Consider the following 57,671-nt stretch of genomic DNA (forward strand, 5'->3'; position numbering starts at 1 on the left):
TCTCGGATGAGCGTCGTCGTATCGACACGCTGCTGAACATCGACGGCAAGGGCGAGCAGGTCGCCAGCCGCTAATCAAACTCTGTTAGACACCGTCGCGCCTAAAGCGTGAGGAGCGAATGTGAAAGGTCGCGATACGCTTAAGGCGGAGCGACCTCAAGCGCGCTTGGCTGCAGGGAAAATCTTGGCGCGGCGAATGACCACATGGCCGTGGTCTCCGGCTTCCACCGACGATTCCGGTGGCACGTCGAATTCGAGAAGATCCCCTTCTCTCGTCGTGGCGATCACGCGGCGTTCCCCTGCTCTATCCAGAACGCGGGTGACTTGCGCGGGAATCCCATCATGCAAATCCTCCCATTCCAGATCGGCAGGGCGGGCATAGATCTCGACTGGACCGTCCGCCTGACCATAGGCAAACTGAACCTCAGTGTTTCCGACATAGACCTTGCCGTTCTTCGCAATCCCGGAAACCTTGTTTGTGTCTCCCAGAAAGGTCATGACGAAGGCGCTGTTCGGCTGGCGGCAGACCTCTTTCGGCGTGCCCTGCTGGACGATCTCACCCTGGTTGAGAATGACGACGCGATCCGCAAGATCGAGCGCCTCTTCCTGGTCGTGGGTGACAAAGATCGTGGTGATGCCCAACTCGTCGTGGATTTCGCGAAGCCAGCGGCGCAGGTCCCGACGAACATTTGCGTCGAGCGCGCCGAAGGGCTCATCCAGCAATAGAACCTTCGGATCGACAGAAAGCGCACGTGCCAGGGCGACGCGTTGCCTTTGCCCACCGGAAATCTGCGCGGGGAACCTGTCGCCCAACCCCTCAAGCCTTACCAGCCGCAGCAATTCCTGAACGCGGGCGTCGATTTCGGCGCGGCTGCGCTTCACGCGCGATACTTTCAGGCCGAAAGCGATATTCTCGTTCAGCGTCATATGCGGGAAGAGCGCATAGTGCTGGAAGACGAAGCCAACACCTCGGTCGCGGACGGGGATGTTTGTTGCATCCGTCTCGCCGAAATAGATCTGGCCGCCATCTGTATATTCGAGCCCTGCAACCATACGCAGGATCGTCGTCTTGCCGGAGCCGGAAGGACCGAGAAGCGCCAGCAATTCGCCGCTTTCGATATCGAGCGAGACATCGCGCACGGCACGAAACGTGTCGAAGGTTTTAACGACATTCTGCAGGCGGATTTTCATGAAATCGTCTCCGTGGCGACGGCGTTTGCGGCGCTCAGCTTTTTACGTCCGCGACCTGCACCGCGCCGCTCCAATGCGACTTTGGCGATGATGGTGATAACGGCAAGCGCCGCGAGAATGGAGGCGGAGGCGAAAGCGCCAGCAGCCTGATAGTCGTGATAAAGAAGCTCGATATGCAGCGGCAGCGTGTTGGTCTGCCCGCGAATATTGCCCGAAACGATAGACACCGCGCCAAATTCGCCCATGACACGGGCGTTGCACAGAACGACGCCATAGAGGAGCGCCCATTTGATGTTGGGCAGCGTAACGGAAAAGAAAGTGCGCCAGCCGGAGGCCCCAAGCGAAGTTGCCGCTTCCTCCAAATCGCGTCCCTGCGCTTGCATCAGCGGAATGAGCTCTCGCGCGACAAATGGAGCCGTGACGAACATAGAGGCGATGACGATGCCCGGTAGAGCGAAGAGAATCTTGATTTCATAGGCATCCAGCAACGGCCCGAACAGACCCTGCAGGCCATAGACGAAGAGATAGGCGACGCCGGCAACGATGGGAGATATGGAGAAGGGAATTTCCACGATGACCAGCAGGAAACGCTTGCCCCAGAAGTCAAACTTGGTGATCGCCCAGGCAGCAGCGACACCGAAGAGCGTATTGATCGGCACCGCGATCAGTGCCGTGATCACCGTCAGCATGATGGCATGACGGGTATCGGGATGGTTGATGGTCGCGGCGTAGGCCTTCAGACCCTGAGAAAAAGCCTCGACAGCGATGACCGCCAGAGGCGCTACTACCAGGAAAGCCCCGATGATGAGAACGAAGCCGATCAGGCTTCGGCGCACCCATGGCGCATCGCCGACGCGCGGCGGCTTGCGGCGGGAGGAAATAGCGCTCATTCTCTAGCTCCTCACCGTATAGCGCAAAGCGCGCGCCTGCAGATAATTCGTGAGCGCCAGCATCACGAAAGCCGTGATCAACAGAACGGATGCGATCGCTGCAGCCGCCTGATAATCATATTCCTCCAGCCGGATGAAGATCAGCAGTGAGGTAATCTCGGTCGAGAAGGGCTGATTGCCGGCAATGAAGATGATGGCGCCGAATTCGCCAAGGCTGCGGGCAAAGGAGAGCGACAGGCCGGCAAGAAGCGCCGGCGTTAAAAGTGGCAGGATGACCTTGCGAAAAATCTCGAGATCCGATCCACCAAGCGACTGGGCGGCCTCTTCCAATGCAGGGTCCAGATCTTCCAGCACGGGCTGAACGGTGCGAACGATGAAGGGCAGACTGGTGAAAGCCATCGCCACGATGATGCCGAGCGGCGTATAGGCGACCTTTATTCCGACCTCTGCCAAAACGGAGCCAAACCAGCCGTTTCCGGCAAAAAGCGCTGTGAGCGCAATGCCGGCCACTGCCGTCGGTAGCGCGAAGGGCAAATCAACAATGGCATCGACCAGACGCCAGCCCGGAAAGCGATAGCGCGTCAGCACCCACGCCAGTGCGAGGCCGAAGATGACGTTGAAGACTGTTGCGGCCAGCGCGCAAAGAACGGTGACGCGGTAGCTGGCGAAGGCTCGCGGAGAGGATATGATGCTCCAATATTCCGCCGGTCCAAGGCTTGCCGCCTTGAAGACGAGTGCTGCCAGGGGAAGAACGACGATGATGCCGACGTAAAGCAGCGTGACGCCGAGAGACAATTTGAGCCCCGGCAGGACATTGCGTTTCAAATCTTCCCCCTTTGCATCGGCGAAGGTCCTGTTTCTCGGCACAAGATGGAGAGACACAAGATCAAAAATCGACCCGGCGAGTATCCCGCCGGGTCGATGTGGATTGGTGCCATAGAACGATTAGCGATTGCCGTAAAGCGCATCCAGTTTTCCGCCAGAGGCGAAATGGTCTTTCTGGATTTTGTCCCAGCCGCCAAAAACATCATTGACGTTGATGAGGCGAATGCTCGGGAACTGGTCCTTGAACTCGGCCGCAACCTTTTCATTGTGAACGCGGTGACCGAACTCAGCGGCGATGCGCTGGCCTTCTTCGGTATAAAGGAAGTCGAGGTAAGACTTTGCCAATTCGCGGGAGCCGCGCTTGTCCACAACCTTGTCGACGACCGCGACCGGGAATTCGGAAAGCAGGCTGACGGACGGCACAACGCCTTCGAACTTATCCGTGCCGTACTGCTTGGCAATGCCACGGGTCTCGGCCTCGAAGGTGATCAAGACGTCGCCGATCTCACGCTCGACAAAGGTGGTCGTCGCGGCGCGGCCTCCGGTATCGAAGACAGGAACGTTGGCAAAGACCTTCTTGATGAACTCGTCGACCTTGGCCTGGTCGCCATTGAACTTCTCATTGGCGAAAGCGACAGCGGCCAAATAGGTGTAGCGCGCATTGCCGGAGGTCTTCGGGTTCGGGAAGACGATCTTCACGTCATCACGAACGAGATCATCCCAGTCCTTGATATTCTTGGGATTGCCCTTGCGAACAAGAAACGACGGGAAGGAGTAGAAGGGCGACGCGTCGTTGGGGAAATCCTTCTGCCAGTCGGCGGAAACAAAACCCTGCTTCACGAGGAAATCGATATCCGTGACCTGGTTGAAGGTAACGACGTCTGCCGCCAGACCCTCAACGATCGCACGGGCCTGCTTCGAGGTGCCGGCATGCGATTGGTCGATCGTCACGCCCGGATGGGATTTGACGAAGGCTTCATTTTCAGCCGCGAAGAGCTCACGCGCCACATCATAGGATGCGTTGAGAAGCGTCTTAGGCTCCTCGGCGGAGACGGTGGTGGAAATCAAAGCAGCAAGTGCGGCGCCAATCAGCGCAATCCGTTTCATGTCAGCCCCCATAAATCTCATTGGAGGCGGAGAATAGAGAAGGAAGATAGCCTCGGCGAGGAACCGTGAACTTCAGGCTGATCCATCTTGAGAATGTTCAACTCCCCAGACTGATCTTTTTGCAGTAATTTTCCGGCAGACCTCCAAGCCGATACATGGTCAAAATACGAGCTGTCGGGGTCTTGGAGCAGTCGGTAGCGTTGCGGATCTCGCCTCGCGACGTGGATTCCCACAACGCTTCATAAACACCCGAAATAGCGCCAATCCAGTTGCAAATCCGTGGTTCATGCCGGCCTTTGAGCCCCGCTTTATTGCATCGCCAAAATTTTTTCGCATGTCGTGCTTCCAAACCCGTTTTTGCGGAGTTTGGGTGTGGTGGCTCCATCACGCAACATTTATCAAAAGGAGGGAAGACAGGGCGCCTGAAAGCGTATTGAGTATATGAGAAAACAAAAAAACGCTGCCTATTGCGACGCAGCAAATTGACTTGACCGTCTGCAGAATCGTGGCATCTACTACAGCATCAACCCAAAAATCGGAATCGCTTTTCGGAAACGCAAGATGCGTAGATTTAAAGATATAGAGCGTCCTTAGTGCGTCTGAAAAGACGCACGGCGCTCTAGAGAAGTAGAAGACCGCGGCTCATTCCTGTCCAGCGTTGCCGCCGGACCATGCAGACAGCCCGTTACGGGTTAAGGCGTTACTCCAGGAGATAGACATGCAGGTTTCAGAACAAGAGTGGATCAGCAAGCGGGCTTACACACTTTGGGAGAGCGAAGGCCGCCCGCACGGCCGTGATGCCGAGCACTGGGAGCAGGCGAAGAAAGAATTCACTTTGCTGCAGAGCACGAAGGCGACCAAGCCTGCTCATCGCAAGAAGGGCGAAGTCAAAGCCGCTTCCATCGCTCCCGAAACAACCAAACCCAAGACACGCGCCAAGAAATCTGCAGCCCAGTAAGCACTTCAGAACAGCTAAGCACTTCAGGACAGCTAAGCGCTTTAGAAACTCCAGCCTGCATGAAAAAGCCCCGCTCACACAGAACGGGGCTTTATCGTATCAACTGAGAAGATGCTGCGCAAAATTGCGCAGCGTTTGCTCGCGTGTGTCGCTTCAGAACGTCAAGGCGCGATCGCCGTTTTCGTCCTTGATGCGGGTCGGCAAACCAATCTTGTTCAAGAGATTGAGGAACGGCTGCGGCGGAAGTTCTTCGACATTCGCCATCTGCTTCACATCCCACTCGCCAGTGGCAATCAGCATCGCTGCGGCAACCGGCGGAACGCCGGCCGTGTAGGAGATGCCCTGCGAGCCGACTTCTTCGTAGGCTTCCTTGTGGTCAGCCACGTTGTAGATGAAGACTTCGCGCTCCTTGCCGTCCTTCGTACCCTTGACGATATCGCCAATGCAGGTCTTGCCCACATAGTCGGGCGCCAGAGAAGACGGATCGGGCAGCACGGCCTTGACCACCTTGAGCGGAACCACTTCCAGACCTTCAGCGGTCTTGACCGGCTTTTCGGACAGGAGGCCAAGGTTCTTCAACACGGTGAAGACGTTGATGTAATGGTCGCCAAAGCCCATCCAGAAACGCACATCCGCGCCATCCATGTTCTTGGAGAGCGAGTGCACTTCATCGTGGCCCGTCATATAGGCCTTCTGCTTGCCAACCACCGGCAGGTCGAATTCCTGTCCGACTTCGAACATCTGGTTCGTCTGCCACTGGCCGTTCTGCCAGGAATAGACCACGCCGGTGAATTCGCGGAAATTGATTTCCGGATCGAAGTTGGTGGAGAACCAACGGCCATGACTACCGGCATTGATATCGACGATATCGACGGACGTGACCTTATCGAAATACTCATCCTTGGCCAGACGCGCATAAGCATTGACCACACCCGGATCGAAGCCGACGCCCAAAATGGCGGTCACGCCCTTTTCCTTGCATTCGGCGGCACGCTTCCATTCGTAGTTTCCATACCACGGCGGCGTTTCGCAAATCTTTGTTGGATCCTCGTGGATCGCGGTATCCATATAGGCAACACCTGCGTCCATGCAGGCCTGAAGAACGGACATGTTGACGAAGGCCGAACCGACGTTGATGACGATCTGGACGCCAGTCTTTTCTATCAAGGCCTTCGTGGCCTCGATATCCAAGGCGTCCAGCGCGTGGGCCTCAAGTTTCACCTCTGTCTTGAGGCTCTTCTTTTCACGTACGGATTCGACAATCTTGCGGCACTTATCGACAGTGCGTGACGCAATATGAATGTCTCCCAATACATCGCTATTCTGGGCGCACTTATGCGCCACGACCTGTGCTACGCCACCGGCGCCGATGATGAGAACGTTCTTCTTCATTTCAGGTGATGCCTCCTTTTCCCCGCAGGGATGGCTTTTTGAGAAAGAGTGCTACACGCGTTTTTCAAAAACGCGCTGTTACGACAGACTCTGCTGATAATCGACAAAGTCGAATTCACGGACGGTTCGAATGCTGCCGTCCAGCTCCTTGATGGCAATCGCCGGCATTTTGACGCCGTTGAACCAGTTCTTCTTGACCATTGTATAGCCGGCCGCATCCTGGAAAGAGACGCGATCGCCGACCTTGAGTTCGTTTTCGAACTTGAATTCGCCGAAGACATCGCCTGCGAGGCAGGATTTGCCGCACACCATATAGGAGTGCTCGCCCTCGTTGGGCGCAACCTTCGCGTTCTCGCGATAGATCAAGAGATCCAGCATATGGGCTTCAATCGAGCTATCGACAATGGCAAGATTCTTGCCATTGAACAGCGTGTCGAGAACCGAGACTTCCAGCGTCGTGCTCTTGGTGATCGATGCTTCGCCCGGCTCAAGATAGACCTGCACGCCGTACTTTTCAGAAAACTGCTTGAGGCGGTCGCAGAACTGGTCGAGAGGATAGTTCTCGCCGGTGAAGTGAATGCCGCCGCCAAGGCTGACCCACTCCGCACGCGACAGAAGCGAACCGAATTTTTCCTCGATCTGGCCAAGCATCTGGTCGAAGAGGCCGAAATCATTGTTCTCGCAATTGTTGTGGATCATGAAACCGGAGATGCGGTCCATGATCTTCTCCACCTTGGACACATCCCATTCGCCGAGACGGCTGAAGGGGCGCGCAGGGTCAGCCAGATCGAAGGTGGAAGAACTCACCTGCGGATTGAGGCGAAGGCCACGAACGATGCCGGACGCCTTGTCGGCGAAGCGTTCCAGCTGCCCGATGGAGTTGAAGATGATCTTGTCGGCATGGGAGACGACTTCGTCGATCTCGTAATCGGCATAAGCGACGGAATAGGCGTGCGTCTCGCCACCAAATTTCTCGTGCCCAAGCCGCACCTCATAGAGCGAGGACGAGGTGGTGCCGTCCATAAACTCAGCCATAAAGTCGAAGACCGACCACGTCGCAAAGCACTTGAGCGCGAGAAGAGCCTTCGCGCCGGATTTTTCGCGCACATAGGCAATCTTCTCCATGTTGCGGAGAAGCTTGGTCTTGTCGATCAGGTAGTAAGGTGTTTGCAGCATCGGCCAGTCACATCGTCCAATTGATAGAGATCATGAGATCATTTTCCCGGCCTTATATGATGCTTGTGACAGGAAAACAAACCTGTCGAAAACAATTGCAACGAATCCCTGACGGGTTTTCGCAAAAGGGCGGGAACAAAAGCGCGGGCCCTACGTTTGGAGGTCAGGCGCATTTTGACACCCTAGAAAAGGATTGAACATGGCAAGCGTTCGCAACGTGGAAGACAAGGTACGCGAAACCCTCAACAGCGCTGAGGCCGAGGATGTCTCCGCACAGCTGTCGCAGCTGCGTGATGATCTTTCCAACCTCGCAAAGAGCGTCAAGGCACTTGGCGTTGGCGTTTCCCACGAGGTCAAGGCACAGGCGTCGCGCGTTGCCGATGATGCCATGGCGAAGTCTGAGCAGACCGTTCATGCGGTTCGCGACGAAATCCAGACGCTGAATGATAATCTGGTCTACCAGGTTCAGCGCAATCCACTTCAGTCTCTCGGCATCGCTGTCGCAACCGGCTTCCTTCTTGCCCTTGTCACGCGTCGATAAGGCGCAAACATGCTTCAAGCATTTTTGCTCTATCTGGGCGATACACAGCGAGAAGGCACCTTCGTCACGCGCCGGATAAAGACCGGCATTGTGCTGAGGGTGCTTGCCGGCTTTTTTTTCTTGGTTGCCGTGATCGCCGGCGGCATCGGCGGCTCGATCTATCTTGCTAAGGAAATCGGTGCTGGCCCGGCCGCGTTGGTCATCGCCGGCGTCGCATTCCTGCTTGGCGTGATCATGCTGGTCTGGCTGGCAATTCTTCGTCGTCCTACGGCGTACCGCCGTGCACCAATCGCGTCTCCGCTTTCAACAGCGCCATTGGCTGTTGAGGCCATGGCGGCGGGCGCTCTTGGAAAACGTCCGTTCACGACGCTGTTGATTGCGATGGCGCTTGGCTTCATCACAACACGCACGACAATTCGCAAGAAGTAAAACTCTTATGCGCGTCCCTCTGTTTTCAAGGGGCGCGCATTTACCTTGCCGTCTTTTCCAAAAAAATTCCCCCTACACTTCTTCCGACAAAATGATACGCAGTCTCCAACAGTCTCTTTTTGAAAGGATGTTGGATGCGCAAGAAAGTTCTCGTTGTCGGCGGGGCCGGATATATTGGATCGCACACCTGCCTGTTGCTTGCAGAACGCGGCTACGAACCTGTCGTTTTCGACAATCTCTCCAATGGTCATGAAGAGTTTGTTCGCTGGGGACCGTTCGAGCAAGGGGACATTCGCGACAAGGCGCGGCTGGACGAGGTCTTCACCAAGCATCAGCCCGAGGCGGTTCTTCACTTCGCAGCCCTCATCGAGGTGGGTGAATCGGTCAAGAACCCGGTCGCCTTCTACGATAACAACGTCATTGGCGCCCTGACCCTCCTGTCCGCTACGATGGACGCCGGCGTAAAAGCCTTCGTCTTCTCATCCACATGCGCGACCTATGGTCTGCCCGAACGCGTACCGCTGGACGAAGGCCACCCCCAGGCTCCGATCAATCCCTACGGCAGAACCAAATGGATCGTGGAGCAGGCGCTCAAGGATTTCAGCACCTACAAGGATTTGAAGTCCGTGATGCTGCGCTATTTCAACGCGGCCGGTGCTGATTTCGAAGGCCGTATCGGAGAGTGGCATAAGCCCGAAACGCATGCCATTCCGCTCGCGATCGAGGCGGCTCTCGGCCGCCGCCAGGGCTTCAAGGTGTTTGGCACCGACTATGACACCCGCGACGGCACCTGTGTGCGCGACTATATCCACATCCTAGATCTTGCCGATGCGCATGTCCGGGCGGTGGACTATCTCTTATCTGGCGGGGAGACCGTAGAACTCAACCTCGGAACCGGGACTGGAACGACGGTAAAGGAGTTGCTCGACGCGATTTCGAAAGTCTCAGGCCGCCCGTTCCCCGTGGAATTCGCCGAACGGCGCGAAGGCGACTCCACCACGCTTGTGGCCAATAACGACAAGGCCCGGGAGGTCCTGGGTTGGCAGCCGCGCTATACGCTGGAAGACATCATCTCCTCCGCATGGCGTTGGCATTCGACCCACAATGCGGAGCGTTGAGAGAGACCCGTTCAGCACAAAAAAACACCGGCCCCAATGAGGCCGGTGTTCTGAGAAAGAGCATCATGCTCCCTCTCGCTCCTCTCCCGTAACGGGATTAGGGCTTGGTCGCACCCGTCTGCGTGGTGTCCGTTGCCGCTGGTGCCGTGGTGCTTGCGTTCGCGTTCTTGTCCTTGAGGGTCATGAACTCGGGCGCTGCCTTCAGCGATTCAGCAGTTTCGGTCGTCGTCAGACGGACCGTGCCATTGTTGGTGTCACGTGTCATCGTGAGCTTGTCCATCGGTACGGCAACATCCTTGGTGCCGATTCCGAGGAATCCGCCGACGCCGACCACAGCAGCGACAATGCCGCCGTTTTCTTCAAGGATGAGGTTCGTCACGTTACCGATGCTCTCGTCGGCAGAGGTGTAAACCGAGTTGCCGATGAAATCATTGGCGCTGATCTGGTTGGCTGCCTGCTCCGTCAGATAGGAGCCGGATGCTGCACCAGCATTCGCCGTGGTGTCAGTCGCGCCAGGGGTTGTCGGCATGACTGGAGTTGCCGGCGCGGCGTTCGGGCTCGCGGGAGCAGTCGTGCCTGGCGCAGGCTGAGTTGCGTCTTGGGCGATGGCGAGCGGTGCGAACGCTGTTGAACCCATGAGGGCGGCCGTCGCGATAAGGGTCAATGTCTTTTTCATCTCGTACCTTCCTTTCATCGTCGTTAAACCAAACTGGCTGGTGACAGTTCATCTGTCCTTTTTCGTCAACCTGTTCGCCGAGCAAACGAAACGACGGCAAAATTGGTTCCGGGTTTTTCACCCTCATCAACAAAGGGTGAAAGGAGAAAAAAGCCTAGAGATATCGCTCCCTGCCGCAAGGAACAGCATTGTGCCGCCAAATTAGACAGCTATTATCTGTGCGTCATTCAGCATAAAAGATGACACTTATGGACGTATAAGGGCACGACAATTTCCAGGTTTAGAGCATTCTTCGCCAGACTGTCTCCCACAGCATCGATTGGCACCTACATCGTCATCATGACGACGCTGGTGACCCTTCCGCTGATTATTTTTGCCGGTTATCTGATGTTGCGGCTTGAAGCGGATGAACGGGAAGATTTGCAGCGTGAAGCCGTCGACGATGCCCGCGCCATCAGCCGCAACATCGAGCGACGTCTTCAGGAACTGAGCACCACGCTTAATCTCCTCGTGCAGTTTCCGGAACTGGAAGACGGTGATCTCGCCAGTTTCCATCAGCGCGTCAGTGAAAGCCTGCGCCAGCGAAACATCTACGTGGTGGTCGCCACGCGCGACGGCGTTCAGAGGGTCAATACGCGCATTCCCTACGGGCAGCCTCTAGGCCAGGTTCCTGCGGATGCCCATATTCAGGAGGCGATCGATGCCAAGCGGATCATGCTTTCGAACATCTTCTATGCTACCAACCGGAAGGAATGGGTGTTCACCGTCACCCTTCCCCTGCCCCGTCAGCTCGCAGCCGCTGGCGACGTGTTGATCGTTACGCAAGCCGCGAGAGATCTCTCAAGCCTGATCTCCACGGATGCGATCCCCGCTGGATGGTCGGCATCGGTGATCGACAGCGGCGGGCGCGTGGTGATTTCAAGCAATATGGAACAGGCAGCGCCCGGTATCGCCTATGAGCCGGCAAAACTTGCGGCCGGCATGTCGGCTTTCAGCGGCAGCTTCACCGATGCTCATAATAACATCTATGCCTATGCCCAACTTCCCGGCTGGCCCTGGAAAGCGGTCGTGGCGGGCGCGATAGACCGTAGCGACTCGGCCTTGCGCAGCACCTGGCGGCAGATGTTGATCGGCAGCCTTTTCATCGTCCTGGCCGCAGTCCTCGGCACCTACCTTGTCGGCCGGCAATTGCGGCAGTCCGTCAAACAACTCGTCGCCGTGGCTGAACGCATCGGCGAAGGCGAAATCGTCTCGCGCGTCGAAACCAATGTCAAGGAACTCAACCAGGTCGGAGTGGCACTCTCCAACGCGTCTTTCGATCGCAGCCAGGCGGAGGACCGTAACCAGCTGATTTTGCATGAACTGGTTCACCGGTCCAAGAACATGTTGACCCTGGTGCAGGCGATGATGCGCCAATTGGCGCGGGAAAACACGACCGTTCCTGAGCTGCAGAAGGAAGTTGATCACAGACTCCGAGGTCTCGCCATGTCGATCTCGGCACTGGCCGAGGTCCAGTGGGAAGGCCTGCCGATCCACCGTCTGGTGAAAGGCCATCTTGAGGTGTTTGGCTCGACAGCCCATCAGGTCGATATCTCGGGTGAGGATTTCCTTCTATCGCCCGAAGCTGCGCAAAATCTCGGCCTCATCCTTCATGAACTGAGCACAAACTCGATCAAGTACGGCGCGCTTTCGGTCAGGGAAGGACGCGTGCGGCTTCATTGGGCCCTTAATTCTACCGATAACGATAGCGTGACGATGGAGTGGACCGAGACAGGTGGCCCGCCGGCCAGCCAGCCTTCACGTAGGGGATTTGGCTCTACGATCATCAAGCGACATGCGGAAAGCGCATTTTCTGCTGTCGTTTCAACGGATTATGCCCAAACCGGGTTTACTTGGTCTATGACCGCGCCCGTGGAGCGGCTGCTCAAAAGAAATTCTGGCCCAGAGACTGCGTAAAATATCGTTGGGCCTCTGGAACCAAGAATGGGTGCGTACGTTTCTTCAGCACGCCAGGCCAATTCCCCGTCCCCGCCTAGAGGCCCGGCGCAGCAGGTTTTGCCCCTGAAAACCTGCCCCTGAATAGCACGGCTCTCCCCCGAGCCGTGCTTTTCTGTTTTTGGGCCATTGATCGACAGTCCTCACTCTCCAAGTCGTGCCGAGACGCGGGAATTTCCACCATCGATACATTAAGCTCCAACTCACCACCTGAGATAGCCTGCTGGTCGAAGACGCGCTGAGATGACCGCGTGTCCTGTAAAGCATGGCGCGATGTCCAGATTCGCTCCACGCCCTAGGTCGCGTAGCGCATGTCGCTGTCACAAACCGCCGGACACTTTTACGTGGATCATGCTTTAGGACGTGCTGAGCGGCGCACGAGTTCTTTCGACACGCATATGGGCTGAAAAAATCGATCCCGATTTCGAGCCTATGCCATAGCGCTTTGCGTGAAGGTTTTCACGCAAAGGACGTCTTTCGCGTCAGGACGCGATCGGAGCCGGGAAGCGCAGCGTATATCCGATGTCACTGGCCGAAATGTCGTACCGCGCCTCCCCTGCAAGGGCTGCTGGCACCACCTTTTCGAGGACAACGCTACCAAAGTTGCTTCGTCGGTCGCTCTCTTGCGATGCGGGCATATCATCCGGAGAGAGCGGTTCGCTCCAACTCACTTCAAAGAAATCCCCGTCGCGCCGGCATTCCAGCGTGATGGGCAAGTGAAGCGCCAGGTTGGGGCTGTGGCTGACGGTATTCACCACCAGTTCGTGAAAGGCCAGCCCCACATAGAGCGCGCCATTCGGATTGAGCAGGAGGTTTTCACCCTTCATCTGAACCAGGTGAGGATATTCTGGAAGGTAGAGATCCGATTGCTGTTTCAACAATTCGAAAATCTCCGCTCCGCGCCAGTCGGAATCGGTGATCAGATCTTGAGATTGTGCCAGCGCATGCAGCCGCCCACGGAATTTCCGCAGGAAATCTTCCTTGGTAAAACTGAACCGTGCCGTCTGTGCCGAAAGGCTCTGGATGATTGCCAGAAGATTTTTCGAACGATGACTGACCTCGCGCAGCAGCGAGCGAAGCAACTGTTCACGGCGGCGCTCGACGGTGACCTCGCGGATCGTCGTCTTCAACACTCCCTGGCCAGACATGTTGACCGTGGAATAGACATGGAACTGAAATATCCTGTCCTTGCCAGCCATCACCTCAAGCGTGCCGCGGCTGCCCGCAGCGCTCAGGTCCTTCTTCAACTCCGACAGACGCTGAGCAAGGTCCTTGCCGAAGATGTTGATGTCCGTAGGCTCGTCTTCCCGCTCCGTCGGGAGGTTCCAAACATCCGGCAGATTGGCAATGAATATGTAATCCCGGTCACGATCCTGCAGCATGACAGTTTCGCCGGAGTCGAGCAAAGCCAACACCAGCGAATCATGCAATTCACCTTCGTTTCGGTCTCTGTTGTGCCACGCGAGCCGATGCAATTTCATCTCCTAGCGGAAAACGACGTCGAGCCGCGAAGCGCCCGCGCCGACTATCCTTGCGTCAAACGTCCAGCAGCCGCAAGAGTTGCGGGACATAACGACACTCAGCATGAATTACGCGGCAACACGTGAACTTTCATTAAAGAACAGAGCCTGACTGATCAGCGCCTTAACCATATCTGGATTGAACGGCTTGGTCACAAGGAAGGTCGGCTCAGGCCGCTCACCGGTGAGCAGACGCTCAGGGAAGGCGGTGATGAAGATGACCGGAAGGGTCGTCATCTGAAGGATGTCCTTCATCGCGTCAAGGCCGGAACTGCCGTCTGCGAGCTGGATATCCGCAAGAATCATCTTTGGCTGGGTCCGGTGGAAGAGTTCCAGCGCTTCCTTATGGGTGCGGGCGATGCCGGTGACGTTGTGGCCAAGATCGGTCACCATCTGCTCGATGTCCATCGCGATCAGCGGTTCATCTTCGATGATCATGATGTCGGTCGCAACCTGGCGGGCGATTTCGGACGCTGCCTCATCGATCAACTTGCCGATATCACTTTCGGGAACCTGGAGAACTTCAGCGGCTTCCGAGGGAGAAAACTCTTCGACGGTGGTCAGCAGAAACGCCTGCCGCGGCACAGCCGGAACGGCCGAAAGATTGGCAGAAGCGCGCTTTTCCCAGCCTGTCAGGTTCTCATCCGTCTTGATGTTGATCGTGACGGAACTAAAAATAGAGACAAACAATTGATAAAGCGAAACACGGTCGCTGCTCGTCTGCGGAAAAATGCTGACATCGGCGATCAGAGCTTCGAGGCTAGCAGCGACGTAGGCATCGCCGGTGGATTGAGACCCGCAAACGGCACGCGCGAACCTACGGAGATAAGGTAGGTGCGGTGCAATGCGTGTAGAAACGGACATGTAATTCTCCCCTGTTCATGCGGTCTGCAGCGCAAACCTGCGGGATTAATGCCTGAAGGAAAAAAAAGTTCCGCAGGCCTGGAACGTTTTTTTTGTGAGCGCATTTATAAAGCGTCACAAAAGGAATACCCGCACTCATGAGCATGTTTCAATCGGATCAGGATTCGTCTGATAACGGAGCGGGGCCAAGTGTGCCCGATTCCGGACGAGCGGTCATCACCCGGAAATTGAGAGAACTTTACGACGCTGTCCAGGATGAAGGTATCCCGGACAAGTTCCTCGACCTTCTCGAAAAGCTTGACGAGGCTGAGCGCAGATCGAAAGCTTCGGGTGAATGATGACACAAGACGTGGAAAAAGACGGCCACAACTTTAAACGCGAAATGCTGGCGGCCCTGCCGAACCTGCGCGCATTCGCTATCTCCCTCATTCGTTCTCGCGACCGCGCTGATGATCTTGTCCAGGACACGATCATGAAAGCCTGGGCGAAGCAGGAAAGCTACCAGCCTGGCACGAATATGCGTGCATGGCTGGTGACTATCCTGCGCAACGAGTTCTACAGCCAGATCCGCAAGTCCGGCCGTGAGGTTCAGGACACCGACGGCGCGTATACCTCGCGCCTGTCCGTCCCGCCGGAACAGCATGGCTCGGTCGACCTCCACGATTTCCGCCAGGCGCTAGAGAAGTTGCCGGACGATCAGCGTGAAGCCATTTTGCTGATCGGTGCTTCCGGCTTTGCCTATGAAGAAGCTGCAGAGATCTGCGGTTGCCCTGTCGGCACGATCAAGAGCCGTGTCAGCCGTGCACGCATGCGTCTGCAAGAACTGCTCGGCATCGAAAACGAAAACGAGTTCGGTCCTGACGCCCAGACCACGGCAGTCACTGCTGCAATGGGTCTTCGCTGATCGCGTTCAATAACATGACGGGTGGCCCACCGACGCTGCCCGTCACATCCCCGTATCCTTGACAGACTCCATGACGACAAAGGTCGATGTATTCGCGACCGAAGGCAGGCTCGAGATTTTCTCGCCAAGCACCCGTCGATATTTGCGGATGTCTGTCGTTCTTACTTTCAGCAGGTAGTCGAACGCGCCCGCGATCATGTGGCACTCCTCCACCTCCTTGATCTTGCGCACCGCTGCATTGAACTCATCCAACGCCTTCTCTCTCGTATCGGAAAGCTTGACCTCGGTGAAAGCGATGTGCTCGAGCCCAAGCTTCGCTGCATTGAGCGACGCCCGGAAACCCAGAATATAGCCCTCATCGACAAGCCGCTTCAGGCGGGTCTGGCAGGGCGTCTTCGAAAGCCCCACGCGCCGCGACAATTCCAGCACGGACATTCGCCCGTCCTCGCTCAATGCTTCCATGATCCTCATATCGAAGTGATCCAGATCTCCTGTTTCTTGCGCCTTCATCATCCAATTTTCCTGCAAAACTCGAAAATAAAAGTTCGTATTTCCTTTTCTACCCTTAAAATAAGGCCATAGCAATTTCGCCGGTGGTGTTATTCTGTGAACCAATATGGGGAAGGCAAAAGGCCACCTCATCTTTTCACGAATCCAATCGAGGGCCGATCCGATGGCGGGAACTGCATCCACCGTTGCACTGACTGAAGCGACAACGCCAGTTGGCATTTTTGACCGTTTCGCACCGCAGGTCCGAGAACAGAGCGCGCTCCGCCAGGCGATCACCGCAGCCTATCGCCGCTCTGAACCGGAATGCCTTGCACCCCTTCTCGACGCGGCGAGCGTCAGCGACAGCGAAGCCCAGACGATCAAAGCAACGGCTCGCCGACTGATCGAGGCGCTGCGCGCAAAAGCCAAGGGTACAGGCGTTGAGGGATTGGTGCAGGAATATTCCCTCTCCAGCCAGGAAGGCGTGGCGCTGATGTGCCTTGCCGAAGCGCTGCTGCGCATTCCCGACACGGCGACACGCGATGCGCTGATCCGCGACAAGATCGCCACCGGCGATTGGAAATCGCATCTCGGCGGCGGTCGGTCGCTTTTCGTCAATGCCGCGACCTGGGGCCTGGTCATCACCGGTAAGCTGACCTCGACTGTCAACGACAGGGGCCTGTCTGCCGCGCTGACGAAGCTGATCTCCCGTGCCGGAGAGCCGGTCATACGTCGTGGCGTCGATATGGCCATGCGCATGATGGGCGAGCAGTTCGTCACCGGCCAGACCATCGAGGAAGCCATCAGCCGCTCGCGACCGCTCGAAGCCAAGGGCTTCCAGTATTCCTATGACATGCTGGGCGAAGCGGCGACGACTGCCAAGGACGCCGAACGCTATTACCGCGACTACGAACAGGCGATCCACGCCATTGGCAAGGCGTCCGCCGGGCGTGGCGTTTATGGTGGACCTGGCATTTCCATCAAGCTTTCTGCACTCCATCCGCGCTATTCTCGATCGCAAGCCGAGCGTGTGATGGCGGAACTTCTGCCGCGCGTGAAGGCGCTGATGGTTTTGGCGAAGAGCTATGACATCGGCCTCAACATCGACGCGGAAGAAGCCGATCGGCTGGAGCTTTCGCTCGATCTGCTGGAATCACTGGCGCTCGATACCGATCTTGGCAACTGGTCCGGCCTTGGCTTCGTCGTTCAGGCCTATGGCCGCCGTTGCCCATTCGTGCTCGACTACATTATCGATCTCGCGCGCCGCTCCAACCGCCGCATTATGGTGCGGCTGGTGAAGGGTGCTTACTGGGACGCAGAGATCAAGCGCGCGCAACTCGACGGTTTGGAAGACTTCCCAGTCTTCACCCGCAAGGTTCATACCGATGTGTCCTACATCGCCTGCGCAAGAAAGCTGTTGGCTGCGCGGGACGTCATCTTCCCGCAGTTTGCCACCCATAATGCGCAGTCGATGGCAACGATCTATCATCTCGCTGGCCCAGACTTCAAAATCGGCGACTATGAGTTTCAATGCCTGCATGGCATGGGCGAACCGCTTTACAGCGAAGTCGTCGGCAAGCAGAACCTTGACCGCCCATGCCGTTTCTATGCGCCTGTCGGGACGCACGAAACGCTCTTGGCCTACCTCGTTCGTCGGTTGCTGGAAAATGGCGCCAACTCTTCCTTCGTCAACCGCATCGCCGATCCGAATGTGCCAGTCGATTCTCTGCTGGAAGACCCGGTCGCCGTGGTAAGGGCAATGCCGGTCCCCGGCGCGCAGCATGACAAGATCGCCAAGCCTGAAGCGCTTTATGGCGCAAGGGTGAACTCCAGCGGCCTGGACCTTGCCAATGAGGATGCGCTCGCCGCACTGAGCACGGCGCTTTCCGCAAGCGTTACGATGGAGTGGAAGGCTGCTGCCCCCAACGCCTCCGGAGAGACGCGCCCGGTGAGAAACCCCGGCGACCACAATGACATCGTTGGCTATGTGACAGAACCGACGCAGGAGGATGTCGCCAGGGCGCTGGCCGCCGCAGCATCCTCATCATGGCCGCAGTCCAGCACCGAGACGCGCGCATATTGCCTGGAAAAGGCAGCGGATCTCATGCAGGCGCGGATGCCAACCCTGCTTGGCCTCATAATGCGCGAAGCCGGGAAATCGGCGCCCAATGCGATCGCGGAAGTGCGCGAAGCCATCGACTTCCTGCGCTACTACGCGGCGGAAGCGCGCAGCACATTCGGCCTGCTGCAACAGCCACTCGGGCCGATCGTCTGCATCAGCCCATGGAACTTCCCACTGGCAATCTTCATCGGCCAGGTTGCGGCGGCTCTGGTTGCAGGCAACCCTGTTCTGGCAAAGCCTGCGGAAGAAACGCCGCTGATCGCAGCCGAAGGCGTGCGACTTCTGCACGCAGCCGGGGTTCCTGCCGACGCCCTTCAGCTTCTGCCTGGTGCAGGCCAGACCGGCGCACAACTCGTCGCGGCTCCGCAGACAGCCGGCGTCATGTTCACCGGCTCCACCGAAGTGGCGCGACTGATCCAGAAGCAGCTTGCCGAGCGCGTTTCGAGCGACGGACGCACCATTCCGCTGATTGCCGAGACCGGCGGCCAGAACGCCATGATCGTCGACTCTTCAGCGCTTGCCGAACAGGTGGTAGCGGACGTGATCGCTTCGGCTTTCGACAGCGCCGGCCAGCGCTGCTCGGCGCTTCGCGTTCTCTGCCTTCAGGACGATGTGGCTGAGCGTACGCTGACGATGCTGAAGGGCGCGCTCCATGAATTGCGCATCGGCCGCACCGATCAGCTTTCGGTCGATGTCGGCCCGGTGATCAGCGGGGAAGCCAAGGACAATATCGAAAAGCACATCGAAGCCATGCGCGGTCTCGGCAACACGATCGAGCAGATTTCGCTCGCCGGCGACAGTCAGAATGGCACCTTCGTGCCGCCAACCATCATCGAGCTGAAGTCGCTTGCCGACCTGAAGCGCGAGGTCTTCGGCCCTGTCCTGCATGTCATCCGCTTCAAGCGCGAAAAGCTCGATCGACTGATCGACGACATCAACGCAACCGGTTACGGCCTGACATTTGGTCTGCATACGCGCCTTGATGCGACGATCGCACATGTTCTGTCGCGGGTGAAGGCGGGCAACCTCTATGTCAACCGCAACATTATCGGTGCAGTCGTTGGGGTTCAGCCCTTCGGCGGTCGCGGCCTTTCCGGGACAGGCCCCAAGGCAGGCGGGCCGCTCTATCTCGGCAGGCTGACACGTGTTGCTCCGCTGGTGGAGCGCGCTGCGCAGCATAAGGATCAGGCGGTTATCGATCTGGCTCAATGGCTGGACGGCAAGAACGAAACGCAGGCGGCGGAAGTGGCGAGAACCTCCGCGCAGTCGTCGGCGCTCGGCTTCGAGACGGAGCTTGCCGGTCCGGTTGGCGAGCGCAATATCTATGCGCTTCATCCGCGCGGCAAAGTCTTGCTCGCGCCGGTTTCCACGAACGGCCTTTATCGCCAGCTGGCCGCGGCACTTGCGAGCGGCAACACCATCGTCATCGACAAGGACAGCGGTCTGGAAGACACTCTGGCAACGGCCCCGGCATCGGTCAAGACACGCCTGTCCTGGAGCGCCGACTGGCAGGCCGCTGGACCCTTCGCTGGCGCGCTAGTGGAGGGGGACGCGGATCGCGTTCGCGCCGTCAACAGCCGGATCGCCACGTTGGAAGGCCCGCTCGTGCTGGTTCAGGCCGCATCGATGGAAGAGGTTCAGGGCGTAACCCAGCCCTACAATCTCAACTGGCTGCTCGAGGAAGTGTCGGTCAGCGTCAACACGACGGCTGCTGGCGGCAATGCCAGCCTGATGTCGATTGGCTGAACGAAAAAGGCTGGCAGGAAAATTCTCTGCCAGCCTTTAGACTCTTCGTATTAGTCGCGCGACTTTACTCGATGTCGAACGACACACCCTGCGCCAGAGGCAGCGCCTTGGAGTAGTTCACCGTATTGGTGGCGCGGCGCATATAGGCCTTCCATGAGTCGGAACCGGATTCACGGCCGCCGCCAGTTTCCTTTTCACCGCCGAATGCACCGCCGATTTCAGCACCGGAGGTGCCGATATTGACGTTGGCGATGCCGCAATCCGAGCCATCGGCAGCGAGGAAACGCTCGGCTTCCTGCAGGTCTTTCGTGAAAATGGACGAGGAGAGACCGGCCACGACGGCGTTATGCTCTTCGATCGCAGAATCGAGATCGGAATACTTCATCACATAGAGGATCGGCGCGAAGGTTTCTTCCAAAACCGGGCCGACCTGCTTTGGCATTTCGACGAGTGCGGGCTTTACGTAATAGCCATTGGCAGACCCTGTATCGACGCGCCCGCCACCGGCGACCACGCCGCCATGCGCCTTCGCCTCCTCGAGCGCCTTCTGCATGCCGTCGAATGCGGCCTTATCGACCAGCGGTCCAACGAGGGCAGACGTTTCAAGCGGATTGCCGACGGAGACGGAAGCATAGGCTTTCTTCAGACGCGGCACCAATTGATCATAGACGCCGTCATGCACGAAGAGGCGGCGCAGCGTCGTGCAGCGCTGGCCCGCCGTTCCCATGGCGCCGAAGGCGATGGCGCGCAGCGCCATGTCGAGGTCAGCCGATGGGCAGACGATACCGGCATTGTTGCCGCCAAGCTCGAGGATGGCGCGGGCAAAACGTTTGGCAAGACGCGGACCGACATCGCGACCCATGCGCGTCGACCCTGTAGCAGAGACAAGCGGGACCTTCGGGTGATCGACGAGGGCTTCGCCCACGGCGCGATCGCCGATCAAAAGCTGGCTGAGACCTTCCGGCGCATCGCCAAAGCGGGCGACCGCGCGCTCGAAAATACCCTGCACGGCAAGCGCCGTCAGCGGCGTCTTTTCCGACGGCTTCCAGACGACGGAGTTGCCGCAGACGATGGCTAGCGCCGCATTCCAGGACCAGACGGCAACGGGGAAGTTGAAGGCGGAAATGACGCCCACGACGCCGAGCGGATGCCAGGTCTCCATCATGCGGTGGCCGGGGCGTTCCGTCGCAATCGTCAGGCCGTAAAGCTGGCGGGACAGGCCGACGGCGAAATCGCAGATGTCGATCATCTCCTGAACTTCGCCCAGGCCTTCTGACGGGATCTTGCCGGCTTCGAGCGAGACGAGGCGACCGAGATCGGTCTTGAAGGCGCGCAGCTCTTCACCTAGAAGCCGGATCAACTCGCCACGCCGCGGCGCGGGAACCAGGCGCCAGGCGCGGAACGCGGTATCCGCCTTCTCGACGATACCGGCGACCTCTGCAGGGGAAACCGTCTTGAGGCTCGCGACCTGCTCGCCCGTTACGGGGCTGAAGGAGGCCATGTCGCCACCCTGATAGAGATCGGACGAGACGCCCATCTTGGACAGAAGCGCGGCTGCTTCCTTCACGACATCGACTTTGGCTGCGGACATATTCTGGCTCCTGACGATTTTCGCCACCTGTTGTTCCGGCACGCGGGAGATGGCTCGAGGCAGTTGGTCGGGTGCGAACCACCCATTTCATTCTCTTTCCAGATCATATACGTCTGGAACCACCCATTTCAAATGAGGAAAGCGGGTGGGTTGATGCGAGGCAGGAATGGATACGCGCAGACGACTGGTTCCCGATATCGTCACGCTGCAGGCGTTTGAATGTGCTGCACGGCATGGAAACTTTACCCGGGCGGCGGAAGAATTGAACCTGACGCAAAGTGCGGTCAGCCGGCAGATCAGCGACCTCGAGGCACAGACCGGCATGCTGCTCTTCGAGCGCATCAGGCGGCGGGTCGTGCTCTCCGATGCGGGCCGGAAGTTCCTGCCCGACGTGCAGAAGCTCTTGCACCAGTCCGAGCAGTTGATGGTGCGTGCGGTCACGGCGGGCACTTCCAGCGCCTCGCTCTCCATCGCCACATTGCCCACCTTCGGCAGCCGCTGGCTGACCCCTCGCCTGTACAAATTCATGGCGCTCTACCCGGAAACGGTTCTGACCGTCGGATCGCGATCCCAGCCTTTCGATTTCGACGAAGAGAGTTTCGATATCGCGATCCATTACGGACAGCCGGTCTGGGCGCGCGGCACCTGCACCTTCCTCTGCAACGAGGTCATCGTCCCGGTCGCAAGCCCGTCGCTACTCGCGAAACACACGCCCGAGACCCATGCAGACCTCTTGTCCAAGCCTCTGTTGCACGTCACCACCCGCCCAAAACTCTGGACCGATTGGTTCGAGATGAACGGCATCGCGTCGGAGGGCGCATATCGCGGTAGCCGCTTCGACCAGTTTTCGATGTTGATCGAAGCGACCATCAGTGGACTTGGCTTCGCACTTTTGCCGAAATATCTGATCGAGGCCGAGTTGGTGTCAGGCCAGTTGGCCGTGGTGTTCGATGTGCCGCTCGCGACCGACAAGAGTTACCACATCGCTCTTCCGGAGGGGCGGCAGGACAATGTTCTGGCGCAAGCGTTTCAGACCTGGCTCCTGGAGCAGGTTGGCAGGCCGCTGTAGCGCCTGGACATCCTCAAGCCAGCTTCGCTACAGGCGATTGCGGAGAAACGGATTCCAGCGCACGGTCCCAAGCCGGATCTTTTCACGCATCATCGTGAGCAGCCCAGCACTGGCGATCACGATCAGGCCAAACACCGCAAGCGTATCCGGATACTCGGCGAAGAAGAAAGCGCCGATCCCCACGGCCCAGAGGATCTGCGAATAGTGCGACGGCGCAATCTGGCTGGCAGGCGCGATCTTCGTTGCCGTCAGCAACGTGATCTGGCCGACCGCCGTGCAAATGCCGATGATGATAAAGGCGCCGACCTGATGCAATGTCGGAACGTGAAAATGCGGAATCGCCAAAATCCCGTTGAAGGTGAGGCCGTAAACGAGCAGCACACCCATGATCGAGGTGCGCTTTTCACGACCGGCAAGCGAACGCAGGATAACGATTGTCATCGCCGCCAGAAGAGCGACACCGACTGCCGCCAGGTGACCGAGTTCCAGGGCCTTGAAGCCCGGTCGCACGACAAGGAACACGCCGACGATACCGGCAAAAACCGCAGACCAGCGCCAAAGCCCGATGTCTTCCTTCAGCACGACTGCGGAGAGGATGGTGACGAACAGCGGGGACAGAAAGATCAGCGCATAGGCCTCTGCCAAGGGCAGCGTCGTGAAGGCGTAGATGCCGAGAATGCCGGCGAGCAGGCCTGAGATTGCGCGCCCATGCACCGCGAAAGGCCGGCTCATGCGCCAGAACTCGCGCCACCTTTCTTCCCGTGGCTTGGTGAAGAAGATGATGGCGGCAGACGACAGGATGCTGAAGAAGCCGATCTCGAACACCGAAACCTGGTGACCAAGCGACTTGATCGTGGCGTCTCCCCAGGAAAAGCTGGCGTAAGCGAGCAGTCCGAGAAGAAAACCTTTTTGCATGACGAACAATCCAGACGGTAACGTGCAAAGATACGGCAGAGCCGGTCTGCGATCGCGGCTGATGCGCGTCAGATCATGATGATTGGTGGCTCCTCGATACAAGGGCTACGCCTCATGCTCTACACTCACAAGGCGAAAATACACAAAAGCGGTACCACTGACATTTCAGCAACGGTTGGGGTTTTGGTGGGAGATCAAGCCAGTTCGGGGTCGATGGTGAAGAGTTCATGTGCTCTCGCAAAGCCGCGCAGGGCGTATCGCCCGAGCGACACCATCAGCGCCTGCATCTCTTCAGGACACGTGGCGACGAAATCCCGCGACATCACCGTATCGCGATCGACCGAACCGCACAGACCCCCGATGCGGCTGACCATGTTGACCGCGGGTCCAACTACGGTGAAATCGAGACGCCCTCGGCTGCCGATATTGCCATAGAAGACTTCGCCAACATGGAGACCGAGATAGACATCTGTCGTCGGAAGGTCTTTCGCGTGACGCTCATGGTTTAGGACCGAAAGACGCGTCCGCATCGTCATTTCCGCGGCAAGTGCTGCAGCACAATCATCCTGCCGATTGCCGGTTCGAAAAATCGCCAGAACCCCGTCACCGATCAGCTTAAGCACGCTGCCGCCATGCGCATGGATCGCATCGATGACGAGACCGGCGTAATCATTAAGAAACGGGATGATCTGATCCGGCTTGGCGCGATCGGAAATGCCGGTGAAATCCCGAAGATCGGAAAACCACAGGACCGCTTCGATCCGTTCAACTTCGCCTCTTGTGATCGTGCCACTCATCACCTTGCGACCGGCATCACGGCCAAGATAGACATCCGTGATCGTTTCGATGATGCGCATGCAGCAGGCCGTTTTAACGGCTAGCGCAAGCGTCGGCAGCAGCATGCGCAATGCGGCCAACTCATCGTCATGAAAGCCCTCCGGCTGCCGGGTGAGCCAGCGGGAATAAAAGGCACTCATTTCGCCGATGCTACCACGCTCCGTAAAACGATGGATGGACGCGATGTAGTCGGTATGACCCGCATTGCGCAGCTCATCCAGCTTGTAAAAGCTCGCCTGCTCATTGAGGAACAACCGCTGCCGGATCTCCTCCGCATTCTCTTTCAGAAGGTGAAAGAAGACGGAGCTCTCCCAAGCCTCACGCGCCGTACCCTCATCGGTGAAATCATAGACGCTGGATGAATTGACCATATCGCGGCTGTCCCACTGGAAGGCGTGCCCCTCGAAATCCGGGTGGAGCGTGTCCATCAGGACCAAAGCCGAGGAAATGGAGATGCCAGCCGCGTTGCAGCGTTCGCAAAAGCCCGCCAGAAGCTCCTCTTCCGGCGTGCCCTCATAGCCCTGTCGAGAGAGCCAGAATGCAATTTCCTGGAGAGGGTGTTGTTGCGTCATGAAATGCCTGGGGCGAGAGGGTGGTTGGGGACGTCTGGGAGTGAATGGACGGGAAGGTCATTTGGTTTGGTCTATTTGCAACAAAATTTTGAAATTGTAACGGAAAACTCTCCGTAAGCTTGGACTTGCGAGTGAAGGCGGATAGATAGCGACCTCAGAAAGAGTATCGAAGTTGCCCTGCGGCTTGACCCCCCTCGCACACCGAAAGGTTTTTCCATGCGTATCGTGATGATCGGCTCTGGTTATGTCGGCTTGGTTTCTGGCGCCTGCTTTGCTGATTTCGGCCATGACGTGATCTGCGTCGACAAGATGCCGGAAAAGATCGACGCGTTGAAGAACGGGCAGATCCCGATTTTTGAGCCTGGTCTCGATGTCATCGTTTCCACCAATGCCAAGGCCGGTCGGCTGAGCTTCACCACTGACCTGAAAACGGCTGTTGCAGACGCGGATGTTGTTTTCATCGCCGTCGGCACGCCGTCGCGCCGTGGTGACGGCCATGCCGATCTCGGCTATGTCTACGCGGCAGCGAAAGAAATCGCAGCAGCCATCACCAGCTTTACCGTCATCGTCACCAAGTCCACCGTGCCTGTCGGCACCGGTGACGAGGTGGAGCGCATCATCCGTGAGGAAAACCCGACTGCGGATTTTGCCGTCGTTTCCAACCCGGAGTTTCTGCGCGAAGGTGCGGCAATCGACGACTTCAAGCGTCCCGACCGTATCGTTGTTGGCCTCTCCGACGAGCGCGCACGTCCGGTGATGACGGAAGTGTACCGGCCGCTCTATCTCAACCAGTCGCCACTTCTCTTCACCACGCGGCGCACCTCCGAACTGATCAAGTATGCTGCCAATGCGTTCCTGGCGATGAAGATTACCTTCATCAACGAGATCGCCGACCTCTGCGAAAAGGTGGGGGGCGATGTGCAGGACGTGTCGCGCGGCATTGGACTCGATGGCCGCATCGGCTCGAAATTCCTTCACGCGGGCCCGGGTTACGGCGGCTCCTGCTTCCCCAAGGATACGCTGGCACTTGCCAAGACCGCGCAGGACTATGACAGCCCGGTTCGTCTGATCGAGGCAACGATTTCTGTGAACGACACCCGCAAGCGCGCCATGGGCCGCAAGGTGATCGCAGCCGCTGGCGGGGATATCCGCGGCAAGAAGGTGGCCGTTCTCAGATTGACCTTCAAGCCGAACACCGACGACATGCGCGACAGCCCGGCGATTACCGTCATCCAGACATTGCAGGATGCCGGCGCCAAGGTCACAGCCTATGACCCGGAAGGCATGGCGAATGCCAAGCCTTTGATCGAGGGCATCGATTATGCGCAGGGGCCTTATGAGGCGGCGCAGGATGCCGAAGCGCTGGTGATCGTGACCGAATGGAACCAGTTCCGCGCGCTCGATCTCGCCCGTCTCAAAAACACCATGAAGAGCCCTGTCCTCGTTGACCTGCGCAACATCTACCGCGCCGACGAAGTCACAGCCCATGGCTTCTCCTATTCGAGCATCGGCCGCTCGGAACAGTAACGGAAGGTCTGTACACCCATGCGTTATCTGATTACCGGCACGGCAGGTTTCATCGGCTTTCATCTTGCCAAGCGATTGCTGGACGATGGTCACTTCGTCGTCGGCTTTGACGGGATGACGCAATATTACGATGTGGCGCTGAAGGAAAAGCGGCACGCGATCCTCTCTCGCTCGAACGGCTTCAAAGCGCAGATCGGCATGCTGGAAGATGCCGATGCCCTGAACCGCGCGGCCGACCTCGCCGAGCCGGAGGTGATCATCCATCTCGCGGCGCAGGCGGGCGTTCGCTACAGCATCGAGTGCCCCAAAGACTATGTGAATTCGAACCTCATCGGCTCCTGGAATATTCTGGAGCTGGCGAAAAATCTCCAGCCAAAGCATCTTCTGCTCGCCTCGACGTCCTCGATCTACGGCTCGAATGAGAAAGTGCCCTTTGCCGAGAGCGACCGCGCCGACGAGCCGATGACGATCTATGCGGCCACCAAGAAGTCGATGGAGCTGATGGCGCATAGCTACGCGCATCTCCACAAAGTACCGACGACCGCTTTCCGCTTCTTCACGGTCTATGGTCCCTTTGGCCGTCCCGATATGGCGCTGTTCAAGTTCGTGGATGCCATCCTCAAGGGTCAGCCGATCGATATCTACGGCGAAGGCATGATGAGCCGTGACTTCACCTATATCGACGATCTGGTGGAAGGCATCATCCGCCTCAGCCACATTGCGCCTTCCGAAGACAATCGCGCCACCGAAGAGGGTGTGACCGATACGCTTTCAAAGCACGCACCGTTCCGTGTGGTCAATATTGGCGGTGGCCAACCGGTCGAATTGATGCGCTTCGTCGAAACGGTGGAGACGGTCCTCGGCCAGAAGGCCATTCGCAACATGCTGCCGATGCAACAGGGCGACGTGCCGCGCACCTATGCCTCACCGGATCTGTTGCGTGCACTCACGAACTACGCGCCGGAAACGCCCGTCGAAACAGGCGTCCAGCGTTTCGTCGAATGGTATCGGGGCTGGCGCAACGGAACTGTCTAAGACCCTGAGGTCTTAGATATTACACTTCGGTCCCTTCACCGTCACGGCCTTGCAACAAGCCAATCACGGCTGCGCAGTTCGGATCGCCCTTATCCAGCAGCTGCGCCGGAGACGTCCAGCCGAAGGTAAAACCGACAACGGTGGCGACCGCCCATGCCGGGTCTTCGCCGGCGCGGTTCAGAAGCTGCGGCGCCTGACTGGCAACGCAACGCTGCGATTGCTGGATGATCTCAGTAGACGCATTTGCACGATCGAGCTGTTCGCGCATTTCCGCCTGAAGCGGATCGACGACGAACAGCGTGATGAACCATGCGGCGATATCGGAAAGCATGAGGGGCCTCTGCAGCCTCGGCGTGGTGTCGGAAAAGGTCCGACATCGTGAAAGCGCCGAGACTTTCACCAGAGGGGCCCGGACCAGCGGGTTGAGGCAGATGTAGGAAGAGCGCCTACCGGTTCAAGACCATCGGTCAGACTTTCCGATAGAGATGCTGCGGAAAGAGCGTCTGACCTACTATCAATTGCTCAGGGTTTGCCTTGATCTGCTTTTGCCTCGGCAAACAGGGCGTCGAGACGTGGCTTGGCGCGGGCGGGCAGTGCCACGCTTCTGTAGTGTTCCGGCAGGCTACCCTTACCCACCTTGATCAACATGACCATGCCCATACCAAAATGCGGTGAGCATTTGATGCCGTAGAAGCCCTGCTGATCGAAAGTGACTTCAATCTCCTCGTTGATCTTGCCCTTGAAACCCTTCGCCCCCTCTGGAACCATGCCGTCGATGGTCGCGGCATTGTGGCTCTTATGCGTGGCGATGAACTTCACCGTGTCGCCAGGCTGGAGGTGAAGATAATCGGGTTCGAAAACCATCGAACCCTTTTTACCCTGATTGAGCATCCTGACCTCGAAGTCCTCCGCAAAGGCGAGACCCGCACTCAGCGACAAAGCGACGGCGGCCGTAGCAATGGATAGCAACAATTTCATCATGTCGTCCTTACTGGGTAGATCATAGTCGGGGCGCGATAGCGGATATGACAAGCATCCTCGCCTTCCCGTTCCACATCGACCTGAACGCCGAACACATCGAGGATGAGATCCGGGGTCAGCACGTTGCAAGGTTTACCCATCGCGACGAGCGCTCCCGCCTTCAACACGGCAACCCTGTCACAAAACATCGCCGCATGGTTGAGATCATGCAAGGCGGCGGCCACTGTCAGTTTCTGCTGTTGAACCAGATGCAGAAGTGCGATCTGGTGTCCGATATCGAGATGGTTGGTTGGCTCGTCCAGGAGCAGTATCTTCGGCTGCTGCGCCAAAGCGCGGGCAATATGCAGACGCTGCCGCTCTCCACCGGACAGCGTATGCCACATCCGTCTCCCGAAGCCCTCCATATCGACGTCATGCAACGCCTGATCGACAATCTCATCATCTTGAGGAGTCCATGGAGACAGGGCACCCTTATGCGGAATGCGGCCAAGCTCCACCGCCTGGCGAGCATTGATGCGCTCCTGCGTCTCCGCCTGCTGCTCGACAAGCGCGATCTGGCGCGCCACATCACGGCGCTGAAGCTGGTTCAACGACTTGCCATCCAGCAAGACTTCGCCGGAGCGCGGTTTTCTCAGGCCAGAGAGCATGGCCATGAGGCTCGTCTTGCCCGACCCGTTGGGTCCGACGATGCCAAGAAACTCGCCGGCAGAAAGATCGAGGCTGATGTTCTTGACGATATCGACGCCGCCCGTCGCCCAGCTTAGGTTGCGCGCTGACAGCATCATGCCGCCCTCCTTCGCTGCGAGAGGATGAGCGCAAAAGCCGGCGCACCAAAGAGTGCGGTAATCACACCAATCGGTAGGACTTGGCCAGCGATGATGGTGCGGGAGAGAATATCGGCAGCGATCATGAAGATGGCGCCGATCAGCGCGGCGGCCGGCAACAGGCGTCCGTGACGAACACCGACAACAAGACGGGCTGCATGGGGAATGACGAGACCGATAAAGCCGATCGATCCGACAATGCTGACCATCACCGCCGTCATCAAGGCAGACGTGCCCGTAAGCACGACATAGACGCGGCGCACGGGGATGCCAAGAGAGGCTGCCGACTCCGCTCCGAAGGTAAAGGCGTCCAGGGCGCGGGCATGCCAGAGGCAGACGATAAGACCGAACATGGCTATGGGAAGGGCAAGCGAGACATCCGTCCAGCGAACGCCGGACAGATTGCCGAGCAGCCAGAACATGATGCCGCGCGCCTGTTCCGCATTGGCGGCCTTGGTGACAATGAATGAGGTAAGCGCGTTGAACAATTGCGAACCGGCAACGCCAGCGAGGATGATTGCACTGTTACCCCGCCCTGCCCTCAGCGCCAGCAGGCTGACAAGCGCAAAAGCTACGAGCGCACCAAGAAATGCACCGAGCGGCAGTGTCAGCATGCCCGCGCCGAAGCCAAGGAGCGCGACGCTGACCGCGCCAGTCGACGCTCCAGCGGAGATGCCGAGAATATAGGGGTCGGCCAGAGGATTGCGCAGCAGCGATTGCAGCACGACACCGGAGACGGCAAGCGCTGCCCCGCAACAGGCGGCAACCACGGCGCGGCTCAAACGATAGTTCCAGATGATCCCCTCATCGATGGCATCCAGTGGGTATCCGGCGTGCCAGAGGCGATTGGCGACGGTCTTGGCGACAACCTCCATCGGAATGGAGGTTTCGCCAATCGAGGCGCCCAGCCAAAGCGCCACCAGAAGACACCCGGCTGCAATGACGGCAGCGCGGGTGTAAAGAAAGGGAACGGACATCCTCTTACTTCGCTAGGCCAAGTTGGACGATCTGGTCGGCCAGGACCTCGATGCCGTCGATGGTCCGGATCGTCGGGTTCATCGCCTGCGCATCCATGACGACGATATGGTTGTCCTTCACCGCTGGCATCAGGCTTGTGACGGGATCATCTTTCAGGAATTTCAGCTTCACGGCGATATCGTCGGCTGGAAACCGGCGGCGGTCCATTTTGCCCGCGACGATGATCGTGGGGTTGGACTTGGCGATGGTTTCCCAACCGACGGTCGGCCATTCCTCATCACTGTCGATGACATTCTTGATGCCGAGCGCCGACATGATGTAGCCGGGAGCACCATTCTTGCCCGCCACGTAAGGATCGATATCCAGTTCGGCGCTGGAGAACCAGAAGACAGCCGAGAGCTTACCATTCACGGATGCGATCTTCTGACGCGCAGCACCCTCGCGGGCCTTCAGGTCGGCGATGAGCTTCTCACCTCGATCCTGCACGTTGAAGATTTGCGCGAGTTCAGCAATTTCCTGATAGATCTGGTCCATGGTGAAGACCGAATGTCTGACACCATCGCCGCCGCCCGAATTGTCCTTACCCGTGCAATCGGCAGGCGACGTGTAAACCGGGATACCAAGCTCTTCAAATTGCTCAGGCTTTGCCACAATGCCTTCCGGACCGACATGCCATTGAAACTGAGCGGTTACGAGGTCCGGCTTTTTGGCAACCACACTCTCGAAACTCGGATCATTGTCCGCGAGGCGCTCGACCGTGGCGTTGGCCTCTTCGTATCCCTTGATAACCGGGCCGATCCAGACGGCCGTACCGACAACCTTGTCGGCCAGTCCGAGCAGATAGAGAATTTCCGTGGTGCTCTGACCAAGAGAAACGGTGCGCTGTGGAGCATGCGTGAAGGTGACGTCCCTGCCGCAATTTTTCAGCGTCAAGGGGTAGGTCGTTTCCGCAGCCTCTGCCGTTTTCGGCACGATCGAGAGCGCAGTGAGTGCAGCGGCCAGAAACGCGCCGGTGAAATGAAATGTCATGGTCCGATAATCCCCGAAATCGTCGACGTTGCCGACAAGCAAGACGCCGTCATGTGAGCGCGAATGAAACACTCATTCGACAGCCACGGGAGTGAGACGATCGAGAACGAGGGAAAAAGACAGATGGATGTGAGCGCTGAAGGGCGCAAATAACAATCATGACGTCTCCTGTTCAGGGCATCCCCGCCCGTGACATTGGAATGAACTTATGACGGCAGGTCTCCTGGCTCACGGATGATCGTCTTGCCCGCCTTCCCACGATAATTCGCAGTGGCCTGACGCAGGTGAATGCGCCACGAGTGCTCGACAATCCGCTTACAGTTGCGGGGGCAGCCACGGCATTGGAGATATCCCCTCACCGTGTTCCCTATTATTCCTCACGATCACTCGCTTGGAACCGTCGCCAGCCAGATAGACCTATTTGATCTCGTCCGTCAAGCAAGTCTATGTAATGTTATTACATATCAAAAACAAGTGGATCATTGTGCTGAGAATAAACAAAATGGCCGGAACGAAGTCCCGGCCATCAAGGGTTTTAGCGAAATGATCTGGTTATGGGAGCGTGTAGGCGATGACATAATCACCCGGCTTCGTCCCCACCGAACCGTGGCCGCCTGCAACCATCACGACATATTGCTTGCCGTCGTCGAGAGCGTAGGTCATGGGCGTGGCCTGCCCACCTGCGGGAAGGCGTGCTTCCCAAAGCTGCTTGCCGCTCGTCAGATCGTAAGCGCGCAGATAATCGTCCACCGCTGCGCCAAGGAAAGCGACGCCACCTTTGGTGATCATCGGACCGCCGATACCCGGCACACCGACCTTGAAGGGAAGTGGCAGCGGCGTCATGTCGTAAACGGTGCCGTTCTTGTGCTTATAGGCAACCTTGCCGGTTCTGAGATCGGCACCGGCGACATAACCCCATGGCGGCGCCTGGCAGGGAATGCCGATCGGGCTCAGGAACGGGCCCATCAGCACGCCATAGGGTGCACCATCATTGCGGTTCAAACCCTGCTCGCTGCCCTTCTCATCCTGACCTCGCGGGGGGATCTGGTCGCGCGGAACGAGCTGTGAGGTGAAGGCGAGATAGGTCGGCATGCCGAACATGACCTGGCGTTCGGGATCGACTGCGACACTGCCCCAGTTGAAGGTGCCAAAATTGCCAGGATAGATGATCGATCCATTCAGCGATGGCGGCGTGTAACGACCTTCGTAGTTCAGCTGATGGAACTTGATGCGGCAGGCGAGCTGATCGAACAGCGAGACACCCCACATGTTCTTTTCCTGCAGCGGTTCCGGCTTGAAGGTCAAGGCAGATGTGGGCTGCGTCGGCGCGGAGAAATCCTCGGGGATTGCCCCACCGGGTGCCGGCTCTTCGGTCACCGGCAGGATTGGCTCACCCGTCCGACGGTCCAGCACATAGATATCACCCTGCTTGGTCGGGCCAACGAGAGCGGGAACAGATTGACCATCCGGCTTGGTGATATCGAGCAGCACCGGCTGGGCCGGCACATCCATATCCCAGAGATCGTGATGCACCGTCTGCCGGACCCAGCGGTCCTGCCCGGTGTTTACGTCGAGTGCCACGATCGACGAGGAGTACTTCTCTACATTCTCGCTCCGACCCATTCCGAGCTGGTCAGGAACTTGATTTCCCAAAGGGATGTAGACGAGTCCAAGCGCTTCATCGACGCTGAATACGGACCAGCTGTTGGGAGAGTTGGTCGTATAGGTCTGACCCGGCGGAAGCGGTTGGGTCTGGGTAGGGTTTCCGGAATCCCAGTTCCATAGCAGCTCTCCGCTGTTCACATCGAAGGCGCGAATGACGCCCGACTGTTCCTGGGTGGAGTAGTTGTCATTGACTGCGCCGCCGACGATGATCTTGTTGCCGGCAATGGCGGGCGGCGATGTGGAGTAGTAGTAGCCAGCCGGATTGTACTTCATACCGACTTCGAGGTGGAGAACACCCTGATCGGCGAAAGACGTGCAAACCTTGCCGCTTTCGGCGTCGAGCGCGATCAGACGAGCATCGGATGTTGGGAGATAAACGCGGGCGGCGCATTGCGAACCGGCCTGAGCGGCTGGATCGGCATAGTAAGTCACGCCGCGGCATGTCTGGTGCTGGCGATTGGGATTCAGGCCGACATTCGGATCATATTTCCACTTTTCCTTGCCGGTCGCCGCATCGATGGCGATCGCCCAATTGTGCGGGGTGCAGAGGAAGAGTGTCTTGCCAACCTTCAGCGGCGTGACCTGATACGTCGTTTCGCCAACATCGTCGGGAAGCTTGACGTCGCCGGTTTGATAACGCCAGACCTCCTTCAGATCGCCAACATTGGCAGTGGTGATCTGTGTCAGCGGCGAATAGCGCTGGCCATAGGACGTCCGTCCATATTGATGCCACTCGCCATCCGGAACAGCGTTTCCATAAGAGGGCGCGTTGTTGACGACCTCCGTCGGAAGATTGCCCTCCTGGTCATGCGGGTCCTGCGTCATCGACACGGCGGCCACACCCATGGAAATGACCACAGCCACCAGAAGCGGGACGGCATTTGCTCCGTAGCGAATGCCGGTCGGGCTGACAAAACCGAGTGGCTTACGGATCCACGGCATCAAAAGCCAGATGCCGATCACGATGATCAGGCCGCCACGCGGTCCAAGCTGCCACCAGTCGAGACCAACTTCCCACAAGGCCCAGCCGAGCGTCGCGATCACGAAGAGCGCGTAGAAATGCAGCGCCGCCTTGTTTCGCTTGAAGAGAAGAATTGCCGTGATGACGAAAGCGAGCCCGGCGAGAGCGTAATAAAAGCTTCCCCCGAGCATGATAAGTTGAGAACCGAAGCCGAAAAGCGCAAGGCCGACAAGCGCTAGAGCGACAGCAGTAATGGTGACCGCCATGAAGAGCCCCTGTTAATTTCCCTTGGGGCTTAACAGGGTCGAAGACGATAAGTTCCGCAGAAATCACATTTCTGCCACTTCCGTGTTATCCGCGGATCGTTTCAATCGCGAAAGTCGTTGAAAGCATGCGCCATGTCGCGGTGTCCAGCAGACGCGGCTATAAGCGATGCCAGCAGAATTCTTGCCTGACCAGGCCGCAATGTTCGGGAATGGATGGCACCGACAGCACCCATATCGTGACCGCCACCTCCACCGCCATAGCCCGCAACCAGGTGCCCCTCGGGAACGCGGCTGGAAACAACGACCGGAACATGTCTCTCGCGACAACGCCGCAGAGCATCAACGACGTCTGCATTGGCGTTACCTGAGCCGAGAGCGCAAAGAACGATGCCTTTGGCCCCCGCATCAAGACTGGCATCGATATGGGTCGCTTCACAGCCCGGATAGATTGCGACGATATCGATGCGGATAGCATCGACCGGCGCCGAAAATTCAGGGCTTTGCGGACAGTCGGAAGGCCCTGCAAGATCGAACGCATCCGGATCGTCGGCGGAACGCTTGTAAAGCCCCCAGACCGGCAGCAACTTGCCACCGAACGACAGAAGGACGCCCTTTTCGCTATTGGATGGCGTCGCGGCAGCGGCAATCGCCGCCTGAAGATTGGCCGGGCCATCCGAGAGCGGGTTATCGGCCGTAAACTGCGCGCCGGTGAAGATCACCGGTTTGCCGATCCTGTGCTGTAAATGAACGAGCAGTGAGGTTTCTTCCATCGCATCCGTGCCGTGAAGCACGACGACGCCATTCACCGCAGGGTTCGCAAGCTCGACACCGACCGCATCGCTGATTGCCTGCATGTCGGAGATCGTCAGGCTGGAGGAATCCTTCGCCATCAGCTCGACGGGTTTGACGGAGGCGCTATCGCCGCCGAGGCCGGAGAGCAGGTTTTCACCGGAGAGCGAGGGTTTCGCAGCCCCGGTTTCGTCACGCTGGCTCGCAATCGTGCCGCCGGTGGCAATGACCGCCACCAGCCCTTTGTCATGATCGGTCGGAATTACGACGGTCACTGCTGGCCCCGCGCGCCAGCGTCACGCAACTGCTGTGCTTTCGACAATTCCTGAATACGGCCACGCATCAAATACCATCCCCCCACCAAGGTCGGTACGATGACGATAAGAGAGCCGACGGTATATGTGCCCGCAGGGTAATCGAATGCCATCAGCACCAGAACGCCAAACAGGAAGACAAGCGTCAGGATGCCCGTATAAGGCGCGCCAATCATGCTGAAATCCGGACGCTGCATCTTCCCCTGCCGGGACAGATGCCACAGCTTGAGTTGGCATAACACGATGACGCCCCAAGCGCAAATAATGCCGAGCGCGGCAAGATTGAGCGCAATTTCAAATGCTTCCGAAGGAACGATGGCATTAAGAATGACGCCGAGCACAGTGACGACAGCCGTGACCGCGATGCCGCCATAGGGCACGCCAGCCTTGTTCATCTTCGCCAGCGCCGCCGGTGCAGAGCCGGACACCGCCATCGAATGCAGGATGCGCCCGGTCGAATAGAGGCCGGCATTCAGTGACGACAGAACCGCGGTCAGAACGACCAGGTTCATGACGATATCGGCGCCTTCGACCCCGATGGAGCCGAAGAAGGTCACGAACGGGCTCTCGCCTGCCTTGTAGGCTGTGTAGGGCAAAAGAAGTGTAAGCAGCAGGACCGAGCCGACATAGAAGACGAGAAGGCGGAAGACGACGGTGCGGATCGCCTTTGGCATCACCTTGCGCGGGTCCTCCGTTTCACCTGCGGTGGTTCCGATCAACTCGATGGAGGCATAGGCGAAGAGCACACCTTGAATGATGATGAAGGCCGGCAGAATGCCATTGGGGAAGAAGCCGCCATTATCGGCAATCAGGCTGAAGCCGGTGACGTGACCTTCGATTGGCGTTCCAAAAATGACGAAGTAAACGCCCACGATCAGGAAGGTGAAGAGCGCGAGGACCTTGATCAGGCTGAACCAGAATTCCAGTTCGCCGAACACCTTGACCGACAGCATGTTCATGCCGAGCACGATGATGAGCGCGCCGAGCGCGAACACCCACTGGTCGATGCCTTGCATCCAGGGCACATATTGCTTGAAGAAATTCATGTAGAGGGCAACCGCCGTCACATCGGCAACCGAGGTCATCGCCCAGTTCATCCAGTACATCCAGCCGACAGCGAAGGCCATCTTCTCGCCGTAGAACTCGCGGGCATAGGAAACGAACGAGCCTGATGTCGGGCGATGCATGATCAATTCGCCAAGCGCTCTGAGCACCAGGAAGGCGAAGAAGCCGCAAATTGCATAAGCGAAGATAAGAGCGGGGCCAGCAATGGCAAGGCGCCCGCCCGCCCCGAGGAAAAGCCCCGTTCCGATCGCGCCGCCAATGGCAATCATCTGGATCTGGCGCGGTTTGAGTGCTTTGTGATAGCCGAAATCCTCCTGGATTTCGACCTGACGTTCATGGTTTGCTTGAGTTACCTTATCCACTGGTGTCGCTCCTCCCTCAGAGCTATCGTCCATAGACTTGATGAATGACCCGTTCTGTCCTTGCGCGAGCAATGCTCTGTCAAAACTCCAGGCGCCGAAAGGTCAAAGGCAGCCATTCTGTAAGGCTGCATGACAGATTTTCGATCCCTTAATTCTCGACTGCGCGCCCGTCAACCCTCTCCCCGCCCATTGACCTACATCATGGACAGGATTAAACCAAGTTAAATCTGTCTAGCAGCTTTACAGATTATCGGATCAACATGGAGGATGATATGATCACGATGCGTCAGGAACGAGATCTTCTTGGGCCCAAGGATATCCCTGCAGATGCCTATTGGGGCGTGCACACGCAGCGCGCGGCGGAGAATTTCCAGATCAGCGGCGCAACGATCGGCCGCTATCCCTATCTCATTCGCGGACTTACCTTCGTCAAGGAGGCCGCTGCATTGGCAAACCATGAGTTGGGACTGCTAGATCAGGAGCGTCTGGACGCCATCGTCACGGCCTGCCGCGAGATCCGCGACGGTGCCCTCCATGACCAGTTCATCGTCGATGTCATTCAGGGCGGTGCCGGAACATCGACCAACATGAATGCCAATGAGGTGATCGCCAACCGCGCGCTCGAAATTCTCGGGCACGCCAAGGGCGATTACAAGCACCTGCACCCGAACGATCACGTCAATCTCAGCCAATCCACCAACGACGCCTATCCGACAGCCATCAATATCGCCCTGATCGAATCCATCGATGAACTGGCCGCCTCCATGCTCGTGCTCCAGGACGCTTTCGAGGCGAAGGCCCGCGAATTTGACGGCGTTCTGAAAGTCGGGCGCACGCAGTTGCAGGATGCAGTGCCGATGACACTCGGCCAGGAATTCCGCACCTTCGCCGTGATGCTCGGGGAGGACCGTGCGCGCCTGATTGAATCGGCAGCATTGCTGCATGAGATCAATCTCGGTGCGACGGCGATCGGCACAGGCCTCAACGCTCCTGCCGGTTATGCCGCGATTGCCTGCAAGCATCTCGTCCAACTGACAGGTCGACCACTGGTGACGGCGAGCGACCTCATCGAGGCAACGCAGGATCCTGGCGCTTTCGTCCATCTCTCGGGCGTATTGAAGCGCGTCGCCGTCAAACTTTCGAAGACCTGCAATGACCTGCGCCTGCTGTCCTCCGGCCCCCGTGCCGGCATCGGTGAGATCAATCTCCCCCCCGTACAGGCCGGCTCAAGCATCATGCCCGGCAAGGTCAATCCTGTGATCCCGGAAGTCGTCAACCAGGTCGCCTTCGTGGTCATCGGCAACGACATCACCGTCACCATGGCCGCAGAGGGCGGTCAACTTCAGCTGAACGCCTTCGAGCCTGTCATCGTGCGGGCCTTGTCGGAAAGCATCGCCCAGCTCGGCACCGCCTGCCGGACGCTTGCGGAACGCTGCGTTGTCGGCATTACCGCCAATGTCGATATCATGGCGCGTCGATTGGAAGAATCGATCGGCATTGCGACGGCGCTCAATCCGCTGATCGGCTATTACGCCGCAACCGAGGTTGCACGCGAGGCACTGGCAAGCGGTCGAACCGTGCCGCAGGTCGTGCTGGAGAAAGGCTATATGAGCGCCGAACAGTTGATCGAAGCGCTGAGGCCGGAATTGCTGGCAAACATTACCGCAACTGCTGTGCAGCCCGCCGCATAAGACATTCAGACAAGGCAAGCCGGGAGACGATGACAGTCTTCCGGCATTCCCAGACTCTACGCTTTATCTTGCGTCATCACCCATGATGGAGGTCACCGCCTGCTTGACCTTGCCAAGATGGGCTTCCATCGCCTGGCGCGCGCCATCCTCAGAGCCTGCCTCGATTGCTTCTGCAATCTTGCGATGCTCGATATTTGAAGCGACGCGGCGGTGGGCCATGAGGTTCAGCAGTTCCGATTGCTGGCTGACGCTGTCACGGGCATCCGCAATCACCTTGGCAAACAGCGAGTTGCCGGAAGCTTCTGCGATAGCGCTATGGAACTCACAGTCCAGCAGCACCCATTTGTGCAAATCTTCCTGTTGATCCATCTCGCCGCAGAGCTTCATCATCCGCGCCACCTGCTGGTCCGTTCGGCGAAGGGCTGCCCAACCGGCGGCGGGCACCTCGACGAAAGGTCTCGCCTCCATCAGATCGCGTGCCGAATAGCCGCCATAGCGCAACTCTTGTCGGGGAGAATCCGTCAGGACGAACGTACCACTGCCCGTGCGCGTCTGCGTCATGCCAAGCGTCTGCAGCGAGCGAAGCGCTTCGCGCACGATGGGGCGGCTGACACCATATCGACCGGCCAGATGCGTTTCCGATGGCAGGCGCGTGCCAACCGTCAGCCGGCCCGACACGATGGCCGACCGCAAATCCTCGAATACCGATTCCGCCGCACTTTTGCGATGAACCGGGTTCGCCTCGTAAATCCAATCAGCCCCTGCACTCATGCCAGTAACCTTTCCAAACATCATATCATTGTCAAGAAGCGGCCTGCCGACAGAATGAACGGAACCAAAGAAAGCTGTGACCCCACTCATTTGCTTAATTTTTAGACATGGTGAAAAACATTGCTATTTCGACAGGTCTGCGGCATTGATGCGCGCATGACGCTTCGGGACTTGACCATTCTTGTGATCGATGAAAACGCCATCCGCGCCTCGATTATCGAGGAAGGACTGCGTGAGGCCGGTCATATGAAGGTCACGGTCATTCACGAGGTCAACGGGGTGGCCCGCACCATCGAGACGCTGCAGCCCGATGTGATCGTTATCGATCTGGAAAATCCCAATCGCGACATGATGGAGCATCTGTTTCAGCTTACGCGCACGATCAGCCGGCCGATCGCCATGTTTGTCGACCGATCGGATACGGCCTCGATCGAGGCCGCCGTGGAAGCCGGTGTTTCAGCCTATATCGTTGACGGGCTGAAGAAAGAGCGCGTCAAGCCGATCCTCGACATGGCGGTCAGCCGCTTCAACGCGTTCAGCCGCCTGCAGCGAGAATTGGCCGAGGCGAAATCCGCGCTCGAAGAGCGCAAGGTCGTCGAGCGCGCCAAAGGCATTTTGATGAAGATGCGCGGACTTTCCGAAGAGGAAGCCTTCGCACTGCTGCGCCAGACGGCGATGAACGAGAAAAAGAAATTGTCCGAGATCGCGCAGAGCGTGGTCACGGCTGCCGGGCTACTGATGTGACGGCCGCCACCGGACGAGGAGCGATAGCATGACGGTGATAGACGATCTTGCAGACAGGAAATCCGGCATTGCAGCGCCTGCGCCGATCGGCAATGACCGGCAGCGCACCCTCCGGGCCGGCTTCATCCCGCTTGTGGATGCCTCGGTCCTGATTGCCGCGGCCGAATTCGGTTTTGCCGAGAAGGAGGGCCTGAAGCTCGACCTGGTGAAAGATGTCTCCTGGGCGAATGTTCGCGACCGCCTCGCCTTTCGCCAGTTCGACATTGCCCACATGCTCTCGCCCATGCCAGTGGCATCTATGCTCGGTCTCGGCTCGAACCCCTCGCCGACCATCACGCCCTTTTCACTCGGGCGGGGCGGCAACGCCATTACGCTTTCCACTGCGCTTTTCTCAAGGATGCAGGAGACGACCGGCTTGTCGGCGACAGCGGGGGCGCTGGAAAATGCCCGCGCGCTGAAAAGCGTGCTTGATGAGATGCGGGCCAAGGGAGAGCCGACGCCCACGCTTGGCATGACCTATCCATTCTCATCGCATAATTACGAATTTCGCTACTGGCTGGCAGCGGGTGGCATCCACCCGGACACGGATGTCAAACTGGTGGTCGTGCCGCCACCGCTGACCTCCGACGCGCTTGCAGCCGGTGCAATCGACGGCTTTTGCGTCGGCGCTCCCTGGAACATGATTGCCTGCGAGCGCGGCGTCGGGCGCATCGTGGCCGTCAAGCAGGATATCTGGCCGTCCGCACCGGAAAAAGTCATCGGCATGCGCCCCGATTGGGCGGATAGCCAGCAGGAAAGCGTGGCGAGACTTCTCGTGGCATTGGACGCCGCCGCCCGCTGGTGCGACGGCCTGGAAAATCGGCAGGCTCTGAGCGAAGCGCTTGCCGATGCGCGCTATATCGGCGCGCCTGAACATATCCTCCGACGCGTGCTGGGAGGAGAATTCCATATCGACAGCCGGGGCAACCAGCGCGTCATCGATAAATACTTCCAGTTCCACGCCGATCACGCCAACGATCCGCAACCCAACCAGGCGCTCTGGATCTACAGTCAGATGATCCGTTGGGGACAGACCACGTTTTCGGCCGAGGGTGCCAAGGCTGCCGCATCCGCCTACCGTCCTGACCTGTATCGCGCGGCGCTCGGCGCGGGCGTCGCTGCTCTCCAGGATGAGAACGACGGTGCAGGAGCCCTCTTCATGGATGGAATGACCTTTGATCCATCGAACATCCCAGCCTATGTCGAGCGCTTCCCGGTTAAGAATTCGGCCACGGCCCAACCCGCGACAGGCGAGTTCTGAAGCATCGAGTGCTGCATTTTTGGAGCCAAGGGTCGGAGCTCAGATTAAATAATAGCCTGAAATTTTTTGGCTTAAATACCATCTACAGACCCTGCATCTAAAAAAACTTATATTTTTCAATTGAGTAGAGATAAGCACAAAAATTGGCACGGTGCTTGCTTTATGTAAAACGCTCGGGTCAACGGCGATCGGAGCAGCAGGAACGCGTTATCAGCGTTCTTCATACGACACGGACGTCGCAAGGTATGCAGCCCGGAACACTCCTCCCGTTCCGAAGGCGCATCACCGAGCGGCGTTTTTTTGTTTTTGGGCTTCGCAAAAGTCATAGGGCGCCCATGAGGCTGCCAAAAAGGGGAACATGCGACATGAAGAAAATGCTTTCCAGTTCGATCAGCCGCCGCTCGATCCTGAAGACGTCGGCCACTGCAGCCCTGATCACCGCCGTCCGAACGGCTTTCCCTTCTGGCGCCTTCGCCGCCACGTCCGAACCTGAAGTCAAGGGCGCAAAACTCGGCTTCATCGCGCTGACCGATGCGGCACCACTGATCGTCGCATCGGAAAAGGGACTTTTCGCCAAGCATGGTATGCCCGATGTCGAGGTGCTGAAGCAGGCCTCCTGGGGTGCTACGCGTGACAACCTCGTTCTCGGCGGCGCGTCCAACGGGATCGACGGTGCCCATATCCTGACCCCGATGCCCTATCTCATGCACACCGGCAAGGTGACGCAGAACAACGTGCCGGTGCCGATGGCGATCCTCGCCCGCCTCAATCTCGATAGCCAGGGCATCTCCGTTGCCAAGGACTATGCCGACACCGGCGTCCAGCTCGATGCTTCGAAACTGAAAGCTGCCTTCGAGAAGAAGAAGGCGGACGGCAAGGAAATCAAGGCGGCGATGACCTTCCCGGGCGGCACACATGATCTGTGGATCCGCTATTGGCTGGCGGCTGGCGGCATCGATCCGGACAAGGACGTTTCCACCATCGTCGTTCCGCCACCGCAGATGGTTGCCAACATGAAGGTCGGCAACATGGACGTCTTCTGTGTCGGCGAACCCTGGAACGAGCAGCTGGTCAACCAAGGCATCGGCTTTACTGCCTGTACGACCGGAGAACTGTGGAAGGGTCACCCAGAAAAGGCGCTCGGCATGCGGGCCGACTGGGTTGAGAAGAACCCGAATGCCGCCAAGGCCATGCTGATGGCCGTGATGGAAGCCCAGCAATGGTGCGACAGCATGGACAACAAGGAGGAGATGTCGACCATTCTCGGCAAGCGTCAGTGGTTCAACGTTCCGCCGAAGGATGTGCTAGGCCGTTTGAAGGGCGACATCAATTACGGCAATGGCCGCGTTGCTCATGGCACCGATCTTTACATGAAGTTCTGGAAGGACGCGGCATCCTATCCGTTCCAGAGCCATGACAGCTGGTTCCTTGCCGAAAACATCCGCTGGGGCAAGTTCGCGCCGGACACCGACATCAAGGCGCTGGTGTCCCAGGTCAACCGCGAAGATCTGTGGCGCGCTGCCGCGAAGGACCTGGGCATTGCCGCTGCCGATATTCCGACCTCCACCTCCCGTGGCAAGGAAACCTTCTTCGATGGCAAGGTCTTCGATCCCGAAAACCCATCTGCCTATCTCGATAGCCTGTCGATCAAGGCGGCCTCCTGAGGACGCCATGGCCCCTCCGCAGCCGGCGGAGGGGCGCGCAACCCGTGCAACACCCCATCCGGAAACAGGACAAGACCATGACCGCAACCGCACGCAAGACAGAAAGCACGGCCATCGCCGTTGCGACGCCAAAGGGTGGCACCGTGATCGCCATGAACCGCCGCCCTGTGTCGGGACTCTCTTTTCGCAAGATCGCCGCATCGATTGCGCGAAACGTCGTTCCGCCATTCGTCGTCCTGGTGATCCTGCTCGGCCTCTGGCAGGCGCTCTGTTCGGCGCCCGGCGCGTCGCTGCCGCCGCCAAGCCAAGTGTTTGAGGAAAGCTACGACCTGATTGTCCACCCCTTCTTCCATTATGGCTCTCAGGATATCGGCCTTGGCTGGCGCGTTCTCGTTTCGCTCGAACGCGTTGCCTATGGGTTTGGTCTTGCGGCGATCGTCGGCGTCGTTGTCGGCGCCATCATCGGCCAGTCCGTCTGGGCGATGCGTGGCCTGGATCCGATCTTTCAGGTGCTGCGCACCGTCCCGCCGCTCGCATGGTTGCCGCTGTCTTTGGCCGCGTTCCAGGACAGCAATCCTTCGGCCATTTTCGTGATCTTCATCACCTCCATCTGGCCGGTCATCATCAATACCGCGGTGGGCGTGCGCAACATCCCGCAGGATTACCGCAACGTCGCGCAGGTGCTGCGTCTCAACCACATCGAATTTTTCTACAAGATCATGCTGCCATCCGCCGCGCCCTACATTTTCACCGGTCTTCGCATCGGCGTCGGCCTCTCCTGGCTTGCCATCGTCGCGGCTGAAATGCTGACGGGTGGCGTGGGCATCGGCTTCTTCATCTGGGATGCGTGGAATTCATCCCGCCTGCCCGACATCATCGTGGCACTCGCCTATATCGGCGTCGTCGGCTTCGTCCTCGACAAGCTGGTGGCGACCGCCGGAAAGCTCATCACCCGCGGCGCGGCAGCGAACTAGGAGGATTTCTTCATGAACGCCTATTTGAAGCTCGATCATATCGACAAATATTTCGACAAGGGCGGCAGCCGCGCCGAGGTGCTTAAGGGCATCAACCTCACCATCGACAAGGGCGAGTTCGTCTCCGTCATCGGCCATTCCGGCTGCGGCAAGTCCACCATGCTCAACCTGATTGCCGGCCTGACCAAGGTGTCCTCCGGCGTGGTGTTGTTGGAAAACCGCGAGGTCAACGAGCCGGGCCCGGAGCGTGCGGTCGTCTTCCAGAACCACAGCCTGCTGCCATGGCTCACCGTCTACGAAAACGTCAATCTCGGCGTCGAGAAGGTCTTCCGCTACACCAAGTCCAAGGCCGAGCGCCATGATTGGGTCATGCGCAATCTTGATCTCGTGCAGATGGCCCATGCGAAGGACAAGAAGCCATCCGAGATTTCCGGCGGCATGAAGCAGCGCGTCGGTATTGCTCGGGCCTTGGCGATGGAACCAAAAATCCTGCTGTTGGACGAGCCTTTCGGCGCGCTCGATGCGCTGACCCGCGCCCATCTGCAGGATGCGGTGATGGAAATCCATGCGCGACTTGGCAACACCATGATCATGATCACCCATGACGTGGATGAGGCTGTTCTGCTTTCCGACCGCATCGTGATGATGACCAACGGCCCGGCCGCTCACATAGGCGAAATCCTCGATGTGCCGCTGGCGCGCCCGCGCAACCGCATCGAGCTTGCCTCCGACCGAACCTATCTCAAATGCCGCGAAGCCGTGTTGAAGTTCCTCTATGAACGTCACCGTTTCGTCGAAGCAGCGGAGTAAGATCCATGTCCGAAACAAAGCCCCAGAAACTCGTCATCATCGGCAACGGCATGGCGCCGGGCCGCATGCTGGAGAACCTCTTCGAGACCGCTCCCGGCGTCTTCGACGTGACCATCTTCAATGCCGAGCCGCGCGTCAATTACGACCGCATCATGCTCTCGCCAGTTCTCTCCGGTGAAAAGGCCTATGAAGACATCGTCATTCACGACGACGACTGGTATGCAGCCCATGGCGTGACCCTGCACAAGGGCGCGAAGGTCAGCCATATCGACCGAGAGCGCAAGACCGTCACCAGCGAAAACGGCATCACCGCCTCCTACGACAAGCTCGTGATCGCCACGGGCTCCTCTCCCTTCATCATTCCTGTTCCCGGCCACCAGTTGCCCGGCGTTCTTGCCTATCGTGATCTCGATGACGTAACGAAGATGCTGGAGATCGCCGGTGGCAAGGGTCGCGCCATCGTCATCGGCGCCGGTCTTCTTGGTCTCGAAGCGGCCTATGGACTGAAGCGTCAGGGCATGGACGTCACCGTCATTCACCTGATGCCGACCATCATGGAGCGCCAGCTCGATCCGGCAGCGGCCTATCTTCTGGAAAAGGCGTTGACCGAACGCGGCATCGACATCATCACCAAGGCCAATACCAAGCGCATTATCGGCGAAGACAAAGTCGAGGGCATCGAGCTGGAAGATGGCCGCGTCATCGAAGGCACCATGGTGGTTATGGCCGTCGGCATTCGCCCGGCCTCCGGGCTTGCCAAGGACGCAGGCCTTGCCGTCAATCGCGGTATCGTCGTCGATGATGGCATGATGACATCCGACGCCTCGATCTACGCGCTTGGCGAATGCGCCGAGCATCGCGGCATCTGCTACGGTCTCGTCGCGCCGCTTTACGAAAGTGCCAGAGTGCTGGCCGACCGCCTGATCGGCGGCCAGTCCGAATATCACGGCTCCGTCACCAATACGAAGCTGAAGGTCACCGGTATCAACCTCTTCTCCGCCGGCGATTTTGCCGAGGGCGATGACCGTGAAGAGATCGTGCTGCGCGATGCGACGGCGGGCGTCTACAAACGCCTGATTCTCAAGGACAATCGTATCATCGGCGCGGTCCTCTATGGTGAGACCTCGGACGGTTCGTGGTTCTTCGACCTGATGAAAAAGAGCGCGGACATCACAGAGATGCGCGAAACACTGATTTTCGGCCAAGCCTATCAGGGGGGCTCCCCCCTGGACCCTATGGCGGCCGTTGCAGCCTTGCCGGATGATGCGGAAATCTGCGGCTGCAACGGCGTTTGCAAGGGAAAAATCACCTCCACCATCACCGGCAAGGGCCTGACCTCGCTCGACGATGTGCGCGCTCACACCAAGGCCTCGGCCTCCTGTGGCAACTGCACGGGGCTGGTCGAGCAGCTGATGACGCTGGCGCTTGGCGACAGCTACAATCCCACGGCCGTGCAGCCCATGTGCAAATGCACCGATCTCGGCCATGACGATGTGCGCCGTCTGATCAAGGCCAAGGGACTGAAGACCATTCCTGCCGTCATGCAGGAACTGGAGTGGAAGACCTCCTGCGGCTGCGCCAAATGCCGTCCGGCGCTGAACTACTACCTCGTCTGCGACTGGCCGGATGAATATGCGGATGACTATCAGTCCCGCTTCATCAATGAGCGGGTTCACGCCAACATCCAGAAGGATGGCACCTATTCCGTAGTGCCGCGCATGTGGGGCGGCGTGACCAATGCAGGTGAGTTGCGCGCCATTGCCGATGTCGTCGACAAGTTCGAGATCCCGCTGGTGAAGGTGACCGGCGGCCAGCGTATCGATCTTCTCGGCATCGAGAAGGAAGACCTGCCCGCCGTCTGGGCCGATCTCGGCAAGGCCGGCTTCATCTCTGGCCAGGCCTATGCCAAGGGCCTGCGCACCGTCAAAACCTGTGTGGGCGAGCAGTGGTGCCGGTTCGGCACGCAGGATTCCACCGGGCTTGGCATTCGCATCGAAAAGTTCATGTGGGGCTCCTGGACACCGGCCAAGCTGAAGCTTGCCGTTTCGGGCTGTCCGCGCAACTGCGCGGAAGCCACCTGCAAGGATATTGGCGTGATATGCGTGGACTCCGGCTTCGAAATCCACTTTGCCGGAGCTGCGGGCCTCGACATCAAAGGTACTGAAATTCTCGGTCTGGTGAAGACCGCGGATGAGGCGCTGGAGCATATCGTGGCGCTGACGCAAATGTACCGCGAACAGGCCCGCTATCTTGAGCGCATCTACAAGTGGGCAAAGCGCATCGGCTACGACGAAATCCGCCGCCAGATCATGGATGATGCCGACAAGCGCAAGGGCTTCTACGAGCGCTTTGTCTTCAGCCAGAAATTCGCCCAGGTCGATCCCTGGTCGGAGCGTGTGTCCGGCGAACACAAGCACGAGTTCAAGCCGATGGCGACCATCGGCTTCAATCAAGCCGCAGAGTGACCGGGGCTTTCAAAGCCATCGGTGCATAGCGCTGAGTGATGGGGCGACATGGAGGAGATGTCGCCCCATCCCAAAACCTTCAACCGGACACAGGATGACGATGATGAACTGGGTCGAAATCGGCACTATCTCTGACATTCCACTGCGCGGCGCGCGCTGCGTAAAGACGCCGATGGGCAAGATTGCGGTGTTCCGCACCGCCGATAACGACGTCTATGCCATCGAAGATCACTGCCCTCACAAGGGCGGGCCGCTCTCTCAAGGCATCGTTCACGGCGCGTCGGTGACCTGCCCTTTGCATAACTGGGTCATTTCGCTGGAAACCGGCAGGGCCGAAGGCGCCGACGAGGGTGCGGTGCGCACCATCCCCGTGCGCAACATCGATGGCAACCTGTCTATTGCTCTTGAAAGCATGATGATCGCTGCGGAGTAAGCATGGCACAAGAGGTCAAAACCACCTGTCCCTATTGCGGCGTCGGCTGCGGCGTTATCGCGAAGATCGATGATGACGGTGGCGTTTCGGTGAAGGGCGATCCGGATCATCCGGCCAATTACGGTCGGCTCTGTTCCAAAGGATCGGCACTTGGCGAAACGCTCGATCTCGACGACCGGCTGCTTTACCCGCAAGTCGGCGGTGAACGAGTGCATTGGAATGAGGCACTTGATCTCGTGGCCTCGAAATTTTCCGAAGCGATCGCGACCTATGGACCGGATTCGGTCGCCTTCTATGTCTCAGGGCAATTGCTGACCGAGGACTACTATCTCGCCAACAAGCTGATGAAGGGCTTCATTGGCTCGGCCAATATCGACACCAATTCGCGGCTTTGCATGTCGTCTTCCGTCGCAGGCCATCGCCGCGCCTTCGGCTCGGACACGGTTCCAGGTGTTTATGAGGATTTGTTTCTCGCCGATCTCGTCATCCTGACCGGCTCCAACCTCGCCTGGTGTCACCCGGTCATCTATCAGCGGCTTGCAGCGGCGAAAGCAGAACGGCCGGACATGAAGGTGGTGGTGATAGACCCACGCCGCACCATGACCTGCGACATTGCCGATATGCATCTTGCCATCAAGCCGGATGGGGATGTGGCGCTTTTTACCGGACTTCTGGCGCATCTGGCGAAGGGAGCGACGCTCGACAAGACCTATATCGAAAGCCACACGCAGGGTTTTGAGGAAGCGGTCAGAACGGCCTTTGACATCGGCTTGGCAACCATCGTCGAGGCAACGGGCTTAAGCCTCGCCGAGCTTACCCGTTTCTATCACCTTTTCGAGCGCACCGAAAACGTCGTCACCTGCTACAGTCAGGGCGTCAACCAGTCGTCCAGCGGCACCGACAAGGTCAACGCCATCATCAACTGCCATCTGGCGACAGGCCGCATTGGCAAGCCGGGTGCGGGACCGTTTTCGTTGACCGGACAGCCCAATGCCATGGGTGGGCGCGAGGTGGGTGGTCTTGCCAATATGCTCGCCGCCCATATGGCCATCGAAAGCGTCGAGGACCGCGACCGGGTGCAGCGCTTTTGGAAAGCACCGGCGATTGCGACTAAGCCCGGCCTCAAAGCCGTCGATCTCTTCCAGGCGGTGGCCGATGGTCGCATCAAGGCGCTCTGGATCATGGCGACCAATCCGGCAGTCTCCATGCCCGATGCCGGGGCCGTGGAAGCGGCGCTGAAGCAATGTCCGTTCATCGTCGTCTCCGACATCATGGCGAAGACCGATACCGCACGCCACGCGCATGTGCTGCTGCCATCACTCGGCTGGGGCGAGAAGGACGGCACCGTCACCAATTCGGAACGGCGCATCTCCCGCCAGCGCGGCTACCTTCCAGCGCCAGGTGAGGCGAAAGCCGACTGGTGGCAATTTGCCGAAGTCGGCAAGCGCATGGGTTACGCCGATGCGTTCACCTATGCCAATCCCACGGAGATTTTCGCCGAACATGCCAGCCTCTCGGCCTTCGAAAATAATGGCAGCCGTGATTTCGATATCGGCGCCTTTGCCGAGATCGGGCAACCGGCCTATGACGACATGGCGCCGTTCAGCTGGCCTCAGCCCTCCGGAGCGACCTGCGGCACGACGCGCTTCTTCGCCGATGGAAAATTCTTCCATGCGGACGGAAAGGCGCGTTTCGTCTCTACAGCGCTGCCGCAGACGAGCCGCACGAGCGCCGACTATCCTCTGACGCTCAATACGGGCCGCATTCGCGATCAGTGGCACACCATGACCCGCACGGGAAAAAGCGCCCGGCTATCCTCACATCTGGCCGAACCTTTCGTCGAGTTTCATCCCCGCGATGCGATGGAAGCAGGGATTGAGAGTGCCGATCTGGTGGAGGTGGAAAGCCCTCTCGGCACGGTGATCCTGCGCGCGCTCATCACCGACAGGCAGGCACGCGGCAGCCTCTTTGTGCCGATGCACTGGAACGATCAGTTCGCCGCCAATGCCCGGATCGACAGGCTGGTGCCGCCCACCACCGATCCCTTCTCCGGACAGCCGGCATCGAAAAATGTCGCCGTTACGGCGCGCCGCTTTCAAGCAAAGGCCTATGCCTTTGCAGTGACTGCCACGGCTCCCCAAAAGCCCGACTGCGCCTATTGGGCTCTCGCCAAGGCCGACGGCGGCTATCGTCTGGAGCTTGCCTTCGACACTCTGCCGGATGACTGGATATCCTGGAGCAGAAAAATCTTCGGGATCGACGCCCGCGTCGAACCGCTCGGTTATGCCGACAATCGAACCGGTGACATTCGGCTCGCCTTTTTTAACGAAGACAAATTGTTGGCGGCGCTGTTTATCGCGGCCGCGCCCGTCGCCGTTGCGCGAAACTGGGCGGTCGCGCAGTTGAAAGAGCGGCATGAGGATCTACGCAACCGGTTCGCGCTCGTCGCTGGCAGGCCGGGCGCCGGCAGACCCGATCCCGGTGCCACCGTCTGCTCCTGCTTCAATGTCGGCATCAACCAGATCACCAGCGCGATCCGCGAGGGCTGCCACACAGTCGAGGCGGTGGGCGCCTGCGTCAGCGCCGGCACCAATTGCGGCTCCTGCCGGGCGGAAATCCGCACCATCATCAATGGCTGCCTGAAGACCGCAGCCGAGTGACGTATCGACAAGAAACGAGGTGGGAAAGCCTTACAGCATCGGCCCGAACGTCGGACCCGGTTTTCTGAAAGCAGGATGCGGCAACCATTCCTTGCGAGACGGCTATCGCGCCTTGACGCCGAAGGCGAAGCAAAATGTTGGAGAGGTTCCAGAAAAGAAAAAGCCTGCCGCGGGAGGAGGTGCGGCAGGCTTTGAACTTGATTGGCAATTGGGAGGAGGAGTATCGCCAATCCACATCGAACGACGCTGGGAGGAGGAGTGCGTCGTTTCGATGATCAATATATACTCCCGTTACCCGGCGCTGAAAAGCGCGACACTCGCAGGGCAGCAATGCACAAATTGCATAACGGCTTTTATTATGACGTTTTTTTGATCACTGCGTGTCGCGATGGACCTGGAAGCCTGCAAAGGACTGGTTCACCGGCATCAGCTCGATGGCGTTGATGTTGATGTGCTTCGGCTGGGACACCACCCAGTGAATGGTATTGGCGATATCCTCCGGCAGGATCGGGTTGACGCCCTTGTAAAGCGTGTCGGAGGCCTGCTGGTTGCCGCCGGTGCGCACCAGCGTGAACTCGGTTTCGCACATGCCAGGCTCGATGGATGTGACGCGCACGCCTTTGCCATGAAGATCCGATCGTAGCCCAAGCGAAAACTGGCGCAGGAACGCCTTGGTACCGGCATAGACATTGCCGCCGGCATAGGGCCAGCTCGCCGCGACCGAGGACAGATTGACGACGATGCCACGGCGCTCGATCAGCGTTGGCAGCAAGTGGTGGGTGATGTTCAACAGTCCCGTGATATTGGTGTTGACCATGGTGTGCCAGTCCTGAAGCGGCACTTGCGGCGCAGGTGCCGTTCCCAGCGCCAGACCGGCATTATTGACCAGTACGTCGATTGCAGAAAACTCCTGCGGCAATTCAGCGAAAGCCGAACGCATCGCCTCCTGATCGGTAATGTCGAAGGCCAGACCGTGGAAGGACGATCCGAGTTCATCTTTAAGGTCTTGGAGCCGCTCGGCGCGACGGCCGGTCCCGATCACCTTCCAGCCATGGCTTGCAAAGAGACGCGCGGTGGAAAGGCCGAAGCCAGAGGTCGCTCCGGTGATGAGAATCGTGGCTGTCATATCTGCTCTCCGCTTGATGGTGCTGTTTAAAGAAGCTTTGCCGCAGCAAGCTTCAGGCACTCTCTGAATGCCGTCAGATCGGTATAGAGTTCCTCAGGTGCCGCATCTCCAACGATGATGGCCCCGCCCCGGCGCAGGATGCTGCCATGAAGCATGAGGTTGTCGACCATGTCGAAGTTCTCGACGGAAAGCCCGTCGGGTCCTCTGTAACGCCCATCATCGCTGAGCGAGACATCGCCGGCATAGTGATCGTGGATGCGGGTGAAATGGTTCTTCGCCATATTGGTATAGGCGAACACCGGCTTGCCGAGAGCGCACATGAAGCCGAGCTCGAAGCTCGTACCGACATCAGCGGCAATTCCGCGGAAGGGCGTCAGGTTGGCAATGACAGCGTCCGCCTCAAGCATCATATGCTCGTCGATAGCGTTGATATTGCAGCCATGGCCGGTCTTTGTGTCGGCGGGCGGAATTTCAAGATCGCCGGGAGACAGTGGGGTGAAGCCGGCGTCTCGGGCAAGCTGTGCCTTCGCATCCAGCATGTCGCGCGCGTTGGAGAGAAAGACCTCAGGTCCCGCGAGATAGATTTTCTTGGTCATGGATATGGGAATTTTCGTCATTGGCAGGAATTTGACGTCAACCTAGACCGCGACCGCCTGACGAGGCAAGAGCGCCTGGAGCATCGGCCCGAAAATCGAGATCGATTTTCGCAATGACACGATGCGACTATTCAAAAAAGATGAGCGTCCTTGGCGCGTCCAGCAGCACCCCACCGCGCTCCAGGGCCAAAAGCGGTATCGCCAACAGCCACTTTGCGCTATAGCCGGAACCGGAAGACGCGTAACCGGAGTACCAAATGGCTGCCAAGATCCGCTATCATGAAGGCGATATTTCTGCGAGCGATGCCGCCCGCTATACAGGCGCAATCGCCGTCGATACGGAAACGCTCGGTTTGGTACCGCGTCGCGACAGACTGTGTGTCGTGCAGCTTTCACCCGGCGACGGCACGGCCGATGTCGTACGCATTGCCGCCGGGCAGAAGGAAGCGCCAAACCTCGTCGCCATGCTGGAGGATCCGAGCCGCGAGAAGATATTCCATTACGGTCGCTTCGATATCGCCGTGCTGTTCCACACTTTCGGCGTGACGACGACGCCGGTCTTCTGCACCAAGATCGCGTCCAGGCTTTGCCGCACCTATACGGACCGGCACGGACTGAAGGACAATCTGAAAGAGATGCTGGAGGTCGACATCTCCAAGGCGCAGCAATCCTCAGACTGGGCGGCCGAGACGCTTTCCCCGGCGCAGCTCGAATACGCCGCATCCGATGTTCTTCACCTGCATGCGCTTCGCGACAAGCTCACCCACCGGCTGATCCGTGACGGCCGCTACGACCACGCCACCGCCTGCTTCGCCTTCCTGCCCACACGCGCAAAGCTCGATCTTCTCGGCTGGGACGATACAGACATCTTCGCCCATAGCTGAGGCGGTCCGTGGCGACGCCACACGTATGGTTAGCAGTCGATTAACGATTCCCCGTCATGATTGCTCTTAATGATTCGTTCGCCTGCTTTCGAAGGGTGGGCTTTGGACATCATTCCCCGGCGGTGCGGATGACGAGCAACGGCTCGAGCGCATCACTGAGCATCAAAGCTGCGACGCGATGACAGCGGATCAACGCGCTTCGGACCGAAGGAAGAGCGCACCATGTTGCCGCCCGTCAGTGCCGTCACAGCAGGAGAATTTTCCTCGCAGACTGCGGGGCAGAAGCAGGACGCGGTCAGTTCGCCGGTCAATCAGCCAAATGTCCCGCAGGCCATTTCCGATACCTCACCCAATCCCCCGGTCGTCGCGGCACGCGCCGTCTCCGGCGAAGCGGAGCTTCACCGAACTGGAACGGTGCTGACAGAGGTTCTGGGCTCGCTTCTGGGAATGGAGCGCCTGGAGGGGGAAGATGCCGAAGCCTATGTGAACCGTCTCACCTCGGCCCTCCAATCTCTCCCATTGGCGCAGAAAGCTGCACTTGAACAGCAACTGGGAAAGCTGCTGAAGGGCATGACGATTGCGCTCATGCTGGACATTCTGAAAAACAACGCCGGACCCAATGCCGCAAGACTGGCGGTGATGCTGGAACTGGCCCGTGTCGGCCAGTCGAAGGATGGCGTGAAGGTGGCGCTGCCGCCCTATCTTCAGGATCTTATGCCCGACAGCCCATCCCTTACTCCTCTGCCGATCAAAGTGCCCGCGCCAGCCTTGCAGGGTCCTCGACCGCCGCTTTCGCCCGACCAAAGCGTCTCTTCGCCAGGCAAACCTGTGGCCCCCACTCCGGCACCAACAGGGGGCGTGACAGACGACGTACCCGCTCCGACATCCCATCCTGCTCAGACCGCACCAGAGATATCTGCAAGACTGACGGCGCAGACGCCTCTCCTTCCCCAAAACACCGCTTCAACGACGGCCTCTACTCCCGCAGCCCCTGGTGCGCCTCAAGCTTCCCCGCCCGTACCCCAAGCGCAGGCATCTGCCCCACCCGCTCCGTCCAGCAACGTCAGATCATCCATCGCCCTTCCGCCGAATGCGGAGCTACCGATGGTGATGCCAGATGGTACGATGGATGATGCTGCTCTCGCTTCTTTCTTGAAAGCGGACGCGGCAACGATTGCGGCGCAGATTCGTGGTGCGAGCCCGCAGGACATGGAGAAACTGCTATTGGCTGTGCTGCTGGGTAGACTGCCTGACCGCGCCGATCCGCTTGCAGACACATCTTCCGCGCTGCCAGTCCCACCGCACGAAGAAGCCTCCAATACCGAGGCCACAAAAAAGCAGCAGGTCATGACAACCGGACAGCAGCAGGCGCACGCCACCGAAGCACCCATTGAAGAGACGACGACTGGGCTCCTACGCCCGGAAGCGCAAATAGCTGCCCGCGGTTCGGTCGCTGCCGACGGCAAGACCCTCGTCTTCGAGCAGGCGGCACTTCAATCCGCCGTCGCCTCGCTGGTGACAAAGCCCGGCACACCGCTTCCCTTCGTCAACTACCCGATTGAGGAGCAGAAGCGGGATGAGGAGGCACCGCCGCGTGGTCGCTGGCCCTCCTCTGAAGGAGAAGGCGAAGCCGGCGAAGAGGCCGGACATAGCCAGACGGACCAGAACGACGCGAAGCAAGATCATCCGGACGATCTATCCGGCCAGGAAGAGCGCGTGGCCGCCAATGATGAGCCGGTCGATCATTCGGTTTCTGATGGCGCGCGCGAAGATGGCCGGGTGGGCGACGCCGAATCCTACTATCTGCGAATGGGCAACTTCGCCTGATCTGCTCGCGAGGGCGCCACGAATTGCGTCTTGCCGCCCTGACAGCTGGAAATAACCGCAACAAAAAACCCGCCGGATCGCTCCAGCGGGTTCTTTAAGCTTTAGAGGCTGACGATTACTCGCCGCGGTTCTTCAGAGCCGCGCCAAGGATATCGCCGAGCGAAGCGCCGGAGTCGGACGAACCGAACTGAGCGACGGCTTCCTTCTCTTCTGCGATTTCCAGAGCCTTGATCGAAAGCATGACCTTGCGATCCTTCTTGGAGAAGTTGACGACGCGGGCGTCGAGAACCTGACCAACCGAGAAACGCTCAGGACGCTGATCGTCACGATCGCGTGCCAGGTCGTTGCGGCGGATGAAGGAGGTGATGTCTTCGTGGTTGACGAGCTTCACTTCGATGCCGCCTTCGTTGACGCCGATGACTTCAGCGGAAACGACAGCGTTCTTGCGCAGTTCGCCAGACGTTGCAGCTTCGCCGACGGAATCCTTGCCGAGCTGCTTGATACCGAGAGAGATACGCTCCTTCTCGACGTCAACGTCCAGAACGACAGCCTTGACGACGTCGCCCTTGTTGAACTCTTCGATGACCTGCTCGCCCGGACGGTTCCAGTCGAGATCCGACAGGTGAACCATGCCGTCGACATCGCCTTCGAGGCCAATGAACAGGCCGAATTCGGTCTTGTTCTTGACTTCGCCTTCAACTTCAGTGCCGGCCGGATGGCTGTAGGCAAATGCCTGCCATGGGTTTTCCAGCGTCTGCTTGAGGCCGAGCGAGATACGGCGCTTGGACGGATCGACTTCGAGAACGACAACGTCGACTTCCTGGCTCGTGGACAGGATCTTGCCGGGATGTACGTTCTTCTTGGTCCAGGACATTTCGGAAATGTGGATTAGGCCTTCGATGCCCGGCTCCAGCTCGACGAATGCACCGTAGTCGGTGATGTTCGTGACCGTACCGGAGATCTTCTTGCCAACCGGGTACTTGGCGGAGATGCCATCCCACGGATCGGACTCGAGCTGCTTCATGCCGAGCGAGATACGGTGGGTTTCCTGGTTGATGCGGATGATCTGAACCTTGACCTGCTGGCCAATGTTGAGGATTTCCGAAGGATGGTTGACGCGGCGCCATGCCATGTCGGTGACGTGCAGCAGGCCGTCGATGCCGCCGAGGTCAACGAACGCACCGTAATCGGTGATGTTCTTGACGACGCCGTCAACAACCTGGCCTTCTTCGAGGTTCTGAACGATTTCAGAACGCTGCTCGGCACGGGACTCTTCGAGAACCGTACGGCGCGAAACGACGATGTTGCCGCGACGCTTGTCCATCTTGAGGATTTCGAAGGGCTGCGGGTTGTGCATCAGAGGCGTTACGTCGCGGATCGGACGAATGTCGACCTGCGAACGCGGAAGGAAGGCAACAGCGCCGTCGAGATCGACCGTGAAGCCGCCCTTGACCTGGTTGAAGATAACGCCTTCAACGCGCTCGCCGGCTTCGAACTTGGCTTCGAGCTTGACCCAGCTCTCTTCGCGGCGAGCCTTCTCGCGCGACAGAACGGCTTCGCCCAGAGCGTTTTCGATGCGCTCGACATAAACTTCGACTTCGTCGCCGACTTTCAGCGTGCCGTCCTTGGACTTGGCACCGAATTCCTTGAGCGGAACGCGGCCTTCGACCTTGAGGCCAACGTCAACAATCGCGACATCCTTTTCGATGGCCGTTACGATGCCCTTGGCAACGTAGCCTTCGGCCAGGTCGTTGGAAGCAAAGGACTCTTCGAGCAGGGCTGCGAAATCGTCGCGCGTGGGGGTAGCTACAGACATTAAATCTCCTGAAGTGTCCGTTTCATCAAGGGACACACAAGCACCGGGGGTTTGCGTTGATCATTCCCGAAATCCATGCCCGCCTTGTCGTGCAAGGCTTTCCGGCGCAGGGCATGCTTTCGGGACATTCCAGAACGGAAATCGGACCTGCCGGTTCCCGCGCAATTCTCATTTCTTCAGCGCGGCATCGATAATCGCTTTTGCCGCTTGAAACGCCGCCTCTATACTCATTTCCGACGTATCAAGCAAGTGCGCGTCTTCTGCTGGTTTCAAAGGACTATCAGATCGGCCCATGTCCCGCTCGTCACGCTTCTTCACATCTGCGAAAATCGCCTCGTAATCGGCAGTACCGCCGCCCGCGACGATCTCGTCATAACGTCTCCTGGCGCGGATTTCGGGCGAGGCCGTCACGTAAAGCTTCACCGGCGCCTCCGGGCAGACAACCGTGCCGATATCGCGCCCATCCAGAACCGTGCCGGGCTCGCGCAGAGAAAAGGCACGCTGCGCCGTCACCAGCGCGCGCCGCACGGCGGGCATGACCGCAATCTTTGAAGCCGCCTCGCCCACCTCATGTCGCGAAAGAACCGAGCGATCCAGCCCGGCGAGATCGAGGTGGAGTGCGGTCTCTTCCGCAACAGCCTCGTCATCCAGGGTCTTGCCCGCATCAAGAAGTGCCTTGGCGGTGGCACGATAGGTCAGGCCGGTATCGAGGTGATGGAAGCCGTAAACCTCGGCGATCTTGCGCGAAAGCGTACCCTTGCCTGCGGCCGCGGGGCCATCGATGGCGATAATAAAAGTCATGGGGATAAAATCTCGAATGGACGTTTGTCTCGGCTGTGGGCTTTATCATAAAGAATGCGAGCATTCACCCCGAGAGCGGCCGAAAACTTCCACCCCCGTAATCCCATGCAGTTTATCTTTGACAGGCACCACGGCAGGGATTAAGGGGACCGGCTATAAATTTACCGTCTACTGCCGAATTCACGGCGTTAAGACCGAACTCATTCAAAAATTCGAGGCTTTGACAGTGGCAAAAGCGGAACTTGGAACCAAGCGCACCGACCCCGATACCGGCAAGAAATTCTACGACCTGAACCGCGACCCGGTTGTCTCTCCTTACACGGGCAAGTCCTGGCCGCTTTCCTTCTTCGAGGAAACGACGGCTCAGGCCAAGATGGAACAGGCCGA

At 58.6% G+C, this 57,671-nt stretch carries 51 protein-coding genes and 1 riboswitch (2 of these 52 only partly in view); of the genes, 25 read left to right on the forward strand and 26 right to left on the reverse strand.

All coding sequences use genetic code 11. The features are described 5' to 3' along the window. Positions 1-74, forward strand: the final stretch of a protein-coding gene (locus AC07U5_RS15245) for a M23 family metallopeptidase (protein ID WP_112520722.1). The gene continues 1,867 nt to the left of window position 1, outside the view; only the last 74 of its 1,941 coding nucleotides appear in the window; its start codon lies beyond the left edge, outside the window; the stop codon is at positions 72-74. 81 nt (positions 75-155) lie between these two features. Here AC07U5_RS15245 and AC07U5_RS15250 read toward each other — a convergent pair whose 3' ends face one another. The 4 genes from AC07U5_RS15250 to cysP form a co-directional block, all read right to left on the reverse strand. Further along, positions 156-1,190 carry a sulfate/molybdate ABC transporter ATP-binding protein gene (locus AC07U5_RS15250; RefSeq protein ID WP_494723515.1) on the reverse strand — a complete coding sequence of 345 codons (1,035 nt, stop codon included), beginning with the start codon at positions 1,188-1,190 and terminating at the stop codon, positions 156-158. Then, entirely contained in the window at positions 1,187-2,080 is an 894-nt protein-coding gene (gene cysW, locus AC07U5_RS15255; protein ID WP_494723516.1) for a sulfate ABC transporter permease subunit CysW, read from the reverse strand. Before cysW ends, AC07U5_RS15250 begins: the two co-directional genes overlap by 4 nt. 3 nt (positions 2,081-2,083) lie before the next feature. Continuing rightward, positions 2,084-2,905: a sulfate ABC transporter permease subunit CysT gene (cysT, locus tag AC07U5_RS15260; protein ID WP_062439094.1), complete on the reverse strand. Its 822-nt coding sequence runs from the start codon at positions 2,903-2,905 to the stop codon at positions 2,084-2,086. A gap of 120 nt (positions 2,906-3,025) precedes the next feature. Continuing rightward, complete coding sequence (gene cysP, locus AC07U5_RS15265) at positions 3,026-4,012, reverse strand: thiosulfate ABC transporter substrate-binding protein CysP (protein WP_494723517.1); 987 nt, start codon at positions 4,010-4,012, stop codon at positions 3,026-3,028. 718 nt (positions 4,013-4,730) lie between these two features. On the opposite strand from cysP, the gene AC07U5_RS15270 reads away from it, so the two are divergent. After that, complete coding sequence (locus AC07U5_RS15270; protein ID WP_062597628.1) at positions 4,731-4,970, forward strand: DUF2934 domain-containing protein; 240 nt, start codon at positions 4,731-4,733, stop codon at positions 4,968-4,970. Positions 4,971-5,123: 153 nt separating this feature from the next. Here the strand turns inward: AC07U5_RS15270 and AC07U5_RS15275 are convergent, their stop codons facing one another. Next, on the reverse strand, positions 5,124-6,362 hold the full coding sequence (locus AC07U5_RS15275; RefSeq protein WP_144622913.1) for a saccharopine dehydrogenase family protein: 1,239 nt from the start codon (positions 6,360-6,362) through the stop codon (positions 5,124-5,126). A gap of 78 nt (positions 6,363-6,440) precedes the next feature. Next, the gene (gene nspC / locus AC07U5_RS15280) at positions 6,441-7,538 is read right to left on the reverse strand and encodes a carboxynorspermidine decarboxylase (RefSeq protein WP_494723518.1); all 1,098 of its coding nucleotides are present in this window, start codon (positions 7,536-7,538) and stop codon (positions 6,441-6,443) included. 199 nt (positions 7,539-7,737) lie between these two features. Here nspC and AC07U5_RS15285 point away from each other — a divergent pair, with 199 nt between their 5' ends. The 3 genes from AC07U5_RS15285 to galE all read left to right on the forward strand — a co-directional run bounded on the left by AC07U5_RS15285 (position 7,738) and on the right by galE (position 9,626). After that, complete coding sequence (locus AC07U5_RS15285; RefSeq protein WP_112360601.1) at positions 7,738-8,079, forward strand: ElaB/YgaM/YqjD family protein; 342 nt, start codon at positions 7,738-7,740, stop codon at positions 8,077-8,079. 9 nt (positions 8,080-8,088) lie between these two features. Beyond that, positions 8,089-8,508, forward strand: coding sequence for a hypothetical protein (locus AC07U5_RS15290; protein WP_113327985.1), 420 nt, complete (start codon positions 8,089-8,091; stop codon positions 8,506-8,508). A 134-nt stretch (positions 8,509-8,642) separates the two neighbouring features. Continuing rightward, a complete protein-coding gene (gene galE / locus AC07U5_RS15295) occupies positions 8,643-9,626 on the forward strand; it encodes a UDP-glucose 4-epimerase GalE (RefSeq protein ID WP_112520729.1) in 984 nt (327 codons plus the stop codon). A 97-nt stretch (positions 9,627-9,723) separates the two neighbouring features. Here galE and AC07U5_RS15300 read toward each other — a convergent pair whose 3' ends face one another. After that, complete coding sequence (locus AC07U5_RS15300; protein ID WP_062439111.1) at positions 9,724-10,302, reverse strand: PRC-barrel domain-containing protein; 579 nt, start codon at positions 10,300-10,302, stop codon at positions 9,724-9,726. A gap of 339 nt (positions 10,303-10,641) precedes the next feature. Between AC07U5_RS15300 and AC07U5_RS15305 the strand changes: the two genes are divergently transcribed. Next, a complete protein-coding gene (locus tag AC07U5_RS15305) occupies positions 10,642-12,258 on the forward strand; it encodes a sensor histidine kinase (RefSeq protein WP_494723519.1) in 1,617 nt (538 codons plus the stop codon). Between the two features lie 521 nt (positions 12,259-12,779). Here AC07U5_RS15305 and AC07U5_RS15310 read toward each other — a convergent pair. Both AC07U5_RS15310 and AC07U5_RS15315 read right to left on the reverse strand, forming a co-directional pair. Beyond that, complete coding sequence (locus AC07U5_RS15310) at positions 12,780-13,778, reverse strand: HWE histidine kinase domain-containing protein (RefSeq protein ID WP_144622910.1); 999 nt, start codon at positions 13,776-13,778, stop codon at positions 12,780-12,782. Between the two features lie 108 nt (positions 13,779-13,886). Next, positions 13,887-14,681, reverse strand: coding sequence for a response regulator (locus tag AC07U5_RS15315; RefSeq protein ID WP_062427732.1), 795 nt, complete (start codon positions 14,679-14,681; stop codon positions 13,887-13,889). Between the two features lie 137 nt (positions 14,682-14,818). Between AC07U5_RS15315 and AC07U5_RS15320 the strand changes: the two genes are divergently transcribed. After that, the gene (locus tag AC07U5_RS15320; protein WP_062427731.1) at positions 14,819-15,019 is read left to right on the forward strand and encodes a NepR family anti-sigma factor; all 201 of its coding nucleotides are present in this window, start codon (positions 14,819-14,821) and stop codon (positions 15,017-15,019) included. Further along, positions 15,019-15,585, forward strand: coding sequence for a sigma-70 family RNA polymerase sigma factor (locus AC07U5_RS15325; RefSeq protein WP_062427769.1), 567 nt, complete (start codon positions 15,019-15,021; stop codon positions 15,583-15,585). Before AC07U5_RS15320 ends, AC07U5_RS15325 begins: the two co-directional genes overlap by 1 nt. A 42-nt stretch (positions 15,586-15,627) precedes the next feature. Here AC07U5_RS15325 and AC07U5_RS15330 read toward each other — a convergent pair whose 3' ends face one another. After that, entirely contained in the window at positions 15,628-16,098 is a 471-nt protein-coding gene (locus AC07U5_RS15330; protein WP_062427730.1) for an Lrp/AsnC family transcriptional regulator, read from the reverse strand. A gap of 160 nt (positions 16,099-16,258) precedes the next feature. On the opposite strand from AC07U5_RS15330, the gene putA reads away from it, so the two are divergent. Beyond that, positions 16,259-19,942: a trifunctional transcriptional regulator/proline dehydrogenase/L-glutamate gamma-semialdehyde dehydrogenase gene (gene putA, locus AC07U5_RS15335; RefSeq protein WP_494723520.1), complete on the forward strand. Its 3,684-nt coding sequence runs from the start codon at positions 16,259-16,261 to the stop codon at positions 19,940-19,942. 64 nt (positions 19,943-20,006) lie between these two features. Here the strand turns inward: putA and amaB are convergent, their stop codons facing one another. Then, a complete protein-coding gene (amaB, locus tag AC07U5_RS15340; protein WP_494723521.1) occupies positions 20,007-21,533 on the reverse strand; it encodes an L-piperidine-6-carboxylate dehydrogenase in 1,527 nt (508 codons plus the stop codon). Positions 21,534-21,699: 166 nt separating this feature from the next. Between amaB and AC07U5_RS15345 the strand changes: the two genes are divergently transcribed. Continuing rightward, positions 21,700-22,602, forward strand: a complete 903-nt coding sequence (locus AC07U5_RS15345; protein WP_494723522.1) for a LysR family transcriptional regulator — start codon at positions 21,700-21,702, stop codon at positions 22,600-22,602. 27 nt (positions 22,603-22,629) lie between these two features. On the opposite strand, the gene AC07U5_RS15350 is transcribed toward AC07U5_RS15345, so the two are convergent. Beyond that, positions 22,630-23,517 (reverse strand): DMT family transporter, encoded by an 888-nt coding sequence (locus tag AC07U5_RS15350; RefSeq protein ID WP_494723523.1) that lies wholly within the window; start codon positions 23,515-23,517, stop codon positions 22,630-22,632. Between the two features lie 194 nt (positions 23,518-23,711). Beyond that, positions 23,712-24,926, reverse strand: coding sequence for an adenylate/guanylate cyclase domain-containing protein (locus tag AC07U5_RS15355; RefSeq protein WP_494723524.1), 1,215 nt, complete (start codon positions 24,924-24,926; stop codon positions 23,712-23,714). Positions 24,927-25,142: 216 nt separating this feature from the next. Here AC07U5_RS15355 and AC07U5_RS15360 point away from each other — a divergent pair, with 216 nt between their 5' ends. Both AC07U5_RS15360 and AC07U5_RS15365 read left to right on the forward strand, forming a co-directional pair. Beyond that, positions 25,143-26,453: a UDP-glucose dehydrogenase family protein gene (locus tag AC07U5_RS15360; RefSeq protein ID WP_494723525.1), complete on the forward strand. Its 1,311-nt coding sequence runs from the start codon at positions 25,143-25,145 to the stop codon at positions 26,451-26,453. A gap of 18 nt (positions 26,454-26,471) precedes the next feature. Next, on the forward strand, positions 26,472-27,488 hold the full coding sequence (locus tag AC07U5_RS15365; protein ID WP_494723526.1) for an NAD-dependent epimerase: 1,017 nt from the start codon (positions 26,472-26,474) through the stop codon (positions 27,486-27,488). Positions 27,489-27,507: 19 nt separating this feature from the next. On the opposite strand, the gene AC07U5_RS15370 is transcribed toward AC07U5_RS15365, so the two are convergent. The 8 genes from AC07U5_RS15370 to AC07U5_RS15405 all read right to left on the reverse strand — a co-directional run bounded on the left by AC07U5_RS15370 (position 27,508) and on the right by AC07U5_RS15405 (position 36,755). After that, the gene (locus AC07U5_RS15370) at positions 27,508-27,819 is read right to left on the reverse strand and encodes a hypothetical protein (RefSeq protein WP_062427724.1); all 312 of its coding nucleotides are present in this window, start codon (positions 27,817-27,819) and stop codon (positions 27,508-27,510) included. 191 nt (positions 27,820-28,010) lie between these two features. Next, complete coding sequence (locus tag AC07U5_RS15375; protein WP_113272391.1) at positions 28,011-28,469, reverse strand: pseudoazurin; 459 nt, start codon at positions 28,467-28,469, stop codon at positions 28,011-28,013. Further along, the gene (locus AC07U5_RS15380; RefSeq protein WP_113327992.1) at positions 28,466-29,254 is read right to left on the reverse strand and encodes an ABC transporter ATP-binding protein; all 789 of its coding nucleotides are present in this window, start codon (positions 29,252-29,254) and stop codon (positions 28,466-28,468) included. The genes AC07U5_RS15375 and AC07U5_RS15380 overlap by 4 nt, the downstream gene beginning before the upstream one ends. Next, entirely contained in the window at positions 29,251-30,270 is a 1,020-nt protein-coding gene (locus tag AC07U5_RS15385; protein WP_062427721.1) for a FecCD family ABC transporter permease, read from the reverse strand. Before AC07U5_RS15385 ends, AC07U5_RS15380 begins: the two co-directional genes overlap by 4 nt. Before the next feature lie 4 nt (positions 30,271-30,274). Then, positions 30,275-31,300 carry an ABC transporter substrate-binding protein gene (locus AC07U5_RS15390; RefSeq protein ID WP_418884858.1) on the reverse strand — a complete coding sequence of 342 codons (1,026 nt, stop codon included), beginning with the start codon at positions 31,298-31,300 and terminating at the stop codon, positions 30,275-30,277. 196 nt (positions 31,301-31,496) lie between these two features. Next, a riboswitch (cobalamin riboswitch) is annotated at positions 31,497-31,717 on the reverse strand. A 135-nt stretch (positions 31,718-31,852) separates the two neighbouring features. Next, on the reverse strand, positions 31,853-34,192 hold the full coding sequence (locus AC07U5_RS15395; protein ID WP_111850841.1) for a glucose/quinate/shikimate family membrane-bound PQQ-dependent dehydrogenase: 2,340 nt from the start codon (positions 34,190-34,192) through the stop codon (positions 31,853-31,855). 101 nt (positions 34,193-34,293) lie between these two features. Next, positions 34,294-35,256 (reverse strand): asparaginase domain-containing protein, encoded by a 963-nt coding sequence (locus tag AC07U5_RS15400; RefSeq protein ID WP_494723527.1) that lies wholly within the window; start codon positions 35,254-35,256, stop codon positions 34,294-34,296. Then, a complete protein-coding gene (locus tag AC07U5_RS15405) occupies positions 35,253-36,755 on the reverse strand; it encodes an amino acid permease (RefSeq protein WP_494723528.1) in 1,503 nt (500 codons plus the stop codon). The genes AC07U5_RS15400 and AC07U5_RS15405 overlap by 4 nt, the downstream gene beginning before the upstream one ends. 239 nt (positions 36,756-36,994) lie before the next feature. Between AC07U5_RS15405 and AC07U5_RS15410 the strand changes: the two genes are divergently transcribed. Further along, on the forward strand, positions 36,995-38,413 hold the full coding sequence (locus tag AC07U5_RS15410; RefSeq protein ID WP_494723529.1) for an aspartate ammonia-lyase: 1,419 nt from the start codon (positions 36,995-36,997) through the stop codon (positions 38,411-38,413). 63 nt (positions 38,414-38,476) lie between these two features. On the opposite strand, the gene AC07U5_RS15415 is transcribed toward AC07U5_RS15410, so the two are convergent. Further along, positions 38,477-39,184, reverse strand: coding sequence for a FadR/GntR family transcriptional regulator (locus tag AC07U5_RS15415; protein ID WP_111850838.1), 708 nt, complete (start codon positions 39,182-39,184; stop codon positions 38,477-38,479). A 156-nt stretch (positions 39,185-39,340) separates the two neighbouring features. Between AC07U5_RS15415 and AC07U5_RS15420 the strand changes: the two genes are divergently transcribed. The 9 genes from AC07U5_RS15420 to AC07U5_RS15460 all read left to right on the forward strand — a co-directional run bounded on the left by AC07U5_RS15420 (position 39,341) and on the right by AC07U5_RS15460 (position 50,607). Then, positions 39,341-39,928, forward strand: coding sequence for an ANTAR domain-containing response regulator (locus AC07U5_RS15420; RefSeq protein WP_062427764.1), 588 nt, complete (start codon positions 39,341-39,343; stop codon positions 39,926-39,928). 28 nt (positions 39,929-39,956) lie between these two features. Then, positions 39,957-41,228, forward strand: a complete 1,272-nt coding sequence (locus tag AC07U5_RS15425; protein WP_494723530.1) for a CmpA/NrtA family ABC transporter substrate-binding protein — start codon at positions 39,957-39,959, stop codon at positions 41,226-41,228. Positions 41,229-41,593: 365 nt separating this feature from the next. Then, positions 41,594-42,892 carry a CmpA/NrtA family ABC transporter substrate-binding protein gene (locus tag AC07U5_RS15430; RefSeq protein WP_494723531.1) on the forward strand — a complete coding sequence of 433 codons (1,299 nt, stop codon included), beginning with the start codon at positions 41,594-41,596 and terminating at the stop codon, positions 42,890-42,892. A gap of 77 nt (positions 42,893-42,969) precedes the next feature. Next, on the forward strand, positions 42,970-43,866 hold the full coding sequence (gene ntrB, locus AC07U5_RS15435; RefSeq protein ID WP_494723532.1) for a nitrate ABC transporter permease: 897 nt from the start codon (positions 42,970-42,972) through the stop codon (positions 43,864-43,866). Between the two features lie 12 nt (positions 43,867-43,878). Then, positions 43,879-44,676: an ABC transporter ATP-binding protein gene (locus AC07U5_RS15440; RefSeq protein WP_111850834.1), complete on the forward strand. Its 798-nt coding sequence runs from the start codon at positions 43,879-43,881 to the stop codon at positions 44,674-44,676. Positions 44,677-44,681: 5 nt separating this feature from the next. Further along, positions 44,682-47,141: a nitrite reductase large subunit NirB gene (nirB, locus tag AC07U5_RS15445; RefSeq protein ID WP_494723533.1), complete on the forward strand. Its 2,460-nt coding sequence runs from the start codon at positions 44,682-44,684 to the stop codon at positions 47,139-47,141. 103 nt (positions 47,142-47,244) lie between these two features. Beyond that, positions 47,245-47,574 carry a nitrite reductase small subunit NirD gene (gene nirD / locus AC07U5_RS15450; RefSeq protein WP_113180602.1) on the forward strand — a complete coding sequence of 110 codons (330 nt, stop codon included), beginning with the start codon at positions 47,245-47,247 and terminating at the stop codon, positions 47,572-47,574. Positions 47,575-47,576: 2 nt separating this feature from the next. Beyond that, positions 47,577-50,234 carry a nitrate reductase gene (locus tag AC07U5_RS15455; RefSeq protein ID WP_494723534.1) on the forward strand — a complete coding sequence of 886 codons (2,658 nt, stop codon included), beginning with the start codon at positions 47,577-47,579 and terminating at the stop codon, positions 50,232-50,234. A gap of 19 nt (positions 50,235-50,253) precedes the next feature. Continuing rightward, the gene (locus AC07U5_RS15460) at positions 50,254-50,607 is read left to right on the forward strand and encodes a hypothetical protein (RefSeq protein ID WP_494723535.1); all 354 of its coding nucleotides are present in this window, start codon (positions 50,254-50,256) and stop codon (positions 50,605-50,607) included. Here AC07U5_RS15460 and AC07U5_RS15465 read toward each other — a convergent pair whose 3' ends face one another. Continuing rightward, positions 50,608-51,360, reverse strand: coding sequence for an SDR family oxidoreductase (locus tag AC07U5_RS15465; protein WP_062427709.1), 753 nt, complete (start codon positions 51,358-51,360; stop codon positions 50,608-50,610). Between the two features lie 26 nt (positions 51,361-51,386). Further along, positions 51,387-51,956, reverse strand: coding sequence for a nucleoside 2-deoxyribosyltransferase (locus AC07U5_RS15470; RefSeq protein ID WP_062597599.1), 570 nt, complete (start codon positions 51,954-51,956; stop codon positions 51,387-51,389). Between the two features lie 257 nt (positions 51,957-52,213). On the opposite strand from AC07U5_RS15470, the gene AC07U5_RS15475 reads away from it, so the two are divergent. Continuing rightward, positions 52,214-52,840 carry a ribonuclease D gene (locus AC07U5_RS15475; RefSeq protein WP_313593559.1) on the forward strand — a complete coding sequence of 209 codons (627 nt, stop codon included), beginning with the start codon at positions 52,214-52,216 and terminating at the stop codon, positions 52,838-52,840. Positions 52,841-53,062: 222 nt separating this feature from the next. Continuing rightward, a complete protein-coding gene (locus AC07U5_RS15480; protein WP_494723536.1) occupies positions 53,063-54,667 on the forward strand; it encodes a hypothetical protein in 1,605 nt (534 codons plus the stop codon). A 115-nt stretch (positions 54,668-54,782) separates the two neighbouring features. On the opposite strand, the gene rpsA is transcribed toward AC07U5_RS15480, so the two are convergent. Together rpsA and cmk are read right to left on the reverse strand one after the other, a co-directional pair. Next, positions 54,783-56,483 (reverse strand): 30S ribosomal protein S1, encoded by a 1,701-nt coding sequence (gene rpsA / locus AC07U5_RS15485; RefSeq protein ID WP_062427705.1) that lies wholly within the window; start codon positions 56,481-56,483, stop codon positions 54,783-54,785. Positions 56,484-56,651: 168 nt separating this feature from the next. Beyond that, positions 56,652-57,284 carry a (d)CMP kinase gene (gene cmk, locus AC07U5_RS15490; protein ID WP_494723537.1) on the reverse strand — a complete coding sequence of 211 codons (633 nt, stop codon included), beginning with the start codon at positions 57,282-57,284 and terminating at the stop codon, positions 56,652-56,654. Positions 57,285-57,510: 226 nt separating this feature from the next. Here cmk and AC07U5_RS15495 point away from each other — a divergent pair, with 226 nt between their 5' ends. Then, positions 57,511-57,671, forward strand: partial view of a TIGR02300 family protein gene (locus AC07U5_RS15495; RefSeq protein ID WP_062427762.1) — the start only. 226 nt of this gene lie beyond the right edge of the window; the window shows 161 of its 387 coding nt (coding positions 1-161); the start codon lies at positions 57,511-57,513; the stop codon falls past the right edge of the window.

The organism is Agrobacterium sp. GW821-FHT02D03 (assembly GCF_059421725.1).

Coding starts and splice junctions, on each gene's coding strand:
- AC07U5_RS15250 (WP_494723515.1), bottom strand. CDS start 1,190: ATGAAAATCCGCCTGCAGAATGTCGTTAAAACCTTCGACACGTTTCGT.
- cysW (WP_494723516.1), bottom strand. CDS start 2,080: ATGAGCGCTATTTCCTCCCGCCGCAAGCCGCCGCGCGTCGGCGATGCG.
- cysP (WP_494723517.1), bottom strand. CDS start 4,012: ATGAAACGGATTGCGCTGATTGGCGCCGCACTTGCTGCTTTGATTTCC.
- AC07U5_RS15270 (WP_062597628.1), top strand. CDS start 4,731: ATGCAGGTTTCAGAACAAGAGTGGATCAGCAAGCGGGCTTACACACTT.
- AC07U5_RS15275 (WP_144622913.1), bottom strand. CDS start 6,362: ATGAAGAAGAACGTTCTCATCATCGGCGCCGGTGGCGTAGCACAGGTC.
- nspC (WP_494723518.1), bottom strand. CDS start 7,538: ATGCTGCAAACACCTTACTACCTGATCGACAAGACCAAGCTTCTCCGC.
- AC07U5_RS15285 (WP_112360601.1), top strand. CDS start 7,738: ATGGCAAGCGTTCGCAACGTGGAAGACAAGGTACGCGAAACCCTCAAC.
- AC07U5_RS15290 (WP_113327985.1), top strand. CDS start 8,089: ATGCTTCAAGCATTTTTGCTCTATCTGGGCGATACACAGCGAGAAGGC.
- galE (WP_112520729.1), top strand. CDS start 8,643: ATGCGCAAGAAAGTTCTCGTTGTCGGCGGGGCCGGATATATTGGATCG.
- AC07U5_RS15300 (WP_062439111.1), bottom strand. CDS start 10,302: ATGAAAAAGACATTGACCCTTATCGCGACGGCCGCCCTCATGGGTTCA.
- AC07U5_RS15305 (WP_494723519.1), top strand. CDS start 10,642: ATGACGACGCTGGTGACCCTTCCGCTGATTATTTTTGCCGGTTATCTG.
- AC07U5_RS15310 (WP_144622910.1), bottom strand. CDS start 13,778: ATGAAATTGCATCGGCTCGCGTGGCACAACAGAGACCGAAACGAAGGT.
- AC07U5_RS15315 (WP_062427732.1), bottom strand. CDS start 14,681: ATGTCCGTTTCTACACGCATTGCACCGCACCTACCTTATCTCCGTAGG.
- AC07U5_RS15320 (WP_062427731.1), top strand. CDS start 14,819: ATGAGCATGTTTCAATCGGATCAGGATTCGTCTGATAACGGAGCGGGG.
- AC07U5_RS15325 (WP_062427769.1), top strand. CDS start 15,019: ATGACACAAGACGTGGAAAAAGACGGCCACAACTTTAAACGCGAAATG.
- AC07U5_RS15330 (WP_062427730.1), bottom strand. CDS start 16,098: ATGATGAAGGCGCAAGAAACAGGAGATCTGGATCACTTCGATATGAGG.
- putA (WP_494723520.1), top strand. CDS start 16,259: ATGGCGGGAACTGCATCCACCGTTGCACTGACTGAAGCGACAACGCCA.
- amaB (WP_494723521.1), bottom strand. CDS start 21,533: ATGTCCGCAGCCAAAGTCGATGTCGTGAAGGAAGCAGCCGCGCTTCTG.
- AC07U5_RS15345 (WP_494723522.1), top strand. CDS start 21,700: ATGGATACGCGCAGACGACTGGTTCCCGATATCGTCACGCTGCAGGCG.
- AC07U5_RS15350 (WP_494723523.1), bottom strand. CDS start 23,517: ATGCAAAAAGGTTTTCTTCTCGGACTGCTCGCTTACGCCAGCTTTTCC.
- AC07U5_RS15355 (WP_494723524.1), bottom strand. CDS start 24,926: ATGACGCAACAACACCCTCTCCAGGAAATTGCATTCTGGCTCTCTCGA.
- AC07U5_RS15360 (WP_494723525.1), top strand. CDS start 25,143: ATGCGTATCGTGATGATCGGCTCTGGTTATGTCGGCTTGGTTTCTGGC.
- AC07U5_RS15365 (WP_494723526.1), top strand. CDS start 26,472: ATGCGTTATCTGATTACCGGCACGGCAGGTTTCATCGGCTTTCATCTT.
- AC07U5_RS15370 (WP_062427724.1), bottom strand. CDS start 27,819: ATGCTTTCCGATATCGCCGCATGGTTCATCACGCTGTTCGTCGTCGAT.
- AC07U5_RS15375 (WP_113272391.1), bottom strand. CDS start 28,469: ATGATGAAATTGTTGCTATCCATTGCTACGGCCGCCGTCGCTTTGTCG.
- AC07U5_RS15380 (WP_113327992.1), bottom strand. CDS start 29,254: ATGATGCTGTCAGCGCGCAACCTAAGCTGGGCGACGGGCGGCGTCGAT.
- AC07U5_RS15385 (WP_062427721.1), bottom strand. CDS start 30,270: ATGTCCGTTCCCTTTCTTTACACCCGCGCTGCCGTCATTGCAGCCGGG.
- AC07U5_RS15390 (WP_418884858.1), bottom strand. CDS start 31,300: ATGACATTTCATTTCACCGGCGCGTTTCTGGCCGCTGCACTCACTGCG.
- AC07U5_RS15395 (WP_111850841.1), bottom strand. CDS start 34,192: ATGGCGGTCACCATTACTGCTGTCGCTCTAGCGCTTGTCGGCCTTGCG.
- AC07U5_RS15405 (WP_494723528.1), bottom strand. CDS start 36,755: ATGGACGATAGCTCTGAGGGAGGAGCGACACCAGTGGATAAGGTAACT.
- AC07U5_RS15410 (WP_494723529.1), top strand. CDS start 36,995: ATGATCACGATGCGTCAGGAACGAGATCTTCTTGGGCCCAAGGATATC.
- AC07U5_RS15415 (WP_111850838.1), bottom strand. CDS start 39,184: ATGAGTGCAGGGGCTGATTGGATTTACGAGGCGAACCCGGTTCATCGC.
- AC07U5_RS15420 (WP_062427764.1), top strand. CDS start 39,341: ATGACGCTTCGGGACTTGACCATTCTTGTGATCGATGAAAACGCCATC.
- AC07U5_RS15425 (WP_494723530.1), top strand. CDS start 39,957: ATGACGGTGATAGACGATCTTGCAGACAGGAAATCCGGCATTGCAGCG.
- AC07U5_RS15430 (WP_494723531.1), top strand. CDS start 41,594: ATGAAGAAAATGCTTTCCAGTTCGATCAGCCGCCGCTCGATCCTGAAG.
- ntrB (WP_494723532.1), top strand. CDS start 42,970: ATGACCGCAACCGCACGCAAGACAGAAAGCACGGCCATCGCCGTTGCG.
- AC07U5_RS15440 (WP_111850834.1), top strand. CDS start 43,879: ATGAACGCCTATTTGAAGCTCGATCATATCGACAAATATTTCGACAAG.
- nirB (WP_494723533.1), top strand. CDS start 44,682: ATGTCCGAAACAAAGCCCCAGAAACTCGTCATCATCGGCAACGGCATG.
- nirD (WP_113180602.1), top strand. CDS start 47,245: ATGAACTGGGTCGAAATCGGCACTATCTCTGACATTCCACTGCGCGGC.
- AC07U5_RS15455 (WP_494723534.1), top strand. CDS start 47,577: ATGGCACAAGAGGTCAAAACCACCTGTCCCTATTGCGGCGTCGGCTGC.
- AC07U5_RS15465 (WP_062427709.1), bottom strand. CDS start 51,360: ATGACAGCCACGATTCTCATCACCGGAGCGACCTCTGGCTTCGGCCTT.
- AC07U5_RS15470 (WP_062597599.1), bottom strand. CDS start 51,956: ATGACCAAGAAAATCTATCTCGCGGGACCTGAGGTCTTTCTCTCCAAC.
- AC07U5_RS15475 (WP_313593559.1), top strand. CDS start 52,214: ATGGCTGCCAAGATCCGCTATCATGAAGGCGATATTTCTGCGAGCGAT.
- AC07U5_RS15480 (WP_494723536.1), top strand. CDS start 53,063: ATGTTGCCGCCCGTCAGTGCCGTCACAGCAGGAGAATTTTCCTCGCAG.
- rpsA (WP_062427705.1), bottom strand. CDS start 56,483: ATGTCTGTAGCTACCCCCACGCGCGACGATTTCGCAGCCCTGCTCGAA.
- cmk (WP_494723537.1), bottom strand. CDS start 57,284: ATGACTTTTATTATCGCCATCGATGGCCCCGCGGCCGCAGGCAAGGGT.